This is a genomic window from Elusimicrobia bacterium HGW-Elusimicrobia-1 (assembly GCA_002841695.1).
GTDB lineage: Bacteria > Elusimicrobiota > Endomicrobiia > PHAN01 > PHAN01 > PHAN01.
The window spans coordinates 1-53,695 of sequence record PHAN01000021.1 but is presented as its reverse complement, the minus strand read 5'-3'; the positions used below and the strand labels follow the sequence as shown (position 1 = coordinate 53,695).

The window sequence follows — 53,695 nt, the reverse complement described above, 5'->3', positions numbered from 1 at the left end:
GGCGATTTTACAACCCCCGTACCCCCTTTGTTAAGGGGGAATTTACCATTGTCCGACGCCGCGCCTTCCATTCGCCGCCACAGTTTTTGTTTTTACTATTCACTATTTACCATTCACTGCCTTTAATCCCCTGCCACTTGACAACCCCCCCTTTTTTTTGTAAAATTCCACCATTCGATAAAACCTTCTTTTAAGAAGGGGGACGGGTATTATGAAAGCATCAAAAAGAACAAAGTTTTTTGCCGTAATCGCGTCGCTTGCTTTTGCCGTTTCGGCGGTTCACGCCGGCGGACTGACCGGCAAGAAAATCGCTTTGGACGCCGGACACGGCGGCACCGACCCCGGCGCTGTCGGCCCGACGGGACTAAAAGAAGCGCAGGTCAATCTTTCCGTTATCAAAAAACTCGACGAATATCTGAAAGCGCAGGGCGCGGACACCAAATTAACAAGGGATACCGATATCTACATAACACCCAGCGGACGCGGTACGATAGCGAATAATTGGGGCGCAGGCAGTTTTGTTTCAATTCATTTTAATGCCGCAACCGACAGAACGGTCAACGGCACCGAAACACTTTATCACCCCACCAGAAATGCGAACAGCAAAAAACTTGCGGAAAAACTCCAGGGTAGATTAATCGAAGCGCTGGGATTAAAAAACAGAGGATTAAAAGAGAGGACAGATCTTGGCTTACTCAATACCGCGTTAATGCCCACCGCTCTGACGGAGTCGTCTTTCATATCTAACACTTACGAAGAAGCGCGCCTCAAAGATTCGACTTACATAGATAAAATCGCAAGAGGTCACTACCTGGGCGTGATGGACAACTACGGCGCCGCCGTCGGTGGAGACCCCGTCGTAACTCCTCCCCCCGCTCCGACCGTCAAACCGCTGTCCGGCAAAAAGATAATGATAGATCCGGCGGGCGGCGGAGGAACTTCCGGCGGTCTTGGGCCGACGGGACTTAAAGGAAAAGACGTCAATTTGCGCGTGGCGACCGTGCTTAAAAACTGCCTTATAGAATACGGCGGAGCCGATACCGTGATGACCCGCTCCGGCGATGTTTCCATAACTGTGGCGGCCAGGGTCGCGGCCATAAACGCTTCCGGCGCCGATAAGTTTATCGGAGTGGCGTTTCCGCGCTCGACGAATCCGGAGATGAATTACACCAAAACTTACTACTACAAATACGGACCCCGCGCTGCGGAAAGTTTGAAACTTGCCCAGGGGATTCAAAAACGTCTGGTGGAGACCCTCAAAATTACGGATAAGGGCGTTGGCACTTCCTCGGCGGGGCTCCTTTTGAACACGTCTTCAATTCCCGGTGTGGTAACGAAACCTTCTCACTTGTCGAATCCTTATGAGGAAGCGCGTTTGCGCGACGCCGGATATACTTGGAAGATAGGAAAGGCAATATACGAAGGCGTGGTGGACTCGTACAAATAAATTTTTAGCGCGAGTGTCATACGCCCGCGGCAGTTTTTAATAACCCTTCTTCGGAAAATGCTTCTTTGGAGGCGCCCAGGCGAAGGGTTATTTTTTTGCCCTTGCGCCGCTTGTATTCTCCTCGTTTTTTCCGCTGAGAGTTCACATAAATAAATGAAATCAGGATATTTTTTTCGTTGTGCGGTGTTGTTTGCCGTCGCGGTGTTTTTGCGGCCGGCGGGCGCGATAGCGGGGGTTGCGTTCCGTTTGGATACAGCCCGCGCCGCCGCCGAATATCTGGCGGCAGCGGACCTTATGCCTGCGCCCGACGCTGTGTCCGGCCGCGTCGACTACGCCCGCGCGCTGGCCGAACTAAAAAAAGCGACCGACGAAGCCATTTCCGCCGGCCGTTTGCAGGGATACGACGTTGCCCCGCGTTCCATAAGCATCCTTGCGGAAGAGTTTGAAACCGAACTCGATATTTTAAGAATTCAAAATACCGTCTCGACCTACAAAGAGCGGGCCGCGTCCGCCGACTCCCGGATTACCGGACGGATGGCGGCTTACGCGCAGAGTTTTTACAACCACCCTTTTGCCGCAGAGCCGGGGGTCTCCATTTTACCGTCGTTTCATATGCTCTACGGCTCGCCTCCGTCACGTCCCGGTCCGGTATCCGGAGAACTCGGTTTCAAAGCGGTCGGCAACGATCCAAAACGACTTAAAGTGGACGAGGCCAATGTGACACTGCGGCTGCCCGTCGGCCGCTCGTCGCTGAAAATCGGGCGCATATATTTTATTCTCGGACGTCTGGGGTTGATAGCCGACAACAATTTCGACGCTTTTGAGGGCGCCCTGCTCGACGACATATCGGCCGTCGGCCTGAAAATATCCGGCGTTTTCGCGCGGCTTTCCTCCACAAATTATCCCGGAACCACAGGGTTTGAAAGCGCCGACGATTACTGGGCGGCCCGCGTTTCAAAAGAGTTCTCCGACGGACATTTTGAGGTCGGAGCGAACGCGCTTTTTAGCGGCATATCTTCCGAGGACGCCGCAAGTTTGGACTTGTGGTGGCGTTCTCCATGGCGCTTGAGGGAATTCATCCTTGAAGTCGCGGCTTACCGTCCGACCAAGAGCGGTATCATAGAGGATACCGACCCGTACGAGGCGCGCTGGGCCGTCGTCGGCGGGTTTGACGCGATAAAAAAACGCAATTTTAATGTGTTCGTACAACTGGGCGATGTGGCCAAGGGTTTTACGCCAATGGCCACATCTCTGGCCTACTCCGCCCGCGACCATTTATATTTCGATCATGACACACGCGGCATAGACGCGGCATTCACGTATTTTCCTCATATAAAAGAAGACGTCGGGCCATGGCAGAGCCGTCCGGAGAGGACTTTAGTCGTTCCGAAATACGTTTTCTATGAAATCAATCTGGTTTATCTGTGGGATTCATACTGGCGTAAATCTCAGGCGCGATACATTTTCAGGCATTCGCGGCCTGTGGCGCAAGATATGAAATTTTATATAGAAAATACGATTTGGGACAGAGAAGAAACGGAATCCTGGCCCGCAAGCGGCGTGTACAACGAGATGCGCGTTTATTTCACGCTTGAGATTTAAAACAAAGAGGAAAAACTCTCATGAAAAATAATCCGACGGCGAGCCGGTCATTCGCTCTGCCGAGAAAATTTTCCGTCGCGCTTGTCGTTTTGGCGGTCTCCGCCGCGTGGTTCGCAAAGATGCCTGTCGCGCTGGCATCGGAGCCGTTGACGGTTCCGGCGGCTCTGTCTGAGAGTTCCGTTATAGAAGAAATAGGATATTTCGCGTCCAAAGGGCGGGATAACTTACGCAAGCGATATGCCCGGATGAAAAAAACCGCGCCGTCGCGGCTGGCATGGGCGCGTTTTTTCAACGAAATCGCCTGGCAGGTCGAGATTTTTGATCCGTCGGATGAAGAACGTTTCGACAGGGTGGTTAAATATTTCGGGACGGAATACGCATTGATAAGTTTGGAAAACTCCGTCAAAGAAATGCCCCGCCTCAGTATGGGCGCCGAGTTTGCCATAAACTCCGATTATGCGTGGGGGCAGGATATCGCCGCGTCGGCGGCGGCATTTTCTCAGCAGATTCGTTTGACGATGGACGTAAGAAAAAAGGAAGTTTTCGGCCGGATGGCTTTGAGAAACTTCGGTTTTTGGGGCGTCAACGAGTATTCGTCGGGCTCCGTGGGAATAAACTTCAAAACTTCGGACCCCCTTTGGGTCGACGAACTTTATGTGGAAGCCGGGGACCGCGCCGGAATCTCCGCCGGCAGAAGATATTTCAAATATGGGATATGGGGACTCGCGGTGAATAATGTTTACGCGCCCGCGGATTCGGTCGAGGCGTTCTGGAACTCAAAAATATTTTCCGCGCGCGCGACCGCGGCGGTTCAATACGAGACGGTTGACTACTACGCCGCCGAACTGCGACTGAAGGGCGCCGGCGCTTTAGCCGTCGGCCTGAGCGGATTCGTCTCGGCGGCTTCCGAGAGCGCCATCGCCGCCGCCGGCGGCGGAGACAACGATATGGCCGTTTCAGTTTTCGGCACTTATGGCTTGGCGGGCGGACTTTCTTTTAGCGCCGAATCCGCCGTCTACAAAAGAACATCCTCATCGCCGGAAGGAATTCCCGTTGTGTTTGAAACCGCTTACAGGGCATCTTCCGTGGACGCGCTTGTCCGTTGGGCCGAGATACCGGATATGCGCTTTCCCGGCTATACCATCGCCCGTTCGCCTCTCGACTATGTGGGCCACGAATATCTTTCAGGGCGTTTCGTGACCAAAATGCGGGGTTTTAACGCAATCGTCACGATGAAATACGCCGATCCCGTGTTCCCTGAGATGGAACACACTCAACTTACCGGAATGGATGAAGATGTTGTTTTTTCAAAGACATCGGTTCGGATAATATATAAGCCCCGCCCCGTTTCCGCGGTCTCCGGCGTGCTTGATTTTTCGTCGAGCGCTCTGGAAAGCGCCGAACGCGACCACAGGGAATGGCGCGTAATGACTCAGGCGGTTTTCAGATTTTGATTGGACGGAATTATTTTGTAAAATCCTTCTCGGTAACGGCGCCATCGTCTAGTCCGGTTTAGGACGCCGCCCTCTCAAGGCGGAGATCACGGGTTCAAATCCCGTTGGCGCTACCAATTTTCATGATGAGGCCATTGAAAACCCCTTGTCATGTCATTCCCGCGAAAGCGGGAATCCAGGGCTTCCGTCAACAATGGATTCCCGATTAAAGCATTCGGGAATGACAAAATGGTCAAAAAATATATTTTTCAACAATCTCATGATAATTCTTCACAGGTTGAACGGACAAGCGGTTACGATTAACGCGGAACTGATAGAATCGGTGGAGTCGATGCCCGACACAAAGGTCGTTTTAATTTCCAATAATCAGTATCTCGTCAAAGAATCTCCGACGGAAATCGTCGAGAAAGTGGTAGAATACAAAAGAAAGATAACGGGAAATCCACCTGTGCCCCCTTTGTAAATGGGGAAAGACAACCCCCTGCCCCCCTTTGTTAAGGGGGAATGAAAACGTATTGTATGAGAAATGCTTCCATCTTTTGAAAAGATGGGTCGGGGGAGATTTAATCGGGAGAGATAAGTGGACATAACTACATTAATCGGAGCCGTCGCCGGACTTTTTATCATCGCATTGGGAATAATGCTCAGAGGCGGCGGACTCGACATAAGGCAATTCATTCTTTTTATCAACATTCCGTCGATGATGATTACTTTCGGCGGAACCATTTGCGCCACGCTCATTAACTATCCGCTCAAGCAGTTTCTGGGCGTCTGGAATATCGCCCGCAAAGTCATGATGGAGCCCGCCGAGAATACCACGGGCATAATATCGCAGTTCGTTTCGCTCGCGCAGAAAGCCAAGCGCGAGGGATTCCTTTCGCTTGAATCGGACATAAAAAAAATAGACAACGATTTTATGAAACGCGGAGTGCAGCTTGTCGTCGACGGACAGGACGCCGAGTTCATCCGCGGACTTCTTGAAACGGAAGTGGCATTCGTGCAGGAGCGCCATAAGGTCGGTCAGGAAATATTCATAGCTCTGGGCACATACGCGCCGGCTTTCGGACTTATAGGAACGGTCATAGGTCTTATACTGATGCTTGCAAACCTTCAGGACCAGTCCCAGATTGCATCGGGTATGGCCGTGGCTCTTTTGACGACTTTTTACGGCGCTATGGCGGCGTATCTGCTGTTTAACCCCATCGCCGGAAAACTAAAAAGGCGCAGCGAGGAAGAGGTTCTGGTAAAACAGGTTATTATACGCGGAGTTTTGCTGCTTCAGTCCGGCACGACCCCCTCAATTATCGAGGGTAATTTGCAGGCGTATCTTGAGCCGCGCTTAAGAAAAATCGCGTCGGCCAGAGAACGCGCCGCGGCCGGAGCATAAAAATTTAGACGGATAAAAAGCTTAGGCAGACCCAAGAGGCGAATATTGCTTCTTGCGTCTCGACTAAAACAAAATGGCACTTCAAAAAATAGAAGAAGCTAAGCCGCCTCCTACACCTCAGTGGATGACATCCTACGGCGACCTCGTCACGCAGCTGCTGGTGTTTTTCGTCATGCTTTTCGCTCTTTCCGCCGCGGCTACCGAGGACCAACTCAAGAAAATCAAAGAGAGGATAGACGGTTACGTCCTGGCGAATTCCCTGCAGTCGTTTGTTTCCACACAACTCTCGCAGAAGGAAGGTTTGATAATAACGTTTTCCGAAAAGTATATGTTCGACCCGGGAAAAGCCGAAATCTATCCCGAAGCCAAGACGATAATCAGAGACGTAATGTCGCTTCTTACCGACGACCCCAACAGAATAACCATAGAGGGCCATACCGATAACACTCCCATACGAACGTCGCAGTTTCCGTCGAACTGGGAACTCTCCACGTCCCGCGCCACAAATCTTTTGAGATTTATGCTCGAGGATTTATCTTTCGAGCCGAAGCGGCTTACCGCCTCCGGATACGGCGAATATCATCCCGTCTCACCCGGCGATACTCCCGAAAACCGCGCCAAGAACCGTCGGGTGGACGTGGTCGTCAAGAGATTGGACTTGGATGAGATGAAGGAATGGAACGCGGGGCTTTCGGCCGCGGCCAAGCAGGCGGTTACCCGCGGAATTGTGGAAGTCAAACCTCAGACACTTCAGTAGGACAATTCACCCATATTATTCGAGAGGTTCATTATGACAACATTGACCTTGGTACCAAAAAAAATTACTCACGGCGACGAACTGGTCATATTGCCGAAGAAAGAGTACGATAACCTTCGGCGTCGTTTGGACGAAACCCGCGATGCGCTGATTAAAATCAGAGAGGGTGAAAAAGAATACAAGGCGGGCAAGATACGTCCGATGCGCTCATTGTCTCAGCTTGACAAGAGATGAAAATCTCCAAGATTTATCCGACTTCACACTTTACAAGAGCGTACCGAAAACTGCCGGAGAACATAAAGAAACTTGCTCAAAGACAGGAAAAGATATTTTTGTCAAATCCGTTTGAGCGAAAGTTAAATACCCATAAATTGAAAGGTGAGTTATCGGGTTATTGGTCGTATCGTGTCAATTACGAGTACAGATTATTGTTCAGATTTTGCGACCCCGGCGAAGTTTTATATTACGACATAGGAACTCACGAGATATATAGATAGAAAAGGAGACGTTACCATGGCTAAGTCAAAGAAGTACGTTTATTTTTTCGGCGGCGGGAAGGCCGACGGCAACGAGTCGATGAAGAATCTGCTGGGCGGAAAAGGCGCGAACCTCGCCGAGATGGCGGGACATAAGAACCTGCGTCTGCCCGTCCCCCCGGGCTTCACAATTACCACCGACGTCTGCACACATTACTACGAAAATAAAAAGAAATATCCCCCGACTCTCAAAGACGAGGTCAACAAAGCCCTTAAAAAAGTCGAAGAACTTATGGGCAAGAAATTCGGCGACGTAAACGATCCGCTGCTCGTTTCCGTGCGTTCGGGCGCCAGAAAATCCATGCCGGGAATGATGGACACGGTTTTGAACATCGGCCTTAACGACATAACCGTCCGGGGCCTCATCAAAATGACGAATAATCCGCGTTTTGCCTATGACGCCTACCGTCGGCTTGTTATGATGTATGCCGACGTAGTTATGGAAAAAGCCGAAGGCAGAGAACCCGCAAGAGGCAAAGGCATACGCAAACTTATGGACGAGAAGCTTGAAGAACTCAAACATTCCAAAGGATATAAACTCGATACCGAAATGACGGCCGACGACCTCAAAGGTCTTGTCGCGACGTTCAAAAATATGATAAGTTCCGAACTCGGCAAAAGTTTTCCGGAAAAGCCCGAAGATCAGCTCTGGGGCGGCATCGGCGCCGTGTTTATGTCGTGGAACGGCAGACGCGCCGTGGACTATCGCAGGATTGAGCGCATTCCCGACGAATGGGGAACGGCCGTCAACGTTCAGTCGATGGTTTTCGGCAATATGGGCGACGACTCGGCGACGGGCGTCGCGTTCACCCGCAATCCCGGAAACGGCGACAATTATTTTTACGGCGAGTATCTCGTCAACGCGCAAGGCGAAGACGTCGTCGCCGGCATCCGCACGCCCGCGCCCATAAATGACAAATCAAAGAACGCCCAGAGCCAAAAATTTCCCACGCTCGAACAGATAATGCCCGGAATCTACAAGGAGCTTTTCGACATACAGGCCCGTCTTGAAAAGCATTATCATGACATGCAGGACATAGAGTTCACCATAGAAAAAGGGAAACTCTACATGTTGCAGTGCCGTGTCGGAAAACGCAACGGCACGGCGGCCGTCAAGATTGCCGTCGATATGTACAAGGAGAAGCTTATTGACGCCGCGACCGCCATAATGCGCGTTAATCCGAATCAACTCGTCGAGCTTCTTCTTCCGATGATAGAGCCCAAATTCGAGGCATCCAGCAAAGTGATAGCCAAAGGTTTGCCGGCCGGTCCCGGCGGCGCCGTGGGCCGCGCGGTTTTTTCTTCTAACGACGCGGTTCAATGGGCTGCCAGAGGCGAGAAAGTAATACTCGTTCGCGAGGAAACTTCTCCCGAAGACGTCGACGGTATGCACAAATCCCAGGCGATACTTACGTCCAAAGGCGGTATGACTTCGCACGCCGCTCTTGTGGCGCGCGGCTGGGGCAAATGCTGCATAGTCGGCTGTGAAGGACTTGAAATAGCCGACGACGAGAAATCGTTTACGACCAAAAGCGACGTTACCGTAAAAGAGGGCGATTGGATCACGCTTAACGGCACCAAGGGAACGGTTTACGTGGGCAAGCTAAATCTTGTAGACCCGAACCTTGAGCACAATACGTCGTATACGGAGCTCATGAAGCTTGTCGACAAAACCCGCACTCTTAAAGTGCGCACCAACGCCGACACGCCCAAAGATACGAAAAAAGCCGTTGAATTCGGCGCCGAGGGAATAGGTCTTTTCCGCACGGAGCATATGTTCTACGGGGAAGGCAGCGACAAGCCGTTGTTTTTGTTAAGAAAGATGATAATGTCCAAAGCGCTTGAAGAACGCAAGGCCGCTCTGGCGGAACTTTCGGTCTTCGTTAAAAACGACATAAAAGCCACAATGGAAGCGCTCGACGGATTTCCTATAACCGTTCGTCTGCTCGATCCGCCTTTGCATGAGTTTGTTCCTCACTCGGAAGATAAGGTCGCCGCTATGGCGCAGGAACTCGGCATAAGCGTGGAAGAAGCCAGAAAACGAGGCGACGCGCTTAAAGAAAATAATCCCATGCTGGGACATCGCGGAGTGCGTCTTGGAGTAACGTACCCGGAAGTTACCGAGATGCAAATCCGGGCCATAATCGAAGCAGCCGGCGAGCTTATTAAAGAAGGGAAAAAAGCGGTTCCGGAGATAATGATACCCGTAACCTGCACCGTCAACGAACTCAACAACCAGAAACTTATATTCGACCGCGTGCTTGCCGAAGTCCGGCAAAAACTCGGAGTAAAGATACCGGTGTTGTACGGAACGATGATAGAAATTCCCCGCGCGGCTCTTCTTGCAAACAAGATGGCCGAAACCGCCGAGTTTTTCAGCTTCGGCACGAACGACCTCACTCAGATGACGTTCGGTTTTTCGCGCGACGACATAGGCGGTTTCCTGCCGGATTATCTTACGTCGAAAATACTCCCCGTAGACCCGTTTCAGACGATTGACGCCGACGGCGTGGGTGAGCTTATTGAAATAGGCATCGACCGCGGCCGCTCCGTGCGCAAGAATCTTAAAATAGGCATTTGCGGAGAGCATGGCGGAGACCCTGAGTCGGTGAAATTCTGCCATCGCGCGGGAATGAACTACGTGTCCTGCTCGCCGTTCAGGGTTCCCATCGCCCGTTTGGCCGCCGCGCAGGTTGTCGTCGAGGATGCCGCCGGAAAGAAAAAGAAATAAATCGGGAACGGCAAAATTAAGGAGAACCGGAATTATGTCCAAAGTCGATTACGCCCTCATACTGGTAAAACCCGACGGGCTCAAAAAGTCGCTCACGGGAAATGTCATAACGAAACTTTCCGACGCTCGGCTTATAATAATCGGGGCCAAAATGGTCAAAGTATCCAGAGAATTGGCCGAGAAACATTACGCCGAGCACAAAGGCAAGCCCTTCTTTGATTCTCTCATAGAATATATACAGGGAAAACTTTTCGGAGAGCCGTTCGACCGCGTGATGGCGCTGGTTTACAGAGGCAATGACGCGATAAAAAAGCTCAGGGCCATCGTCGGAGCCACGAACCCCGAAGAGGCGGAGGCCACAAGCATTCGCGGCTCCTACGGGCGCGTGACCACAAAAGGGGTTTTCGAAAACGTGGTGCACTGTTCTTCGTCGCCGGAATCGTCGGAATATGAGATTAAGTTGTGGTTCGATCCGGAGGAACTCACGGAGGATATTTATCCGTCGAAGAAAGTGGTTTTGGAAAAAGTAGAGAAGATGGTTTGGGCGTAAAATGTAGTCGAATGTAATGGCGGTACGCCTGAAAAAATAAGCCGGCGTCTCCCGTAGGGGGACGTTGGCTTTTATTTTTACATAGGAGAGCAAAGGAGAAAAAGAACGTATGTTATTCCCGCGCCACCGTTATAGCGGGGTGAGTGTATGTTATCGGGGGGATTTTAATTTGGATGTTGCGTTAATGAAGCGCGCTTCGTTTTTTCTTCCCGTCGATGTTTTGGGCTTGATGCGGGCTATGCGGTCTTCCGGACGCGGGTGGGTTTTAAGGAACACCATAAATCTCGGCTCGTCGGCTTTTTGCGAAGCGAGGCGCTCCAGAAAATTCGTAAAGGCGACGCTGTCGTAACCCGCGGCTTTAAGTATTTCAACGGCTTTTGCGTCGGCCTCTTCCTCGTCTTTCCTTGAATATCCCTTAAAAAGTATATCGGTGGAGAATCCGGTAAGCGCAGCGGCCTGCGATTTATCTTTTGCCATCAGGGCGATAACGTCTGTGCCCGCCCCGACGAGGTTTGCCTTTTGTATTTCTTTGGCTATGTGCCGCGAGGATACGTGCGATATTTCGTGCGCCAGCGCCGCGGCGAATTCCGCTTCGTTTTCCATCAGTTTGAGGGCGCCCTTAGTGACAAAAATATATCCTCCCGGCGCGGCGTAGGCGTTTACGGTTTCCGAATCCAGAAGCGCAAAGTGATAGGCGATGTTGGCGCGTCCCGAATGACGGGCCAGGGTTTGTCCGACGAGGTTTATGTATTTTGACGCGGCCGCGTCGTCGCGGTAACCGAATCCGGCGCACAGATTGGCCGCCACTTCTTTGCCCAGCGCGGTTTCTTCGGCGTCGGACATCGGGACGGCCGCGCTTACAAATTTTGAGCCGATGGTTATCGCCGTTGCGGCGTCGGGCGCCGACATTGGCAGCTGGGCGCAGGCGGGAAGCAATGCGGTTAGAACGGCGAGGGCTGAAAGTTTTTTCACCTGAGCCCCCCGTCGGCGATAAATTTTTCGAGTTCGGCTTTCGATATGTAAACGCCCTCGATTTTGGCCAGCGCGTCGTAATCGCGCGATGTCGCGTCGCCAGAGACGCCGGCTTCGTCGAGGCCGCGGACACCCGCCACCGTAGTCGGAACGTTTTGACGTTTGTCGGGCCGACGTAACAATTTTTGCCAGAACGATGGCTCGGCAGCCCCCGCGGTTACGGTCGCGGCGGTCAAAATGCACAGCGCCACGAGCGACAAGGCCGTCGGTTTGGCGCGGTCCCTCGATTTTTTGCAGGATGAGGATGAGATTGATTGAGTGACTGATGCGGTTTGCGCGGCGTCCGGTTTTAGAGACATTGGCACACCTCTATTTTTTTTCGACAATCAAATTTACGGGTTGCGAGAATCCGAATTCGCCGCGTATGTTTTCGGCGGCGACTCTTAAACTTATTTTTCCGGTAGTTACGGTTGCGGTTTCCTTCGGGTCAAATACGAAAACGTAAGGCGGAGTGTAAACGTATCCGCCCGCCCTCCGATAGTTTTTGGAGTCGGCGGAGATTTCGAGCCAGGCCTTTTCCGTCGAGAAACCGGATACGGCGGCCGTAATCTTTTTTAGAATATCGGGGGCCGCGGGTGTGTCCTCCACTGAAATGATTTCAACTTTTACGCCTGCCGCCGCGCCGGCAGGCACGAGTTTTACGGCTATGGCCGGCTCGAATACGCTTATTGGTGTTTTAAGAGGATTTTCCGCGGCCAGATGAGGCCATTGGCCCAGGGAAGTATTTATCCATGAATCGACCTCGCGGTCGCCCCACGCGGCGGCAAGAATCGGCGCCGAGGACACCGAATCAAAGTATTCGTTGGGCGACCATACGGCTATATAGTTGTCGCCGCCGAAATTGAGTTTATCGAGCGGACATTCGACCCAGAACCAGCGGGCTTCTCCTACGGTGTCGATGGCGTTTTCGTAATCGTATTGCGCCGGTATGTCGGCGGATTTTGTCAGCAAAAGATAATCCGACGGCCTCCAGGCGGGCGTAGACGATGTTGCGGCGTAGATTTCGCCGGGATAAGGTTCCCTGACCCAGGCCGGCTTGCCGGGCGTGTTTTGTGTTTTCATCCTTCCGAGTTTTGCGCCCAGATAGGCGCGGACAAAATCGTTTTTTTTGCGGCCGGCGAGGTTTATTTTTTCTATCCAGGCCTGGTTGCTGCCGACGTACCAGTTGCCGTCCCAGCCGCCTGTGGCAAACAAATTGTATTTTGTGACGGGCATTTTTGAGACGTAAACCGGATGCGCCGTTGCCTGCTCCGCGGAGGAATTTTTGGCCGCGTTCAGCGTCGCCGGCGCCGTCAGATGCGCCGCGCATGCCGGAATCATAGCCGCCGCGACAGCCAATATTCCGATTTTATATTTACTCAGCCGCATAATCCCGACACCTCTTAAACTTGAGTCAATTGAAAACCCCCGTTATTTGTCATTCTGAGACCTTCGGCGAGCGTCATTCTGAGTCCTTCGCTATGTCATTCTGAGCGAAGCGAAGAATCTCAGTTTTTCGCTCAGGATAAACTCCGCGAAGAATCTCAGTTTTTCGCTCAGGATAAACTCCGCGAAGAATCTAGTTTTCCGACGAGCCAAAGCGAGACCCTTCGTTTCACTCAGGGTGACAAAAGCGAAAGGTTCAGGGTGACATTTTGGGCACTTTTTCAATTGACTTAACTTTGTTTTAAGAAAGTTTATTTCGCCGCCGCTTTTTTAAGCACGCGCGACAAACGTTCCAGGTCTTCGAGCGAATAATAATGTATAGATATTTTTCCTTTTTTGGGAGTGCCCTGTATGCGGACTTTGGTTCCGTAGGCGTGTTCCAGGGCGCTTTCAAGATGGGCGAGTTCGGCGTTGCGTCTGTTTTTTTTCGACGTGCCGGCGTCGCTTCCCGCTTTTTTAATTTCGCGGGCGATTAGTTCGACTTCGCGCACGCTCAGGTTTCCGTCGAGGATTTTTTTCAGTATTTCTTTTTGCCTGCCGGCGTCCTGTATCGCGGCCAGCGTTCTTCCGTGACCGGCGGAGATTGTGGAATCTTCTATCAGCGCCTGTATTTCCCGCGATAATCCCAGCAGTCGCACGGCATTTGCTATTACCGAGCGGTCTTTGCCCAGAGTTTTTGCCAAATCTTCCTGCGTGTGCCCGAAATCTTTCATCAGGGACCTGAACGCGAGCGCTTCTTCTATGGGATTAAGGTCCTCACGCTGAATATTTTCCACCAGTGATATCTGAAACTTGTTTTTCTCGTCGGTGTGGCGCACCACCGCGGGTATTTCTTTTAATCCGGCCATTTTCGCGGCGCGCCATCTTCTTTCTCCCGCGATTATTTCATAGGTTCCCGGCTCTGTCGCGGGGGATACGACTATGGGCTGCGCAAGTCCGTGGGCTTTTATGGATGCGGAGAGTTCTTTGAGTTTATTTTCGTTGAAGTTTTTGCGCGGCTGATTGGGGTTGGCGTGTATTTTGTCGACGGAAATCTTGCTTTCGCCGCGTTCGGCGGGGGTTCCCCCGGCGGTTCTATTTTTCGGCAGCAGGGCTTCGAGTCCTCTGCCTAATCCTCTTTGCATTGTTTATTACTCCTTAGATGTGGCGTTGGATAATTTTTATTTCAACAAGAGATACAGTAAAAAAATCGCTATTGTTAATTTAGATACTTGTATCAATATTAATGATTTCCAATTTATCTGCTTATGTAGAGTTTCATATAGTTCGCCAACCACCTTATTTTTAATCCTTTGTTTTTGTAATAAATAATTGCCGAGATGAAATTTAATTGAGTAGATAGTGCTACCGAGTAGCCAAATAACAAACAGCCAACCTAATATTTCAAAGAATACCATATTTTGCCGCCTATCTTATAGATATTTATTCGTTTTTCTCGGTTCGACTACGTCATAATCAAGATTGTCATTCCCGAATGTCGTTATCGGGAATCCATTCTTATATCTGGATTCCCGCTTGCGCGGGAATGACAACCCTGAACGTATATGTCCATCACCGCTTGAACAGACACAACAGCTTCAATTTTCAGCTATTTTTGTTTCTTTAAGAATTCTTCGGCCAATTCCAGATAAACCTCGGCGCCCTTGGAATTTTTGTCATAAGTGATAATCGGCTTTCCGAAACTCGGCGCCTCGGCCAGCCGCACGGTGCGCGGTATTACAGTCGAATATGTCTTTTCTTTGAAGTGTTTTTTTACTTCGGCTATGACTTGGTTGGCCAGATTGAGCCGGGAATCATACATAGTTATGAGGACGCCCTCAATTTCAAGTTTGGGATTAAGACCTTCGCGGATAAGTTCTATGGTTTTAAGCAGCTGGCCGAGGCCTTCCAGGGCGTAGTACTCGCATTGCAGGGGAATTATTATAGAGTCGGCCGCGGCCAGTGAATTGAGCGTAAGCAGACCCAGAGACGGCGGGCAGTCGATAATTATATATTTATAAACCTTATGAAACCGGGCCAAAACTTTTTTTAAAAAGAATTCTCTTTCTTCGGCTCCGGCGAGTTCTATCTCGGCGGCTATCAAATCGAGCGTTGACGGAACCACGTCGAGCCAGTCGATTTCCGTCGGGCGAACGGCGTCGTCGAGTGGAATTTCAGACAGCAGCGCCCTGTAGATGTTGGCTTCAAGATTCTTGTCTATGCCCACGCCCGAAGTCGCATTCGCCTGAGGATCCATATCCACAAGCAGCGTCTCTTCGCCCAGATGCGCGAGCGAGGCGGCCAGATTGACCGCCGTAGTCGTTTTTCCTACCCCGCCTTTTTGGTTGGCCAGCGCTATTATTTTGCTCATAGGTTATTGTTTCACGTGAAACTTTAGCGCTTTTGTCTTTGCGCTCATCGGGAAGATTATATAAAAATGAGGAAGGTGGAATGAAATGCGGCGTGCGCCGCGTAAAATCTACCAGAGCCCGTATCTTTTCCAGCGCAGGGCAAGTTCCGCTAAAATCACAAGAACAACGGCCGCAAAAAAGACCGTCGGCGTCGAGGCCTCCCCCGATGTCCTTCCGGCTTCGCGCGGGCTTGATTTCAGGCGTTTCGATATTTCCTCCGACGGCAAACCGCCTTCGGCGGCGGCCATATCCGCCGACACGTACAATCCGCCGGTTTCCTGCGCCAGCCGCCCAAGAAATTCTCTGTCGACTTCCAGATTCGACGATTCATCCGCCCAATATGGCCCGGCGACGAAGCTTTTGAACGACTTGCGCAGCGCGGCGCCGCTTACGGACTCGGTAATCTCTATCGTGTGACGGCCCGACGTTTTTGGCGCGAAGGCGAACGCGGCGTAATCGCCGCCGTTACCGGATTCTTTCAGCGTTTCGCGACGTCCGTCGGGTCCGGCGACGGTTGCCGAGATTCGGCCCGCCGGCGAGAGTTTTTTTACCAGGAATTCCACATCTTCGCCGATAATCGCCTTCTGCGGCGGACCTATGATATTTCTTGCGGTATCGTCGCGGGCCGAGGCCAGCCATGAGAGCAGATTTTTCCAGAAGGTCTCATAGACGCGGTCGGCCGAGCCCATCCGCCATCGCCACGTGGAATTGGTCGCCAAGGCCGCCGTCCGGCCCGCTCTGAAGTCAAGCAGGGCAAGAACCGGCGCCGCTTCGAGCGATGTCGTCCTCGCCCATGGATGCTTTATGGGGACTTTCGCGCCCGCCCGGGGGCTCATAATCTGGAGCCAGTCGAGTTTGGGCAGATTTTTCCGTACACGGACGTCCTCGTCCCGGCCGTATAGCAGTTCCTCGGCGCCGTCGGCAGTGACCGGAGCGAACAGACCTGTTTCTTCCGGTTCTTTCTGCTGACCTATCGTTACCGGCAGCATATCTACGATAGGCGTGCGGGCGTATCCGCCGCCGGCGAACGAGTTCTCTCCGCCCATCATAAGAAATCCTCCGCCATCGCCCACCCATTTTTTGAGGACTTCAAAATGCGGCGAGTAAATGCCGAACCTCTCGAAGGTAAAATTCTCGAAAATCACGACGTCGAAGTCGGGAAGCCGGTTCATAAGGACGTCGGCGCCCGGAAAAGGTATGAGGGAGAGTTCTTCGTCGGGCACGAGCGCCACATTTTCAGGGTTGCGGAGTATTACGAACGTTACCAGTTCTATACCGAAGTCATTTTTAAGGAAATCCCGCAGGAAAGCGTATTCATACGAGGGGCGTCCGCACAGATAGAGCACCCGGAGCTTGTCGCGTAAAACGTCTATGGCGAATGCCTTGGAGTTGTTTTCACGGGTCGTTTCGCCGGCAAAAGTGCTCACTGATACTCTATATTCGATGCGTCCGGTTTTGGCGGCCGCGAAGGGTAAATTTAAAGGGTTATCGCCTTCGCGCAGGGTGAGGGTGGCGCTGCTTATTTGCGCATATTCCCGCGCCGCGCCGTCTCCGGTTGCCATTTGAAGCGTTACAACGGCGCCGAGACCGTTGAATCCGCGCGAACGGACGTTCATCGCCAGTTCGTTTCTTGAACCTTTGAATGAAAAGGCCGGCGGCTTTACGTCCGCAAGGGAAACGTCGCGGACATCGCCGCGTTCCGTGAAGACATCCAACGCGAATACCGGAATGTTGCCGTATGTATTATTCTGTCTTTGGCGGCTCGACGACGACACGGTTTCCGCAGCCGTCTGAACCCCGTCGGAAAACAGTAATATACCGTCTATTCCGGAGCCAAAGGCCTCTTGGAGCTCGCGGAGCGCGCCTTTTATGTCCGTCGGGCCGCTTTTTTCAAGAGAGTATATTTGAGACGGACGGATGCTTTTCAACGCGCCCGCGAAGGTGAATAATTCGACTCTATATACGCTTTCCAGCGATTTAAGATTTTTTTTGAAATATCGGCAGATGTCGCCGGAGCGGGCGCTTAAAAACATACTGTCGGAAACGTCAATCAGCGCCGCCAGAGTTTTTTTTGGTTTTTCTTCCCGGAAAGTTACGCTCATTCCGGCGGCGGACGTCAAAGCCAGGGCTATGGCGAAGCCGCGGAGTATCCGCAGTATTGCCGGAGCGCGGGATTTTATAACGGCAAAATAAAACGCCGCGGAGGCAAATATGGCCGCAATCGGCATTAAAGCGATATTTTCAAAAACTATAATCATTTCGGCGGTTCCGTCGCGGGATTTGTTTCTATCGACGTATCTTTCTTTCTATAAACGGCTGGTGCACGGCGTCGCTTTTGTATGTTCCCGTAAGAGAATAAAGGATAAAGTTGACGGTGAGCTTGTGGCTTTCCCACCTCTGGCGTTCTCTTGCCGGCACACATTCGTAGAGATAGTTTCCGAACTTATCTTTTTGCCACGCGCCCCCGATGTCGTTTGACGAAAGCACCGCGGCGTAGCGCGAACCTGATAATATGCCTTCAAGATAATCCCTGCGCATAACGCGTCCCGCGGGCCCTCTCATAAGATAAAAACTCCTGTAAATTGAGTGTGATTCGGGTATACGCCCCCAGCGTTTTCCGGGAAAAATTCTGGCGAATTCTCTTTGGATTCCCCGCCTGAAAGGCGACTCCACGCTGTCGGAGGAATCGTCGATAAACATTGTGCCGCCTCTGTCGAAAAAATCCCTGAGAATTTTTACCTGCTCGTCGCTTAATGGCGCAAATTCGCGTTTGCCGAAAAGCCAGACCACCGGCGTCTGAAAGATTCCCTCGCCGACGGCGATTATTTTTCTTTCCCGCGCGGCGGCCACGCTCGTGGTTGTCGTCAGAAAACTTATTATTTCTTCCCACATTCCGGGATAGGGATCCCAGTCGCCCTCGTAGCGTATCTGGGCGAAAACAAAGATGTTCCTCGACGTATCCGCCGCCGGCGACGACGAAAGGGATAACAGCGCGGCAGCCGCAACGGCGAAAATGCGTAATAGCCGGTTTGAGTTTTTTTTCATCTTTTATTGAGAATAAAGACCATAATATTTTCCGAGGCCAGCAGCGCCATAAATATCAGCCGGAGAATTCCGGCAATGGAGCGGCCGGCGGCCATGGACGCCATAAGGGCGGTATCCGTCGGAGAAACGCGGTAGATGGATGCGTTTTTAACGAAAGTGTCGATGTTGTCGACGCGCCGCGTGTCGCTTTCGGACGGGTGAGTGTTGAGAATATACCACGATTTGCCGCCGCCGTCGGGATTTTCGGGATGCTCCACCGAGAAAATCGCGGGTTCGTCTATGGGCGGAACAATTCCGCCCGCGACGGCGATACTTTTGGCGCCCGACGTCAGGCGGGCTCTTCGACGGCGATGGCCGTCGCCGAGGGCGCCGGGCGTTCCCACAAAACCGTAAACCACGCGCTCCTGCGGCGGGACGTCGGGCGAAAGGAGGACTTTAAGAAGCGGCACGAATCCCGGCTTGATGGCAAAATCCGAGCGCGATCTGTCGGCCGAGGAATTGACGAATGTAAATCTTCCGTCGGTGACCATAAACGGCGTGCCGTCGTCCAGGCGCATCGGAACTTTCAGCGTTTTCTCCGCCGATATTTTAAAATATTTAGACACGTTCGTGTTCCAGTCGAACTCTGAGGCGGCGGGCATTAACCCGTCCGGATTTTCGGCGGCTCTCGCCGTTTCGCGTTTGTTGATAACCGCGCCCGCGGATACGCCCATCGCGCTGAAATCTTCTTGGAACGCGTCCGCGGCAAAAAGTATCACCCGTCCCAGTCCCGACAGATATTCCGTTATTTCCTCTTCGCGGTCTCGCGGCCAGAAGTTGGAAAAAAAGACCGCGTCGAAGTCGTTTAAGCGGAAATCCGCGAAATCATAAAAGCGCACGGTTTTAGCGTCCATTCCCAATGACATCGCCGCGGCTTCAAGATAATACACCTCCGAAAAGTGGCCGGGTTTCGGGTTGCCGTCGACGATAATGGCCTTTACGTTACCGCGGGTTTCCGGCGCCGCGAAGCGGTAAGTGTCGTCTTTGCGCAACGCGTCGCCGCGTATTTCAAATATGCAGGGTTCCAGAGGCGCCGCGCGCCAGAAAGTTCCGGCTTTATTCGACCCTTGTTTGAGCGAAACGCTTATTTCTCCGAGATTTTTGCCTCTCGAACTCAGGGAAAGCATTGCGTTACCGTCGAAATCGCGGCTTTCTATGTGCGCCGCGAGATTTCCGTTGTCGTCGACGGAATATCCGGTTATCCAAACGTTGGGCCGAATTTCTGCGCCGGACGCAAGCAGCAACAGCGGTTTCCGGCCGTTCTGAAACGATACCTCGCGCGCAAAACCGGAGCGCGCGGCGTCCGTAAACCATATAATTGTATTTTTGGAATACACAGATTCCTTAATTAGCGCCGCTGCGGCTTCAAGCCCCGCGGCGTGGTCGGTGGCGTCGTATCCGGCCGCGGTGCGGGATATGCTTTCGCCCGCGGCGATTTTATTGAGAGTAAAAGGAGTTATTTGCGGATGCCGCGCATCCGAGTAGGCCGCCACGGCCACGGCGGTTTCGCTTGGAAGGCGTTTGAGAATTTCAAGAGCCGCGGTTTTGGCGGCCTCGTGCTCCGTAATTCCGCCTGCCGAAAAATCTCCGGAGAGCGAAACGTCGAATAGAAAAATCACCGCGGAATCTCCGGCGGAGGCCTTTGCGCCCCCGACGGAAAAATAGGGTCCGGCGAACGACGCTCCCAGCGCGGCCAGCGCGGCGCAGCGCAATAACATAAGAAGTATTTTTTGCCATCGCCGCAGAAGTGTTTTTTCGCGGGTTATTTTTTGCACAAGAAGAATGCTGGGCAGCGTCAGGGTTTTTCGTCTGCGCGCCAAGAGGTGTATCAGCGGCGGCAGCGACGCGGGCGCCAGAAAAAGCCACCATAGTGGTTCGGCGAAGAATATAGGCATAAATTAGGGGATAGGGTTTAGGGTTTAATTTGACTCAATTGAAACCACCCGTTATTTGTCATTCTGAGCCCTTCGGCGAGCGTCATTCTGGGTCCTTCGCGATGTCATTCTGAGCGAAGCGAAGAATCTCAGTTTTTCGCTCAGGATAAACTCCGCGAAGAATCTAGTTTTCCGACGAGCCAAAGCGAGACCCTTCCCCCGCATCAAGCGCGGGGTCAGGGTGACAAAAGCGAAAGGTTCAGGGTGATATTTTGGATACTTTTTCAACTGACTCAATTGATTAATCAATAGGATTTTAGAACAATAGGCGAGCGATGTTTTTTTCGGGCGCTTCGTCGGTAAAAAAAAGATCGTAACCGACGGAATGTTTCCCCAGAGATGTCCGCCAGAAAGAAATTTCCGCGTCCATCGCTTCGCGGTACTTTTTTGCCGCGGCGGGATCTATCTCGACGCTTTCAAGAGTTTCGGAATCGGTTACTGTCGTCGGTGAATCGATATCGAGGGACATTTCGCTCCTGTCGAGAATATGTATCAGGCGGCACTCGTGCCGCATCGAAGAAAGACGTTTGATAGCGGCAAGAATTTCGCCGCGGTCTTCGAGCAGGTCGGAAATAAGAAGAAAAAGCGAGCGCTTTTTCATTTTGGCGGCCATGCCGTCGGCTGCGGCGGGAAGTCCGCAGCTGCCTTCGGCTTCGACGGTTTCAAGGATATTCATTATTTCTTCAAACCGCCCCCACCCCCCCGCCGCCGGCAGGAAAATTCCTCCGTCGCGTTTGGCGATACAAAGTCCGACCGCGTCGCCCTGGGCGGCCAGCACATAAGCGGCGGCGGCGGCGATTTTTTTTGCGTATTCGAGTTTGGCCGGACGTTCACCGAAGCGATTATTTTGTCGTTCGGACGGGAAGGCCATCGACGCCGATGCGTCGAGTGTAATGTATGCCCTTACGTTGGTTTCGGCGCGGAACTGTTTTACGAAAAATCTCTCGTTTCTGGCGAAGAGTTTCCAGTCGACGTGTTTTATGTCGTCGCCGAAGACGTAACCGCGATGCTGCGAAAATTCCAGCGATTGTCCGGTGTGTCTGGACGCGTGACGTCCCGCGACGGTGCCTTCGGCCCTTCTGGCGGTTTTCCAAACTTTTCCGGCGATGGCGCCAAGAATCTTTGCGTCAAGCAGTTCGCTCATCGAAGTGCGCCCCGAAAAGTTCCTCTATAAGCGCGTCGGTCGTTACGCCTTCGGCCTCGGCGGTGTAATTGAGTATCATCCTGTGACGCAGCGCGGGCTTTACGACGGCTGCCACGTCTTCGGTGGAAACTGTCATCCGCGAATTGAGTATGGCGTGGGCTTTGGCGGCCAGTATTACGCTTTGCGTCCCGCGCGGCCCCGCGCCCCACTGGACGTATTTGAGCGAAGATTTGGCCGCCGTTTCTTTTCCGCCGGGTCGGGTGTCTCTGACCATGGCTACGACTTTTTCGAGTATATAATCCGAAACCGGCACCTGCCGCACTATGTCCTGCAACGCGATGATGTCCGAAGCCGAAAGTATTTTGTCGACGGGGGACGCCTCCCGCGACGTGGTCGTCATCGCAATGGTTTTTTCTTCGGCCGCCGTGGGATAAGATATGTTTATCTGAAAGAAAAATCTGTCGAGCTGCGCTTCGGGAAGAGGATAAGTCCCTTCCTGCTCTATCGGGTTTTGAGTGGCCAGTACGAAAAACGGGGGTTCCAGGGCGTACGACTTTCCCGCCGACGTGACCTTCATTTCCTGCATCGCTTCAAGAAGCGCCGACTGAGTTTTAGGAGGAGTGCGGTTGATTTCGTCGGCCAGAAGTATCTGGGTGAACACCGGACCGGGTATGAATCTGAAAATTTTTCGCGCGGTTGCCGGGTCTTCCTGTATTATTTCCGTTCCCGTGATGTCGGCGGGCATAAGATCGGGCGTGAATTGTATTCGCGAGAATTTCAATCCCAGAATTTCGGATAGTGTGGATACCAAAAGGGTTTTTGCCAGACCGGGAACGCCTACGATAAGACAATGTCCTTTGCTGAAAAGCGCCACGAGCAACTGCCCGACGGCCTCGTCCTGACCGACTATTTTTTTTGACAGTTCCGACCTGACGGATGCCCCCGCCCGCGAAAGTTTGGCTACGAGTTCCTCGGCCTTGTATTTGTTTGTCATGGAGACCTCCGGATGTTATACAACTCCGCGACGCGGATTTCGACGGCTTTCAGCGGCTCCGCGGATGAAATTTTTTATGAATGTCCTTCAAACGCCTGCGGTCTATATGAGTGTAGATTTGCGTTGTGGATATGGAAGAATGCCCGAGCATTTCCTGTATGCTTCTTAAATCCGCGCCGCCTTCCAGAAGATGCGACGCGAACGAGTGTCTTATGGAATGCGGCTTTACGTTTTTTAATATTCCCGCGGCCGCGGCGTTTTTTTTAAGGCGTTTCCAGAAGGATACGCGGCTGAGGGGCCTGCCGCCCGCTCCGGCAAAAAGATAGCCGTCGTCGGAAATTGCCGCGCCCGACGACAGTATATGTTTTTCAACGAACATCGCGGCGGTTTTATTGAGAGGCACAATCCGCTCTTTGGACCCTTTGCCTTTTACTTTGATTATTCCCAGAGTCGGATCAGGGTCGGATTTCTTTAATGTGAGCACTTCGGAAATTCTTAAGCCCGACGAGTACATCACTTCCAGCATCGCCCTGAATCTGAGTTGATTTTTGGTTTTGTACGGGACGGACGAGATGAGCGCCGCGATTTCCGGCGCCGATAAAAACTCCGGCAGCAACGCGGCCGTTTTGGGCAGGGGCAGATTCATTGTGGGGTCGTCGGGAAGGTCGTGTTCAAGGACAAGAAATCTGTAAAATTGCCTTATCGACTCCATATTCCGGTAAATACTCGCGGCCGCCATTCCTCCCGTTTTTCTGTCCCACAAATATCCGGATACGGTATCCTGAACTACTTTCTCGACGGGAATTTTGAGTTTTTTCAGATATTCCAAAAATATTTTAAGATCGCTGCGGTAGGCCTCCAGCGTGTTGCGCGCCAGACCCTTTTCCGCGGATATGTATGCTTCAAACTCTTGGAGCAACTCGGCGGGATTCTTCATAACTGATTCCTGAAAAACGGATTGGAGAGTTTTTCGGCGTACAAAGTGGTGGCGCTTCCGTGACCCGGATATATGGCGGGATTGCCGCGGATGGCCATAAATTTGGATACGGACGCCGCCATCGCTTTTTCATCTCCGCCGGGCAAATCGCATCTTCCTACCGTTTGGCGGAAAATTGTGTCGCCGGAAAAAACCGCGAACGCCTCGCCGTTTTTTTTCCGCGCTATCAGGCATATCCCGCCGGCCGTGTGTCCCGGCGTGTGCATTACTTCCAGCGATATTTCCCCTGCGGAAACCGTATCTCCGTCGTTTAGAGCGCCGTCGGCCGGAGGCGCCGAAATGAAGTCGCCCGTGAAGGCCGAAAGATTTTTTTCGCTCGATACGAGCGCCTCGAATTCGAGCGGGTGCGTCAGTATGAGAGCCCCGTACTTTGCTTTGATATCCCCCGCCGCGCCGATGTGGTCGGCGTGGCCGTGCGTAAATATTATGCGCCGGCAGACGGCTTTTTCTCTATCCAGCGCGGCTATTATTTTTTTCGCCTCGGCTCCGGGGTCTATTACCACGGCTTCCGACGAATCGTCTATGAGGATATAGCAGTTGGTTTCAAGTTCTCCGACGGAAACGGTTATGATTTTCAAAAGAACCTCGTCAGAAATGATGCCGCCCTTAAAGCCGCAGCGGCAAGTATTCCGGCGGCGGTATCGTCGAGCATAATGCCCCATTCGTAAGGCAGGCGCTGTATTTTTTTTATCCCCAGAGGTTTGAGCACGTCGAAAAATCTGAAAAGAGCCACCGCCGCCAATGCGTTCCAGAGTCCCTGAGGAGCGGCGGCCATCGCCAGCCAAACACCGGCCGCCTCGTCGATAACTATTCTCTGGTCGTCCTCGGTTTCAAGATAAGTCCGCGTGGCTCTGACTATGAAGACACCGGCGATAAACATAGCCGCGGCGGCGAAAAGTCCAAATCCGCGCGGAACCATAAGCGCATACAATGCCGCCGCCGCGACGGAGCCGGCCGTGCCGGGCGCGGCGGGAAAAAATCCCGCGCCGAAAAAAGAGGCGAAAAACATCGAAGGTTTCATATTCGGCGGAATTTCAGAAGGGGTCATTATTACGCGAAACTCAACAAGACGGGAATCTTGCCGCGCGCGGCCGGCTCGCGGGTTTTTATTTCAGAAGATATTTGTACTTGGAAAGATACCGCGCGCCGGAATAAAAAGTCAGCACCGTTATAAGGAACATAAGCGTGAATGGCGCGGGGGCCAGCACTTCAAGCCACGCCGTGTGCTCCGGCATGCGGGTTTTTATGTAAGCGCGGGCCACCAGAATTATAAGTATCGCGATGCAGACGACCGTCTGAGAAGTTGTCTTGAACTTTCCGGCTTTGTCGGCCGGAATGATTACCTGCCCGGCGGCGGCAAGAGACCGCAGCCCCGTGATAAGAAATTCTCTGGATATTATCACTACGACCATCCACGCCGGGATGCTGAGTTCTTTGAGACCCACAAAGGAGACGAGCGCGGAGGAAATCAGGAGTTTGTCGGCCAGAGGGTCAAGAAAAGTTCCCAGGGTGGTCACTTCATTTCGCTTGCGCGCGAAATAGCCGTCCCACGCGTCTGAAAGCATTCCCAGCAGAAACAGCGCGAGCGCCGCAAGGCGGGCCTCAAAACTGTTGACGTACATAAGAAACACGAAAAACGGCAGAATCGCCAGACGGAAAACGGTAAGTTGAAGCGCTATGTTCATATATAGGTGTTATTCTATCAAATCAACGGATTTTGTTCAATCCCGCAAAGAGAGCGCGCACCCGCGCGGCTTCCCGCTCCTCCCCGAGTGTCTCGTAAAGAGCCGCGAGATATTCGCGCACTCTGTCGTCGGCAAGATCGTAAACGTATATCGAGTGCGCGGCTGTGTAAACCGGTTTAATGTCGCGCAGCGGCCCGAAAATATTTTTATCGGCGTAATAATTTGCAAATAGATTAGTCGCCGATACGGCAAGATATTTTTGCGGCCGGGCGGATATGTTTACGTCCGACCCGCCGCGCGGCACATTTGTAATAAAACCGACGGGACGGTATTTTATTCCGTGATATCCGGGGTCCGCCGTGCCGAAGTACGAAAGATAAATGCCGTCGACGCCGCGGGTTTTAAGAAAAGCCGACAAATCCGAGAGTCCCTGCCCCCAGTCGAGGTTTGAGTCCAGCAGATATTTGTGTCCCCGCGACGGTCCTCCGAATATATGGCTGAAATAACTTATGTGCCAGGGATGAACCGCCGCGAATTCCGCGGCGCAGGAAGCGAGCAAAAATACGGCCAGTATTTTAGAATATGCGTTTTTTCTGAGTAGCGCCGCCGCTCCCGCGCCGGCAAAGAGGACGATAAAAGGATAGACGGGCAGTATGTGTCTGTGGCCTATCTGGATTTTTGAAAAACACGCCGCGACGAAGAAAACCATCGCCGGAATAGTCAGGTAAAGTGTGTTGCGCGCCGCCATATTCGTTTTGACGGATTTGCCGTCGACATAGTCAGCTTTCGCCGGCTTTTTTTTAAGAAAGAAGTACGCAACGGCGGCCGCTATCATAGTTGCGGGTGTTTTAAGTATGAAAGCCGCCGGGAAATAATAGAGCCATCCGCCCACGGTGTATTCGCCCATAAGAAAACTTGCTCTGGGCATTAAGGCCGCCGAGCGAAGTGTATAATCGAGTCCGCGGAAAAAATATTCGGGATTTGAAAAAAAGTAAGACGCCCACACAACGGCCGATGCCGCCGCCACCGCCGCGACGGCCTTTCGCGCGTGACTGCCGGACACATCGCCGTTTCTGACGGCCAGAATAAAGACCGCAGCCAGCGACACGGGCAGAGTTATCATCGAAAATTTGGCCGCCAGCGCCGCGCCTGCTGCGGCTCCGGCGGTCACGCTCCAGAAATATCCCTTAACTTCGCCCAGTGCCTCACGGAATGAAAAAGCGGCCAGAAAGAAGAAAGCCGTCGCCGCGTAGTCGGTCGTTATCAAAAAAGAATTGCCCGCTGCCGCAGGATAAAAAACCCAGAAGGCCGTCGAGGCCAGAGCGGCTGTACGGCCAAAGGATTTTTTTGCGCACAGAAACAGCGCCAGAGTGAACAAGGCGGCAAGGGCAATCATCGCGCCGCGTCCCGCGCCAAGAAGACGGTCGGCGTCCAACCTGTTTTTATATAGAAAAAAATCGCCGATGCGGTATTGGTTGCCCTGCATATCGGCCCGCCACGGATGCGACGCCGAGGGAAAATCCGGTTTGATAAAAACAAGCGGTAATGCCGCGATGAGTTTTGCCAGCGGCGGATGGTCTATTGCGTTCATCTCAAACGAACTCGTGACGTAGTAGGAGTATCCGGCCGCAAGATGCACGGCCTCGTCATAGGTCTGGGAGTTTTTGCGCGCGGCGTCAATTCCGGTTGCGATTTGCATTGCCAGAAGCGCCGACAATATTGCGTATGTGGCTGTATTTTTAGTCAATATCGACATTGTATCAGAGCGACAAATTTTATGTGATTATCTGTTTTGAGTATCAACGATACTATCTTTCCCGCGTTGTTGATTTGACTCAATTGAAAAAGTGTCCAAAAATGTCACCCTGAACCCTTCGGTTTTGTCACCCTGAGTGAAACGAAGGGTCTCTCCTGAGCGAAAAACTGAGATTCTTCGCGGAGTTTATCCTGAGGCATTATGAGATTCTTCGCTACGCTCAGAATGACGCTCGCCGAAGTACCCAGAATGACGCTTGCCGAAGGACTCAGAATGACAAAAAACGGTTTTTTTTCAATTGACGCAATCTAAGAAATTTTAACTTTATATATTCGACTTCCCACTTACTACTTCCTGCTTCCGGATTGTGTGCCGCCGTCGAGAATGCCCAGATACCGCTTTGCCTCGGCATTGGAAGGGTCGATTTCAAGAGTTCTTGCCAGGTTGCTCCGCGCGCTTGCGAAGTCGCCCTTTTTCCAGTATATGACGGCCTTGTTGTAATAGGCAAGCGAGAAATTTTCCGACAAAGTCGCCGCGCGCGAGTAGTTTTCAAGCGCCTCGTCGTCGCGTCCGAGTTTTTCGGCCGTTACGCCCAGGTGCAGCCACGCGCCGGCCGCTTCACGCCGCACAGCCGCGCGCACGTCGGGCGCGGCGCGATATTCGTCGGCGAGGGCGGCGTAGCGGTCGTATACGGCTGCGGCGTATTTGTAGTAGCGATGAGCGCCTTTGAAATCGTTTTCCGCGAACCTGCACCATCCCAGATGATAGGCGGCCGGAGGAAAAATTTCTTTCATATAGAGCGCCGCAAGAAACCACCGCTCGGCGGATTTTCTTTCTCCGGACGTCATCAGATAAAAACCCCGACGGTGCAGCGCCTTGGCGTAGTCCTCGATGATATCCGGCGTAAAAAATTCGCGGTGATTTTCGTAGCGGTAATCGCCGCGGTAAAAATAAATTTCATCGAGCAGCGATGCCGCCGTCGGGTCGGCGGACGCGCGGCCTGCGGCGGCAAGAAGCCCCGCGGGAGTCGTTTCGACATCGGTCAGGGGGAATTCCGCGTCGTTGGAAAAAAACACGCGGCGGTTTCCGTCGACGAAACGCTTCCAGTCGTCGGGGCTTTTGAGCGGCGTCAGCGCGACGGGCCATCCGGCGTTCATTTTTTTGTACCACGCAGAACCCGCAAGTCCCGCCGCCACCACGTTGAGGTCATCGCGCTGTTTTCGTTCGGCGTAACGTCTGTGCCACATTGAGAATACCTGAACATCCTCTTTTATGACTATCACGGCCTGCCGCGCCGAAACCGACATGTTGCGGGCGTAGTCGACGAGAAAAAAATTGTGCCGCTTGTTTACGCCGGGCAGGGCCGAAGCGAATATCCATACGGGAACAAGCCAAATTCCGGCGTTTGCCAAAACAGCGCCCCGTCCGGCCCGCGCGGATATTTCAGAATACGCGAATCCGGCTCCGGCGGCCGCAAACAGGCAAAAGAATAAATCCGGCAGCAGAAAATGCGCTTCAAGTATGGCAAGCGCGTGAGTGTTGGGGGGCATATTGGCAAGATACATAAACATTACGCCGGTTACGCCGAAACCCGTCGCCGCAAACCAAAATAAAGACCGGCGCCGTCGGAAAAGGTATGCCGCGCCGACGACGGAGGCCGCCGCGCCCGCAGGCGTAAAATCTCTTAGTATGTGCGCGGCGTAATATCTCATCTGCACAAAAAAGTTTTCGCCCGCGGCGAATCCGCTTGAAATCAGATCCAGCGTTCCGCCGTGCGAACGGCGCATAAGCGAATCAAAAAGCCGCGCCATCGTCGAGGTATCGCCCCAGTTTATCGCCGGTCCGCTTTTTGCGCGCACCCACGAATAAAGAAAAACGCTCAATCCGGCCGCCATAGCCGCGTGGGCCGCCGCGAGTTCTTTGACCGGCAAGCGCTTAAAATAAGCGTAAAGAATAAAAGAAGGATAAACCAGCGCGGCGTCGGTGCGCGCTCCGGCGCTTATGCCCAGCACAAAAAAAGCCGCCGCCGAGCTGCCGTCCAAAAGCAGATATACGGCGCAGAGTATCAGGAAAATGCTCATCGTATACATTTCCTGCACGACCGCCAGATACCAGTAGAAATATGAAAAAGCGAAACCCGCCGCCATTGCCGCAGCGACGTGGTTTTTCAGACGGAAAGTTTTTCGGATGAGGGCAAAAAATACGGCCGCGGCTCCGGCCATGAACAACGCCGAGAGGACGGTGATTCTGTAAGCGTAGTTTCCCAGGGGGATAATCCGTCCGGCGATGTTTGCGGCCAAAATATAAAGAGGATATCCGGGCGGATGCGCCACGCCCAAAGTGGCCGCGACACTCGTCATCTCTCCGGAGTCGCGGTAAGGCGCCAGCGCCGGAAAGGCCGTAATAATGTAGACGCAGAATGCGGCAATAAAGACGACTGATTTCATAATCTATGGTTTCGCGGGAGCGGACGGCACAAATAATTATACAAGTTTCAATTGAAAAAGTGTCCAAAATGTTCCCCTGAACCCTTTGCTTTTGTCACCCTGACCCCGCGCTTGATGCGGGGGAAGGGTCTCGCTTGTCGGCGAGAAAATACGCGGAGTTTATCCTGAGGCATTATGAGATTCTTCGCTACGCTCAGAATGACGCTCGCCGAAGGACCCAGAATGACGCTTGCCGAAGGACTCAGAATGACGCTTGCCGAAGGACTCAGAATGACGCTCGCCGAAGGACTCAGGATGACATCGCGAAGGACTCGGAATGACAAATACCGGTTTTTTTTATTTGTCTCAAATTTTAATCGGGCATTGACAAATGAGCAGGGGTGAAAAATCTTTAGCCCCTGCAAACAGAACATTTTTCGCCGACGGGGGCGAAATATTTTCTCTCCCGCATTATGGAATTGGCGGACGTCCATAAAACGTGATTTTTGACATGCTAAAAGAAAACACTTGACTTCGGGCGGTTTGTAGTATACCTTATTGGTATAGTTTGAATAATTAGAAATATTGGAAAGGACTCGGAATATGAACAGTGAGCTAGTTATCACGACGTTTGAGGCGGCCAAGATTCTGAGCGTCGATATCAGCACGGTTATCAACTGGATCAACGCGGGCAGGATCGCGGCATATAAAACACCCGGCGGCCATCGGCGCATCAAGTTGTCGGACTTACGGGAGTTTGCCGAAAAGTATTCGCTTCCGCAGGCAGAGGAAATAGCTAAGATGATCGCCGATACCGGCGCGGCCTCCGTCCGAGCGCCGCTCAAAGTTCTGGCGGTGGACGACGACGCGGGTGTTCTGCATTTTGTGGCGACGGCCGTCGAGCACATTATAAAGAACGTCAGCGTGGCGGTCGCGTCCGACGGCCTGGAAGCCGGCGAAAAAATAGCCGAGTTCAGGCCCGATGTTCTCATACTCGACATTAAACTTCCGGGTATAGACGGCTTTGAGGTTCTTCGGCGGCTTAAAAAACGCAATATGAAGATACTGGCCATCAGCGCTTTTCCGTCGGACGAGACGCGGCGGAAAATACTTGCCGCGGGAGCCGACGCATTTCTGGTCAAACCTTTCGACATAGCGGAGCTTAAAAAGACAATATTATCGCTCGCTCCTGAAGCGGCGTGGGTGGATTAATGTTTTGGCTGTTTTTTTTGACACTTTCGGCGGTTGCCATAGCGCTGGCTTTTACGTTCGGGCGCAGATACCATACGACTTCCGCGACGCGCTCCACGGCGGCGGATAACATAATCTCGTCGATGAGCGACGGTTTTCTGCTTGTTTCGCCCGAAGGCAAAGTTATTGACGCCAACGCGGCTTTCGAGTCGTTGTGCGGCGCTCGCCGCGACAAAATATTGGGCGCTGACGCTTCGCGGTTTTTTGCCGATCGCTATGATTATGACCGCATAGCGGATGCCGTTTCGCGGGGCGCGGCGTTGCCGCTTTTTCCGGCGATTCTGGTCTTGCCCGGATGCAAACGCGCGGAAGCGGAGATAAGCTGTTCGCCGGTCAAGGATTCGACGGGGGCGGTTACGGCCGGCGCGATGATATTCAGGGACGTCGCGGAGCGCCGGGCCGCCGAGGAGAAAATAAGGGCGGCGGCGCGGGCGCAGGAAATAATGGCAGCGACGGCGGTGATGTACGTAGGTCTTAAAGATTCCGACGATATCTATCGGGTAATTTCCGACCGGCTGAGCATTCTGGCCGGCGATTCGCCGGTTTTCGTTAATATTTATAATCCGGCCCGCCGCGTTTTAACGCCGCGCGCCAAATCGGCTTTTCCGTCCGTATTTGAATTTATTTTAGGATTTGCGCCCGGTGAGTTCCGGAAAACGGAATTTCCGGTGTCGCAGGATGTCTACGACAAGCTTTTGGAAGGACGGCTGATAGAACTGCGCGGCGGAGTTGAGGAATTGTTTCAGGGAAAGTTGTCGCGCGTCGTTGCGCAAAAAATAGCGAGTTTGCTTTCGGTCGACAAAATATATGTGGCGGGCATATCGTATTCAGGACGTCTTCTGGGTTTGGCGGCCCTGGCCCTGCGGCGCGGCGTGTCTGTCGAAATTCCGGTGGTGGAGACATTCATCGCTCAGGCCTCCGTGGCGCTGACGCATCACGAAACGCTCAATCTTCTTAAGAAAAACGAAGAGCGATTCCGGCTTCTGGCCGAGAACGCCGCCGATATAATTTACCGCGTGCGCTTGGCGCCGGAAATGGCTTTTGAATACGTGAGTCCGTCGGTGGAAAAAATAACGGGGTACTCTCCGGAAGAGCATTATAAGAATCCAAATCTGGGGTTCGAAATGGTCTATCCCGACGACCGGCCCGCGCTCGCGGGCGATGGCAAGGACTTCTTGCGGCCCGCGCAAACAAGGTGGCTGACAAAATCCGGCAAAATTATATGGGTTGAGCAGAAAAACGTCCCGATTTACGACGACGCGGGACGTCTTGTAGCCATTGAAGGCATCGCGCGAGACATCACGGAACGCGTACTTGCCCAAAAAGAGAAGGAGAATCTTAAGATGCGGCTTGTGCGCTCCGGGCATATGGCTTCCGTCGGAGAACTTGCCGCGGGGCTGGCCCACGAAATAGGCAATCCGCTGCAGACGATTCTGGGCAATGCCGAGCTTCTCCGGCATACCGGAAGCGGCGAAGAGGTCGACTCTATACTCTCCGCGGCGCGGCACGCCGGAACAATCATAGAAAATCTGCTTGGTTTCGCGCGGCAGAGTGAAATGTGTTTCGTGTCGACTTCAGTCGCCGACATCGTAGACAAAACACTGTCGCTTTACGGCAAGCAGTTGAAACTCGGCGGAATAAGGATAGAAAAAAAATACGCTCCGCTTCCGCCGGTATCGGTATCCCCCTCCCATCTTTCCCAGGTTTTTATAAATATAATCACCAACGCCCGCAAGGCCATGTCCCACGGAGGAACCCTTACCATTGAAACGCGGCCGGAATATAACCCGCCTTTGTCCGCGGAAAATATATCTTCGGACGAAGGAACTTCGCGGGATTATGCAGCGGTTGTTTTCACCGATACCGGCGACGGAATAGACCCGGCGCAAATCGGGCGTCTGTTTGAGCCGTTTTTCAGTATGCGCAAAGGCGGAACGGGTTTGGGTTTGTCCGTCAGTTATGGAATAGTCAAACAGCACGGCGGTCGTATAACTGCGTATTCGGCCGGTTTGGGAAAAGGCGCCGAGTTTAAGATTCTTTTGCCTCTTAAGGCGCCGCCGGCAAGCTCAGGAGCTTAAAAGATGATATTTTTGGACAAATTTTTTTCTAAATTTTTTATGAAGCCGTCTTCCGGCGCGGAACTGAGTTTCGATAAGGTCTCCGACCATCTGCCCGATTCTCTCATTATCATAGACCGGCGGGGCACGGTTACGTCCGTCAATCTGGCGTGCTGTAAGTTGCTGGGATATTCCCGCGAGGAAATATTGGGGCAGTCGGCGAGCATGTTTTTCGTAAAGCACCGTAACGACCCGTTTTGTACGGTGGGAGCGCCTACGCAAAAGGACGACGAGCGGTTTCTGGGCAGGATACTCGACGAACTTGTGCTTTCCGGCTACGTCAATGATCTGGAAGTCGTATTTCTGACCAAAGATTGCCGCCGGATTCCAATGAACTTCAACGGGGTCGTGCTGCGCGACGGTCAAGGGGAAATTACGGGCGTTCTGGGGTTGGCGCGCGATATGCGTCAGATCAAGCAAAACATCCGGAAACTTGATTTGCTCAAAACAATTTCTTTGCTGTCGCTTGAGAATATTTCCGTTGAAAAAGTGCTGGGAAGGGTGGGGGAACTCGTTAAAGATTTTTTGTCCGTGCAAAGGGTCACTTTTTACATCTCCGAAGGCGACACGCTTAAATCCGCTTACGCCTCCGATATGACATCGGGTATTACGCTTGAAAACGGCAAAGGCATAGCGGGTTACGTCGCCCGCACCGGAAAGCCCTACCGCACAAACGACGCGCCGACGGATCCGAACTTTTGTCCGGATGTCGATGCCGCCACGGGATATAAAACCGGCAGGATTCTGGCCGTGCCCGTGATAGAGGCGTCAAAACTTTTCGGAGTCGTGGAGGCGATAAACAAAAATACCGATTTTACCGACGAGGACACGACGGACTTTGAAGAGATAGTCAATCTTGCGAAGTTCGTGGTGTTCGATAAAATCAAGGAAGTCAAACTCGCTCGTTCCGAGGAGAAATATCGCGAGCTTGTGGAGAGTATAAGCGACGTAATATATTCGGTGGACGCATCGGGCGTCATTACCTACGCGAGTTCGGCCGTAAAGTCGCTTTTGGGCTGTTCGCCGTCGGACGTGGTGGGGGAGCATTACACAAAAATGCTGCATCCCGACGATGCGGCCTCAGTCTCGGCCGCATTTGCCGACTGTTTCAACGGCAAACAGTACCCTCTTGAATGCCGCGTGAAGTCCGCCGACGGCAACTACCGGTGGGTAAGAACACTGGGCAAAATCTATCACGTCGACGGCAATCCGGCCGGAATAAGGGCAACGTTGAGCGACATCACCGACCGCAAGACCGCCGAGGACGATCTGAAGAAGCGCGTGACGTACGAAAAAATGCTGGCCGATATATCCGCCGCGGCGGTCGTCAGCGAAAATATCGGAGAATTTCTGGATGGCGCGCTGGCTCTTATATGCAGCACGCTCGGTGTGTGCAGGGGCTATATTTTCGCGCATAATGCGGATACGGATACAATGGACAATACACACGAGTGGTGCGCTCCCGGAATCATGCCGCAAAAAGACACTATGCAAGCCGTTCCGGCGGCGGCAATGCCGCAGTGGATTGGCAAGCTTAAAAAAAAGCAGGTTATCCGGTTCGGCGATAACGATAAATTTTCTTCTGAAAGCGCAAAAAGCATATTGTGCGTGAAGGAAACAAAATCGGCGCTGGTTTTTCCCATATTCGTCCATTCGGAGTATTTCGGTTTTATCGGCTTCGACGAATGTGTCAATATCAGACAATGGCAGCCGTGCGATGTGGATATGCTCGGAACCGCCACCCGGATAATATCATGGGCGTATGAGCGCGCGAGAATGGAGAAGGACAGGGCGCGTCTGTATCTTCAGATGCTGCAGAGCGCAAAGATGGCTTCCGTCGGAGAACTTGCCGCGGGGCTGGCCCACGAAATAGGCAATCCGCTGCAGACGATTCTGGGCAACGCCGAACTTCTGCTGACCGAGGGCAAGAGAGAAGAAAACGAAGCCATAAGAAACGCCGCTCTGCACGCGAAAAAAATCATAGAAGATCTGATGGACTTTTCAAGACAGCGCGAGATGAAGTTTGTCTCGGCCGACATAAACGCGGAGCTGGAAAAAGTGCTTTCTCTTTACGGGAAACAACTGGAATTGAGCGGCATAAAAGTCGAAAAGCGTTTCGGCAAACTTCCCAAGGTTGTATTCTCGTCGTCTCACATGGCGCAGGTGTTTCTCAACATAGTAATGAACGCGCGCAAGGCGATGCCGTCGGGCGGGACGCTTGTTATAAGTACGACGGCGCACCCGTCGAACACGCCGGAAAATATCAAAGTTACTTTCAAAGACAACGGCATAGGCGTGGAACCGGCGGCGCTAAAAAAAATATTCGATCCGTTTTTTACCACTAAAAAAAAGGGTGTGGGTCTGGGACTTTCGATTTCTTACGGTATCGTAAAACAGCATGGCGGAGAGATAACGGCGAATTCCGAAGGTCCCGGAAAAGGCGCCGAATTGGGGGGGGGGGGGGGGGGGGGGGGGGAGTATTATGATTAGATCGCGTGAGGAGAAACGATGAAACCCAAAAAAATATTTGTCGTAGACGACGAAGCGGAAATAGTAAAGTTTATTGAAAAAGTTCTCGTTAAGAACGGTTACGACGCTTCGTCGAGCACCGGCGCCGACCTGGCGCTCGAAAAAATTTTGCGTGAGCCGTATGATGTCATCATTACGGATTTGCGTATGCCCGATATGAGCGGAATGGAACTGTTGGAAAAAATAAAGTCCGCCGGTGTTTCCGCCGAAGTTATAGTTATGACGGCGCACGCCACCATAGATACAGCCGTGGAGTGTTTGCGCAAGGGCGCCGTCGATTATCTTATAAAGCCCTTTGAGACAGGTGAAATGCTGGCCACGCTTGAAAAGGCGGTTGCCATAGGCGAACTGAAGTCGCGGCTCGTTTCCCTGGAGGAAATGGATCGCCTCAAGGACGAGTTTATCTCCACGGTTACGCACGAACTTAAAACTCCTCTTATGGCCATTTCGGGGGCGATAGAACTTTTGGGGATGCAGACACCCGCGGATGGCGACCGGCGTGTCGCGGTCCGTCGGGCATCCGACGGCGACATGAAAAAATTCCTGGGTATTATCGACAGGCAGGCGCGAAAAATGAAATCGCTGGTGGAAGATATTCTGGACTTTGCCCGTATGGAGGCCGGCAGGGCGGATATCAAAAAAACCACGGTTTCGCTGGCCTCGGTTACGGACGAAGTTATCGCTGAAATCCGTCCCATAGCGGAGGCCAAAGGCGTCGAAATAATCCCGCCGGCGGCGGATGCCGTCGCCAGCTTTGATCGCGAGCAGATAAAAAGGGTCGTAACCAATCTTATGACCAACGCCATAAAATACAACCGCCCGGGCGGAAAGGTCACGGTGGCATTGTCGGGGATGTCCGAGGACGAAGTTATTATGAGTGTAACCGACGATGGCATAGGCGTGGCCTCCGAGAATATGGAAAAAATATTCGAACAGTTTTTCAGGGTGGACCAGTCGATGAAGCGCGACGCCGGCGGCTTCGGGCTGGGGCTTTCGATAGCAAAAAAAATAGTGGAACTTCACGGCGGGAAAATCAGCGCCGAATCTGCGGGCCTCGGCCGAGGCACGACGGTGTCGTTTACGCTGCCGGTATAGCCGGTCACAAAACTTACCCCCTCACCTCAATCCTCTCCATCGAGGGGAGAGGAAGCCCGAAGGGCAGGTGAGGGTGAAATAAAAGTATCGTCGGGGACGGCAGGAGGGCAAAAATATTTCAGACCCTGAATTCTCCGACGGGAAAATAGTTTCGAGACGGGCTCTTTGCGGAAAATAATAAAGGAGGTTGAGAGTATGCCGGAGAAAAAAAGCGGTATTTTGGTAGTCGACGACGAGTCCGATATTGTGCTTGTGCTCGGAGAATTCCTGTCGCAAGAAGGTTTCAGGGTTTATACCGCCAACAGGGGCGAGCAGGCGGTGGAAAAGGTCAGGGAGTTTCCCGTCGATCTTGTTCTTCTGGATCTTGCGATGCCGGGGATGGACGGCATAGAAGCGCTTAAGAAAATCAAGGAAATCAAGCCCGGTATTAACGTCATAATGATTACGGCGTACCGCGACGCGGATAAAGTGGTAAACGCGTTTCGCATGGGGGCGTACGACTGTATATTCAAGCCCTTCGACCTTAAATATTTGCGCACGGCGATACTCGCCAAGTTGCTCGAGTGATTGTTCCGCGGAATCTCCGACAGGTGCGACCGATGAGGCATAACCCTTTCATCGTTCTATTGCTGTCGACGGCCATTGCCGCGCTGTCGCCGACTTTTCTGCGCTCTGAGGCATTCGCCGCGTCCACAAAAACATTCTCTACGGATACCGAGTTTTCTTTCTTTCAGAAGGATAACGTGGTGGTCACCGGCTCCGGCGAAGCGGCTTCACTGTCAATGGAAAACAGGTGGACGCAGTTCGTCATATCGGGGCCTTCCGCGCGATATTACGCCGCCGCGGCGGCTCCGCCTGCCGCGGCGGGCGGAGCGGTTTTTTTGCACGGCGGAAGGAATTCCGCCAACCCGTCGGGCCTGAACGATTTTTGGCTCTACGACCCGTCAGAAGTCAAATGGACGCAGCGCAGCGCCGCGGCCTCGCCGTCGGCCAGGTACGCGCATACGGCCGTTGCGGCGGGCGCCGACGCTTTCCTTGTGTTCGGCGGGCTCGACGGAGGATCGTTTCTGGGCGATACGCACCTATACGACGTTGCCGCCAATTCGTGGCAGCGTCTGTTTTTTTCCGTGGAGCCATCTTCCCGGGCGCATTGCGCCTCGGCGTTTGACACGGCAAGAAACAGGGTCTACATTTTCGGCGGACAGTCCGAAGACAACGTCACGCACAGGGACTTGTGGTATTACGATGTCGCCGCGCAGCAATGGAATTACGTTGAGCAGGTTTCAACTCCCACGGCCCGTGCGGCGTCCGCCATGGTCTATGACCCGTCCGCCGACACGCTCATACTTTTTGGCGGGGCGAATTCCGCGGGAGCAAAACTTGACGATACTTGGCACTACTCCTATGGAGCGTCGAGCTGGACGCAAATGCCGCCGCCCGCCGTAAGGCCGGTTTCGCGGCAGTATCACGGATTTGTCTGGGACGGTTTTTTGAATCGCGCGGTTTTGTTCGGCGGACAGATTGACGGCGCGCCGTATGTTTCCGCTGAAATATGGGCTTACAGCGTCCGCGCCAATCAATGGGGGAACGCGGCTCCGCTCGACGCCGCGCCCGCGGCCCGTTACGGAGCCGCAATGGCGTATTGCGGGTATAATTTGATATTCGGCGGCACGGGCCCGGAAGCGCCCGGCAACGATACGTGGAAATACGTGGCGGCCTCGTCGGGCTCGTTTGTCAGCAATGTAATATCCGAGTTCACGCCGACGGGGATAAGATGGCTCACGCTCGACATTTCCCCGCCGCCGGCGCCATCCGGCACCGTGCGCGATTTTCAGATAGCGGCGTCGTCGGACGGCGTCGCCTGGACCGATTTCGCCGGACCGGGCGGCGATCCGGGTCAGTTTTTTGTTTACAACGGCTCTCCCGTGGATATCGACCTCTCATACTGGAGAAACAAACCCAACATAAAAATAAAATGCAGGATGTCGTCCGATAGGCCGCCGGTGTCCCCGTCGGTGGATGAAATAATACTGGTTTACAACCGTCCGCCCTATGCGCCGGTTTCGTCGTATCCCGTATCCGGCAAAAGAGTCGGCTTGACGTCGCCGTATTTCACGTGGAGCCGTCCCGACGACCCCGACGGCGATACCGTCGACGTTTATGAGATGCAAGTGTCTTCGCTGTCCGGGTTTTCGCCGGTGTTTTTTTCGAGCGCGGGCATTGCCGGAGCGGGTTTTAGCGCGGTGACATCCACGCCCGGCGCGGTTCTTGTCGAGGGCGATTGGTATTGGCGGGTCCGCGCTTCCGACGGGCAGCACTATGGATTGTGGTCTACGTCATACGATTTCCGCGTGGACACCACCCCTCCGGCCGCCGTGGCGGATTTCTCGGCGGTGCGGGGCAACGTCAACGGGGCGATATTTCTTTCTCTTCAAGTGTCGGGCGACGATGGCGCGTCGGGAAATCTTGTCGATGCCGCCTGTATGGTCAGATACTCAAGCGCGCCGATAATCACCGAAGACGACTGGAACGCGGCGACCGGCTCAAAGACGGTCGCCATAACGAATATGCCGGCGGGGACATCGCTTAACATCGACATAACCGGTCTCGCCGCCGCCTCGACGTATTACTTCAACGCGCGGCTGCGCGACGGAGCGCGGAACCTCGGCCCGATTTCTGGCGTATCGCCGTCGGCGGCGACAAACCGTCCGCCTCTGGTGGCGCTGAGCGCATCGCCGTCCGGAACCGTCTCGGGCGATGTTTCCGTATCGTGGACGTCGTCGGATCCCGAGAACGACGACTACACGCACAGAATATTCGCCTCGTCCGACGGCGCGTCAAGTTTCGCAACGGAGCTTACCGCCTCGGCGCTGCCTAAATCTTCCACTTATTATATTTTAAGCACCCGCCGTCTGCGGAACGGAGTTTATTCGCTTATGGTTACCGCCGTCGACGAGCCGTTCGGCTCCTCGAGCGCGACCGTGAGCGGCGAGTTTGCGGTAAATAACGCAAATGAGTCGCCGACCGTGACGGTTTCTTCGCCGTCCGCCGGCGCCGTCCTTGCGGGCATCCGCCGGTTTCAATGGAATATAGTCGACGCGAACCTGGCCGACAGACATTCGTCTGAAATAAGAATTTCCTCCGACGGCGGAACGTCGTACGGCCGGGTCTATGCGTCCTCGACGGATTATTTCGACCTCGATACCCGTCTGCTGCCGAACGGCATTTTCTATTCGGCGCGGATAGTAGTTACCGACGACGGCGACCCGCCTTTGTCCGGCTTGTCGCTTCCGCGGTCTTTCGTAATCAATAATTTGAATCTTTCTCCCGGCCATTTCGTTCTGTTGTCCCCCGCCGACAAAAAATACCGCTCCGCGCTTGGATTCTATTTTGAGTGGGCGCCGTCCGTCGATCCAAACCCCGAGGATGCCGTAACATATCGGCTGGAGTATTCGACTTCATCGAATTTTTCCGCGGCCGTCGCCGCCGACGGCCTGGCCGCCTCGCCGCTGCCTGTGTCCGCCTCGGACATCATACCCGATGCCACCTATTACTGGAGGGTGTCGGCGCGGGATCCCTTCGGCGAGACGACGTTTTGCGCCGCCCCCTTCGAGTTTTACGCGCTCAACCGGTTCGGCGCCGCCACCGACGACAACCGGCTTACGGTCCGCGCGCGCAAAGGACTTCCGGCGGAAGCGTTTGTTTTTGTGGCCGGGCGCGACCCGTCGACCGTCGAGGCCGCCATCGCCGCCAACCTTAAAACCATCGGCGACCCGTTTACCAAAGCGCTGGCCGAAGCCGAAATTTACCAAATCGGTTTTTTTGACGCGGATATGAACGAATTGCCGGCGGCGGGAGAAGTCGAATTGGAAGTTACTTACGACTATTCGTCCGCGATGGACGACTCGGGGCATTCTTCGGCCGGCGGAGCGTTTGCCGCTCCGAGAAGGGCGCACCTGAGCGATTCGATTTTGAGCGTGGAAAAAAACGCCAGGATAGCGCTTCTCGACGAAACATCGTCAAAATGGATTTTAGCGCGGGATTTACCGTCGGTGGGCGACGGGCGTTTGCGTTCCGTGCTTTATGGCGTCGGGTATATATCGGTTGTGGCGGCGCTCGCTCCGGCTTACGGGCTGATGGCGCCCGCCAACTATCCCAATCCTTTCGACCCCGTCAAGGAAAAGACGAAAATAATTTACACCCTCAGCGTAGAGACAGACGTAGAGATTAATATTTACACGCTTACGGGGGATCTGGTGACCCGCCGGAGGTATTCCGCCGGCTCGAACGGGGCAATGCGCCAGTCGTCAGGATATGTCAATGAAATATTGTGGGACGGCAAAAACGACGAAGGTATGATTGTCGCGTCGGGAGTTTATATTCTGGAAATTACGGCAGGGGGACAAAATCGCAGAAAAAAACTGGCCGTTATAAAAAGATAAATGTCGGCGATTGCCGCGCAGGGAGGATTTATGTCGAAAATACTTGTGGTCGAGGACGAAAAGGATATTGCCGAAATTATCGAAATGGCTCTGCTGAAATCGGGGCACACCGTAGAGACCGCCGGCGACGGCGTCGACGCGCTCGAAAAACTCTCTTCTTTCGCGCCCGACGTCGTGGTTTTGGATCTGATGCTGCCTAAAATGGACGGCAGAGAATTCGGCGCCCGTCTCAATGAAATGCCGTCGGCCTCGTCGCTTCCGGTAATAGTAATAACCGCCCACGCCAAAATGAAAGAACTTTTGCAGAGCAAGAGCGAGTTTAACGTAGCCGCGTATCTGGAAAAACCGTTCCCGATATCCGTGCTGCTGGAAAAGATATCGGAAGTGACTAAAAAATGAAAAACCCGCGCGCCGCCGTTTTTCTGGCAGCGCTTGCACTATTGACGTGTTCCCGCAAATCCGGGGCCTGGTTCCAGGACAGGGGAACGTCCGGCTACGCGCTTGACAATTTTGAAACTTCGGGACGGACCGCTGCGCAGACGGGCGCAGGCGGCGTAGGTTTTGAATATTTCAATCCGGCCGGATTTTCGTCGCGGTACAGGGAAGAAATTTCCCTGACATTCGCGCCGCTTTTTGAAGGTGTCAATTGTTATAATGCTTCCTACGCGCTGCCTCTTGAAAACCACAGAACACTCTGGGCCGCGGTTTCGGCTGTAAGCGTTGAAGACATAGCCGGCACAAACGAACTTGGCGAGGACACCGGAGCGTTCGGCGCGTCCGAGACGGGTATGTCGGCGGGTTACTCTGCCGCCCTGTTTGAAGGTTTCTACGCCGGCGCCGCGATAAAATATTACGCCAAAAGAATCGCCGACTATTCCGTATCGGCCGGCACGCTTGACGCGGGATTTGTGATACGCAATAAAGATTCCGAAGCGGGCCTGGCCGTCGTAAGCGTTGTCCCGTCGGCGCTGGGCGCCGACGCCGTAAGACCTTCGCTGCGCGGGGGTATCAAACAATATTTTGCTTTTCGCCGCGTCGCCGTCAGCGTCGATTTGCTGTATCAGGGATTGTTTTGGCAATATTCCGCGCTCAAATGGTTTGCCGGCATAGAATGCGAATATCCGCGGGGAATCACGTGGCGCGCCGGCGCCAACAGAAAGTCGGTGTCTGCCGGTTTCGGGCTTGATTTCCGTCGGGCGGCGTTCGATTACGGCATGTTTTATCACCCGCTGGGCATTGTCCACGCCTTTACCGTGACAAGCAGGTTTTCGCTGGAGCCGTCGGCGGCGGAATTGCGCGCGGAAGAGGAATTCCAAAATTTGAGAGCAGCGTCGGCCGCCGCCTCGACCAGGGCGAATCTTGAAAGAAAGTTGCTCGCCGATGAGCGCGCCCGACTGGCCAAAGAAAGAAAGATATCGGCGATTTACTTATCGGCATCGAGGGACTTCGGCGAAAAAAAATACGCCCGCGCCGAAGGCAAACTCTCGGAAATATTAAAAATTGAACCGTCCAACGAAGATGCGAAACGCCTTATGGCCGAGATCAAAGCCATTACGAGCGAGGTTATTATAAAAAGAAAAATACTCGAGATAGAAACGGATTATAAAAACGGCCGGTATGAGAGCGTGGTCGAAAACGCCCTGTGGATAATTGATGTCCGTCCCGACCACGAAAAGGCGCGGGTGTACGCGTATCTTGCCCGCGCCAGGATGTACGTCGCGGAAAAAAAATACAATGACGCCAAGGGCGAACTTTACGAGGCGATAAAAATTCAACCGACCAATTCCGAGGCGCTGGGATTTCTTAAGCGCGTGCAGACGGTTATGGATATGGAGGCAAAATGAAAAATATCAGAGACGGTTTTGCCGTGCGGCTGCGAATGGCTTTTGCCGCGGCGCTGGCGCTGTCGGTCTCGGCTTTGCCGCGGGCAGCCGCGGCGCAGGCAACGGAGGGCGAGACGGAATCCGCGATATATTTTAACGCGGCGACGGAAAAATACATACAGGGGGATCTTGACTCGGCCGCGGTCAACGCGGAAAAAGCCGTATCCTCCGACCCGTCCAACCACAAGCTTTCCGAATTCGCGGCCAGGATATTTTACGAGGCGGCTCAGGAGTCGCATAACGTGCGCGATTACAAAAAAGCTCTGGCTTATCTGGAAAAGGCGCGCGCTTACAATCCGTCGGACGGCAAAATCTCCAATTTGTACGACGTCACAAAAAACATAATGGAACGCGCTTTCGCGGCCGCTCCGGCCAAAACGCGTCCGGCGGCCGCCGCCGCGCCGTCCGCCACAGTCGCGCAAACACCGAAATCGCCGCCTCCTCCCGTTTATGTCGTCGAGCGTGTTGCCGCGCCCGTGTCCGCGGAAGGCCGTTCGCCGGTTGTATACGTCGCCGCGCTATTTGCGGCGGTAGCGGCGTTTTCGCTTGCGGGCAACGCGATATTCTGGCTTGTTTTCGTCAAAAAAATGAAAAAATATTCGTCGCTTTTGTCGGACGCCGGGGAAGATAACGAAAAACTTAAGGCCGCGTCGCAGACGAAGATGATGGAACTGGAAAAAACAAAAGAGGCGTTGAAATACGAGAGGGAAACAGCCGAGCGTGTCGTCGCCGAATTAAAGGAAGAAAAAAATGCCAAGAATAAACGTTACGAAGAACAATTAGGAATGGCGCTGGATATAAGGCAAAAGCAGCTGGAGGAACTCTTCAGGAGCGGCGCGTTTTCACCGTCGAGCAAGCAGACCTCCGTTCTGCACGGACATCGGGCCAAGGTCTTAGAAAAGATAGGCGACGCCACTTATATCGACGAGGATTCTTCGGCGGCTCTTGAAGCCGCCAGGGAGAGAATAGCGGCGCAGGCGAAAGAACTTCACTCGGTATCGGGTTCGGGTTGTATGAGTTTTTTGAGGGAGATGGTTTCAAACGGCAACCCGCTTATACGCTCCAATATAGCCCGGGCGCTTTCCCGCCTGGCATTCCCCGAAACTCTCGATATGCTCATCTCGCTCTGGCGCGATCCTTCGCCGAAAGTCCGCAGGGAGGCGCTGAGAGAGCTTAAAAATATGCGCGACGCCCTGCGCCGCGGCGCCCTGAATATGGACGAAAAATCGTCAGCGCGGCTGACGGGCGCGATAGACGAAGCCGTTGCCGCCGCCGACTGGGTTTTTTAAAATATCGCGGCCATTTGATAGAATCTTTGCCGGAAGCAGAGCAGGCACGCGCAATACGCCCGCCTCCAAAACAAAATCTTTCCGCGGTTAACCGTATAAGGAGAAAATCATGTCTAAAATCCAGTCCGTAAAAGCGTCCGAAATACTCGATTCCAGAGGCAATCCCACCGTCCGCGTGGAAGTATCGTTAAGCGACGGCACCGTGGAGGCCGCGGCCGTGCCTTCCGGAGCGTCTACCGGCGAAAGGGAAGCGCTTGAATTAAGAGACGGCGACAAAAAACGCTATCTCGGCAAGGGAGTTCTTAAAGCCGTTGTCAACGTAAATGAAAAAATCGCTCCGGCCGTCGCCGGGATGAATGTTTTCGACCAGCAGAGTATCGACGGCAAAATGCTCTCCCTCGACGGAACGGACTTTAAGTCGAATCTCGGCGCCAACGCAATTCTGGGTGTGTCTTTGGCCGCGGCCCGCGCCGCCGCCTCGTCGAAAAAAATGCCGCTTTACCTCTACATAAGAGAATCTTACGGAATAAAGCAGGACGCCTTTAAGATACCCGTTCCGATGATGAACATAATCAACGGAGGAGCCCACGCCGACAATAATGTGGACCTTCAGGAGTTTATGGTCGCGCCCGCGGGCCTCCCCAATTTCAGAGAGGCATTGCGCGCCGGCGCCGAGGTGTTTCATAATCTAAAAAGCGTTCTTAAAGCGCGCGGCTACGCCACTTCCGTCGGAGACGAAGGCGGTTTCGCTCCGAATCTGGGTTCCAACGAGGAGGCGCTGGAAGTAATAATAGAGGCGATAAAAAAAGCGGGATACGTCCCCGGCAAGGACATTTTCATAGCGTTGGATCCCGCAGCCAGCGAGTTTTACGAATCCGGAACCTATACGCTCGACGGAGAAAAACAGGACAAGAAAAAATCGTCCGACGCTATGATAGGTTTTTACTCGGACCTCGTGTCCAAATATCCCATAGTATCCATTGAAGACGGACTCTCCGAGCAAGATTGGGACGGCTGGAAAAAACTCACCGACAATCTCGGCTCGAAAATACAGCTTGTCGGCGACGATATTTTTGTGACCAACCCAAAAATATTCGCCGAAGGCATCAAAAAAGGCATCGGCAACTCCATCCTCATAAAACTAAACCAGATAGGCACGCTCACCGAGACGGTGGAGTGCATAAATCTGGCATTCAAGTCGGGCTATACCGCGGTAATCAGCCACCGCTCCGGCGAGACGGAAGACGCGTTCATCGCCGATCTCGCGGTAGCGTTAAACACCGGACAGATAAAAACCGGTTCGGCGTCGCGCACCGACAGAGTATGCAAATATAACCGGCTGCTCGTCATCGAAGAAAAACTGGGCGGCAAGGCATCGTATCCGGGGGTTTCCGCATTCGCGCGTAAAAAATAAAAATGAAGATCCGGCCGTCGACGATACGCAAGGTTGTAATCGCCGCGGCGCTGGTCTATCTGGTGATAAATCCCAACGCGCGCCGGCTCATCCGCCAGGAAATAGGGCGAAGGAAAGTGCTCGGAAAGATTTCCGCGCTCCGGCGGGAAAACACGCGGCTGGCAGCCGAGATAAAACTGCTTGAAACCGACGACGCATACTATTCGGCGTCGGTCCGCAGAGAACTCGGAATGCTTAAGCCCGGCGAAGTCGAGTACAGATTCGCCTCGGACGGCCGCCCGGTCTCCGTAAGAATAAATAAGTCCCGGAAAGAATCCAAAAAATGAGCGCAAACTACGAAGCCGTCATAGGACTTGAAGTCCACTCGCACCTTAAAACCCTAAGCAAGGCCTTCTGCGCGTGCTCGACGGAATTCGACACTCCGCCCAACACCAACATCTGTCCGGTATGCACGGGGCAGCCGGGCGTTCTGCCGGTCTTGAACTCTCCGGCCGTAGAGCTTCTGACGCGCGCGGCGCTGGCTCTGGGCTGTCGCATAAACCGCCGCTCTGTTTTCGCAAGAAAGCATTATTTTTATCCGGACCTTCCGAAAAATTTTCAGATATCGCAGTATGAACTCCCGATCGCCGAGGACGGCGCGCTCGATATATCCGGAGACGCGGCGTCTCCGTCGAAAAAAATCAGGATAAAGAGAATTCACCTTGAAGAAGACGCCGGAAAACTTCTGCACGCGGTGGGTTCGCGCGAACTCGACCACACGCTGGTCGATTATAATAGGGCCGGCATTCCGCTTATGGAGATTGTAACGGAGCCGGATATTTCAAGTCCGCAGGAAGCGTGGCTTTATCTTAACGCGCTTAAGGCCATACTTGAATACACCGGCGTTTCCGATTGCAATATGGAAGAAGGCAAGTTCCGCTGCGACGCCAACGTGTCGGTGCGACCCGTGGGACAAACGGCGCTCGGAGTCAAGACGGAACTTAAAAATATGAACAGCACAAAAGGCGTGCGCGACGCCCTGGAATATGAAATCCTCAGACAGATTGAGGTTGTTTCGTCGGGCGGCAAGATAGTTCAGGAGACGCGCCTGTGGGATCCGGCCGCCCGCCGGTCGCGGCCCATGCGCACCAAGGAAGAGGCCAACGACTACCGGTATTTTCCGGAGCCCGACCTTCCGCCGCTTGAGATTTCAGAAGAGTTTTTGTCGAGGGTGAAAACGCAGGTGGCCGAACTTCCGGCGGCCCGCCTCGGACGTTTTGTTTCCGGCTACGGACTTTCGGATTACGACGCGGGAGTTTTGACTTCCTCTCGGCGCCTTGCGGATTATTTCGAGGCCTCGGCGGCGGCGCTGTCCGTCAAGAAAACCGAAACTTATAAAATTCTCGCCAACTGGATAATTAACGAGATGCTCGGCAGATTCAACGCGGATTCAGAAAAAATACGCGAGCGGTACGATGATTTGATAAGCCCCGCGACTATCGCCGAAATTGTTGGTTTGATATCGACGAACGCCATATCGGGCAAGGCCGCAAAAACCGTTTTCGAGGAAGTTGTCGGCGCTTCGCGCGGCAAGGCGGTGGCCGATATTATAAAAGAGAAAAATCTTTCGCAGCTCACCGACGAGTCCGCCATAAAACGCTATTGCGCCGAGGCCGTCGCCGAGAACGCCAAAGCCGCGGAAGAATATCGCGCGGGCAAGGAACGGGCCATCGGGTCTCTCGTCGGAGCGGTAATGAAAAAGTCGCTCGGACGCGCCAATCCGTCCGCCGTCAACGCGATGCTAAAAGAGTTGTTGAAGTAAATCCCACTGACTATTGCCGAAGCCGCCCGCTCACCGCATATTTTTTCGCGCGTCTTCAAGATAACCCCGCGCCCGCTCGTTGGCGGGTTCAATCTCCGTCACTTTCCCGAAAAACTCCGCGACCCTTTTCCACTCCCCGCGTTTCCAGTAAATCACCGCCGAATTATAGTAGGCCGCGGAATGCCGCGGATTGGCTCTGTAAGCCCGCTCGTAACATTCCAGCGCTTTGCCGTCGGCGCCCATCCTTTCAAATACGACGCCCAGATTGGTCCAGGCCGAGTAATTTTCGGGATTGTGGCGCACGGTCATTTCATAAATTCGTCTGGCTCCGTCTATATCTCCGTCGATAAAAAGTTTATAGGCGATTTGCTCGGACTCTATGGCCGAGTTTACGGCCAGCCACGAAATGTCGGGCCATCTTTTAAGTGAATAATCAAGAATGCCGGCCGCCTTGACGGACGCTCTTTTTTTATCGCCGCCCGACAGCGATTCCGAGGAATCGGCCGCGGCGGTGGCCTCCATAAAAGCGTATATCGGCTGAAGAGCCCGCGAGCGGTGGTCGCCGAAGTCGTCGAAAATATTTCTAAGAGAGTAAAAGGCAAAAAACGTCTCGCGGCGTCCGTCGAGAGAACGCTTAACCGCCGGCGGCGTTCCGTCGCTGGCGCGATACAAAATGCCCGTCTGATGGACGCCGCCGGCGCCCATAACATCTTTGTTGAACGTCGAGAAAAAAACCGGCCGCGTCCGGGCTATGCCGGATTCTGTAAAGCGTCTTCTTATGTCCTTGTCCTCCCGCGACAGCCGCCGGAAGTCGTCTCCGTAAGGCGGCTTGAAAACCACGCCGCCTCTGTCGAACAAAGACACGTCTCCGCGAATTTTTTCGGCGTTGACGAAATACGCGGTAGTGTAAAATGTGTCGTCGCCCCCGTCCATAAAAAGTACGCCGCCCGTCGCCACGCTTTTAAGAACGTTCCGGCCATAGTCGTGCGCCAGAAAATTCAGCCGCCAGTCGAATTCTTTTCTGCGCGCCGCCGCGTTTGAGACGGCCAGAATGAAAAGTCCGGCGGCCGCGACGTATAGCGCCGCGCTTGAGGCGTTAACCGCAGCGGCTCCGGCGACGTCCGAAAGTTTTTTTTCGCGGTTTATTGTTTGCGTAATTTTATTCCGCAATGTTACGGCTCCGCAGGCCAAAAGAAAAACAAGCGGGATATTCCCCATCACATAAAAGCGTTCGAGTATTCCCTCGGATTCCGGATTGAACGGAAGGTTGCCCATAAAGATAAAAAACGGCACGGAAAAAAGATAGAAAATAAGCCAGAAACCGCCCGTCATCGTCGATAATCCGGCGATTTTTCCGGCGGCGACAGCCCACGCGCCGATAGCTATAAGGACGGCTCCCGCCGACGTAAACTCTCTCGATACGCCGGCGACGGCCCGCGCCGCCTGTTTCGCGACGATTTCCGCCGAATATCCGGGCTTGTCTCCCGCGGTGAGTTTGAGCGTGCCGTAATCGGCGCGACGGAGCACGCGTATGAAGTTGTGCGGCGAGGACGGATTGCCGACGTTCAGCGGCGGCCCGGCGGCGGCTCTTATCGGCAGGTAAAAGTTGACGGAAAATCCCAGAAGCGCGAACGCCGCGACGGCCGCAAAGCGTTTGACGACTTCCCGACGCAGCGGATAAAGCAGCCAGGCCGTCGCCGGAAGCAGAAGTACCGCCGTCTGATGGTTGGCCGCCGCCAGGCCGAAGATTAACGCCGCCAGATACAGCAGTCCGAAGGCCTTCGCCCGAAGCGGTTCGATACAGGTCGAATATCGTCGGATGAAAGCAAGAATTGCCCGCGCCATCGCCGCGACAAACAGCGCGTTGAGCGTAAAAACCTCCGTCTGGGCGGCCGAGCGCGCGACAGCAATCGATACGGCGAACAACGCCGCGGCCGCCGTCGCCGTCGGGACGTCGCCGCGCCGTCCGTACGGCGGCAGATTGTCCTTGATGAGGCCGTAGACCATCGCCACTGCCGCCGCGCCCGCCGCTGCGCTCAGGATATTCACCCTGAAAGCGACGCTCCCCCACGGCACCAGCAGAACGGCGATTTTGCCCAAAAGAGAAAAAAGCGGGTACCCCGGCGCGTGAGCTATCCCAAGGACGGCGGATGCGGTGATAAATTCGCCGGCGTCGCCCACCGTTACCGACGGAGCCATGTGTAAAATGTAGAATATAAAGGAAGAAGCGAATATTAAAATATACATAGTCGGCGCTGTGACTATTCTGTGTATTGAGCCATTTAATGTTATCGGCGCGGACTTCCGGCGCGGCCGCCCGTGTTTCATTTTGTACGTCGGTAAGTAATATATATAACTTGACACAAAAAATCAAATAATGTAAAATCAGTCGTATTTTTGAATCATAACCCGCCCGCCGTTTACGGCCGAATAAGCTATGATCTTTGATATTCTTACTCTTTTTCCCGGCTATTTCGAGGGCTTTCTGGCCGACGGCGTAATAGCCAGAGCCGTAAAGCGCGGCAACATAAATATCAATATCGTCAATCTGAGAGATTTTACCCGCGATCGTCACCGTATTACCGACGATAGACCTTTCGGCGGCGGCCCCGGGATGGTGATGAAAGCCGAGCCGATTTATCTGGCTCTGAAAAAATCATTGCCCGCGCGTTTCAGAAAAACCGCCACGGCGCCCCGCATTTCCGACGGTTGTCGCGTAATATTGATGTCGCCCCAGGGGTCAAGATTAGATCACGCCTGCGCCCGCCGCCTGGCGTGTTATAAAAAAGTCGTTCTTATATGCGGGCGCTATGAAGGCGTCGACGAAAGAATAATGGATTTTGTCGACGAAGAAATTTCGCTGGGCGATTTTGTTTTGACCGGCGGAGAAATTCCGGCGATGGCCCTTGCCGACGCCGTTGCCCGTCTGTCGGGCGGAGTGGTCAAAGAAACCGCTTCCGTGGAAAACGACTCTTTTTTTTCGGGGATGCTCGACTGTCCTCATTATACAAGACCGCGCGTGTGGCGCGGCCGTGAAGTTCCGGAAGCCGTATTGAGCGGCGATCACGCGCAAATAGAAAAATGGCGCGGCGGAATGGCTCTTGCCGCCACCCGCAAAAAGCGTCCGGATTTATTAAAAAAACGATAACCGGTTTTTCATCAAGGAGAATATGAATATGACAACTGCAGCCAAAGCAAAACCTGCCGCGGGAACTTTTTCCTACGGCGACCAGATTAAAGTTCATTTCAAAATTAAAGAGGGCGATAGCCACAGAATCCAGGTGTTTGAGGGCGTTGTCATAAGGATAAAGGGCTCGGGCGTTTCCCGCACTTTCACCGTCAGAAAAAATTCTTTCGGCGTCGGCGTGGAGAGGATTTTCCCGATGAAATCCCCGCTTATCAATAAAATCGAACTCGTAAAATCAGGCAAAGTTCGCCGGGCTAAACTGTATTATCTTCGCGACTTGGCCGGAAAATCGGCCAGAATTACCGAGGATAAATTTGCAGCCGCGGGAGCGGCCGAAGGCGCGGCGGCAGAGGAAGCGCCGCTATCTCCCGTCGAGCCGGAAACCGCGAAATCCGAGACGCCCGCCTCCGCCGACGCGGAGAAAAAATAAAACCGGTATCGGCATTCGCCGGATAAATCGGGACAGTATTTTACGGACAGATTTTCGATGTTGTATGCTTTCGACCGCGCGCTTTCGCGCGCGGAGGGTGTCGCGCTTGTGGGGGTCGACGAGGCGGGGCGGGGGCCTCTGGCCGGTCCGGTTGTGGCCGCTGCCGTGGCGCTCGATAACAAACGTTCTATTCGGGGGATAAACGATTCCAAAAAACTTTCGCCGCGCCGCCGCGAGGAGCTTTTCTGCCTCATATCACGGCGCGCTTTGGCTTTTTGCGCGGCTTCATCTTCGCGCGCCTTCGTCGATAGAGAGGGTATTTTGAAGGCCACATTCGCGGCCTGCCGCAAAGCTGTCCGCGGTCTTGAAAAAAAACTGGGACGTCGCGCCGCTCGTCTGATTGTTTTCGACGGAAATCTCGAAATCCCCCGTCTCGGCCGGAATCAAAAAACTTTGATCGGCGGCGACGGAAAATCGGCTTGCGTGGCGGCCGCGTCGATCGTCGCCAAAGTCACCAGAGACAGAATAATGAGACGGCTCGACGCAAAATATCCGGAATATGGTTTTGCCGCGCACAAGGGCTACGGCACGCGGGCGCATATAGCGGCAATAAAAAAACTGGGCGCCTGCCCGCTGCACAGAAAGTCGTTCATCAAGAATATTGTTTAAGTTTCGGGGACGGGGGGAAGTCGATTGACGGGGAAAAATCCTAAAATGTCCGACAACAGCGGCACGCGCGCGGAAAGTGGCGCGCGCGGCGAAGCCGTTGCTGCGGGTTATCTGGAAGGCCTCGGAATGCGTCTAGCCGCCAAAAACTTTCGTACCCGGCATGGCGAGATAGACATCGTCGCTCTCGACGGAGACACGCTTGTATTCGTCGAGGTGAAATATCGCTCGAGTCGCGGCCATGGCGCGCCTCACGAGTTTGTGACACGTTCTAAAATAGAGCGTATAAAAAAGGCCGCATGGTATTTTGTGGAGAGAAACAAACTTTTCGACGCTTATATGCGGTTCGACGTAATAGGCGTTTCGCCCGAAGGCATAGAGCATTTCAAAAACGCTTTTTAATCTCTGCCGGCTGTAAAAGCGTCTGTTCGGTCACAGTTGGACAGCAGAAACGGACTAGCCACTATTCACTATCCACTAATCACTTTCTTTACAAAAGGCAATCGTAATATTTATTTTAAGCAGCGGGGACAAACATACATCGTCGCACGGTCTTTCGGCCTTGGCGCGTATGCGGGTTGCGTATCGCCGGGCCGCGCCGCGCGGCAAGGGGCCCCGCATTGCTTTCAAAAATACTCTCCTGCGCCGTCGAAGGAATCGACGGCTACATCGTTACGGTCGAAGTCGATCTCGCGCCGGGCTTTCCGGTTTACGCCACTGTCGGGCTGCCCGACGCGGCCGTAAGAGAATCAAAAGAGCGCGTGACCGCCGCGCTCAGAAACTCCGGATTTAATTTCCCCGTCAGAAAAATCACCGTCAATCTTGCGCCGGCTTCCATAAAAAAAGAAGGAGCGATATTCGATTTGCCCATAGCGCTGGGCATTCTTGCGGCCGAAGGAGCTTTCGCCGTCGCGTCCGCGCCCGCCTGCCTCGACGACATCGCCGTGATAGGCGAACTCGCGCTCGACGGACGGCTCAGGCCCGTGCGGGGTGTATTGCCTATGGCGCTGGCCCTTAAAAAACGCGGCTCGCGTTATTTTGTCGTGCCGACGGCCAACGCCGCCGAGGCGGCTCTTGTCGAGGACATAAAGATAATAGGCGCCGATTCTCTGCGCGACGCCGCGGAGTTTCTGTCCGGAAAAAAAATCATTGAGCCGACGCTGCGCGAAGCGTTTTCATTGCCCGACAGCGGCGCCGAACATGAAGCCGATTTTTGCGACGTCAAGGGGCAGGGTTACGCCAAACGGGCCGTCGAAGTCGCCGTGGCGGGCGGACATAACATGCTTATGATTGGCCCGCCGGGCTCGGGCAAGACGATGCTCGCCCGTCGCATGGCGACCATACTTCCGCTGCCTTCCTACGACGAGGCGGTGGAGATTACTAAAATTCATTCGGTGTCGGGAGTGTTGTCGAAAACCGGCCTCATCAAGCGACGGCCCTTCCGCTCTCCTCATCATACAGTATCCGACGCGGCCCTTATCGGAGGCGGCACGGTGCCGCGGCCCGGCGAGGTCTCTCTGGCTCATCGCGGAGTGCTTTTTCTCGACGAGCTTCCCGAGTTCGACCGCAACGTGCTGGAATCTCTCAGAGGGCCCCTCGAAGACCGGCGCGTCACCATCGCCCGCGCGAAAAGCACCCTTAGTTTTCCGGCGGCTTTTATGTTTGTGGCGGCCATGAATCCGTGTCCATGCGGAAACTACGGACATCCGGACAAAGAGTGCGTCTGCACGCCGTATCAGATAAGAAAATATTTATCGAAAATTTCAGGGCCGCTATTGGACAGAATAGATATACACGTGGAGGTGCCGGCCATAAAATCATCCGAAATGCTTTCAATCCGCTCCGACGCGGCGCCGTCCGAAATGTCGGCTCAGATAAGGCAAAGGGTTGCCGCCGCCCGCGATGTTCAGCGCAAACGCAACGGCGCCGGCGCGCAGACCAATGCCGCGCTTTCCCCGCGCCTTGTCAAAAAACATTGCAGAATGTCGCCTGAATCCGAGCGTTTGCTTCTTGCCGCCGTCGAGAAACTCGGACTTTCCGCAAGGGGATGCGACAAGGTGGTAAAAGTCGCCCGAACCATCGCCGATCTGGCCGCCTCAGCGGACATTGAGCCGCGTCACGTTGCCGAGGCGGTTTCGTACAGATCTCTTGACAAATTCATAGTTTGACCTGTATAATAACGGCAGTGGTCAGTGAAATAAAAAGAAGTGAATAGTGATTAGTAAAAGCGTCTGTTCGGTCACAGTTGGACAGCAGAAAC

47 protein-coding genes and 1 tRNA gene are annotated in these 53,695 nt (G+C 53.7%); 29 read left to right on the top strand and 19 right to left on the bottom strand.

Going from position 1 to position 53,695, the window contains the following annotated elements; translation table 11 throughout:
* Window positions 1–211: 211 nt before the first annotated feature.
* The 11 genes from CVU77_08860 to CVU77_08810 all read left to right on the top strand — a co-directional run bounded on the left by CVU77_08860 (window position 212) and on the right by CVU77_08810 (window position 10,464).
* The gene (locus tag CVU77_08860) at window positions 212–1,447 is read left to right on the top strand and encodes a hypothetical protein (GenBank protein ID PKN00756.1); all 1,236 of its coding nucleotides are present in this window, start codon (window positions 212–214) and stop codon (window positions 1,445–1,447) included.
* A gap of 153 nt (window positions 1,448–1,600) precedes the next feature.
* A complete protein-coding gene (locus tag CVU77_08855) occupies window positions 1,601–3,049 on the top strand; it encodes a hypothetical protein (protein ID PKN00755.1) in 1,449 nt (482 codons plus the stop codon).
* Window positions 3,050–3,069: 20 nt separating this feature from the next.
* A complete protein-coding gene (locus CVU77_08850; protein PKN00754.1) occupies window positions 3,070–4,503 on the top strand; it encodes a hypothetical protein in 1,434 nt (477 codons plus the stop codon).
* 37 nt (window positions 4,504–4,540) lie between these two features.
* Window positions 4,541–4,619, top strand: a tRNA-Glu gene (locus tag CVU77_08845).
* A gap of 143 nt (window positions 4,620–4,762) precedes the next feature.
* Window positions 4,763–4,966: a flagellar protein gene (locus CVU77_08840; protein PKN00758.1), complete on the top strand. Its 204-nt coding sequence runs from the start codon at window positions 4,763–4,765 to the stop codon at window positions 4,964–4,966.
* Between the two features lie 117 nt (window positions 4,967–5,083).
* Window positions 5,084–5,890: a motility protein A gene (locus tag CVU77_08835; GenBank protein ID PKN00753.1), complete on the top strand. Its 807-nt coding sequence runs from the start codon at window positions 5,084–5,086 to the stop codon at window positions 5,888–5,890.
* Between the two features lie 73 nt (window positions 5,891–5,963).
* Complete coding sequence (locus tag CVU77_08830; GenBank protein PKN00752.1) at window positions 5,964–6,647, top strand: hypothetical protein; 684 nt, start codon at window positions 5,964–5,966, stop codon at window positions 6,645–6,647.
* Between the two features lie 33 nt (window positions 6,648–6,680).
* Complete coding sequence (locus CVU77_08825; protein ID PKN00751.1) at window positions 6,681–6,881, top strand: hypothetical protein; 201 nt, start codon at window positions 6,681–6,683, stop codon at window positions 6,879–6,881.
* Complete coding sequence (locus tag CVU77_08820) at window positions 6,878–7,144, top strand: type II toxin-antitoxin system mRNA interferase toxin, RelE/StbE family (protein ID PKN00750.1); 267 nt, start codon at window positions 6,878–6,880, stop codon at window positions 7,142–7,144. Before CVU77_08825 ends, CVU77_08820 begins: the two co-directional genes overlap by 4 nt.
* 16 nt (window positions 7,145–7,160) lie before the next feature.
* Window positions 7,161–9,914 (top strand): pyruvate, phosphate dikinase, encoded by a 2,754-nt coding sequence (locus tag CVU77_08815; GenBank protein PKN00749.1) that lies wholly within the window; start codon window positions 7,161–7,163, stop codon window positions 9,912–9,914.
* Complete coding sequence (locus CVU77_08810) at window positions 9,889–10,464, top strand: nucleoside-diphosphate kinase (protein PKN00748.1); 576 nt, start codon at window positions 9,889–9,891, stop codon at window positions 10,462–10,464. The genes CVU77_08815 and CVU77_08810 overlap by 26 nt, the downstream gene beginning before the upstream one ends.
* A gap of 150 nt (window positions 10,465–10,614) precedes the next feature.
* On the opposite strand, the gene CVU77_08805 is transcribed toward CVU77_08810, so the two are convergent.
* From CVU77_08805 to CVU77_08720, 18 genes are all read right to left on the bottom strand, one after another.
* Window positions 10,615–11,436 carry a hypothetical protein gene (locus CVU77_08805; protein ID PKN00747.1) on the bottom strand — a complete coding sequence of 274 codons (822 nt, stop codon included), beginning with the start codon at window positions 11,434–11,436 and terminating at the stop codon, window positions 10,615–10,617.
* Window positions 11,433–11,795 carry a hypothetical protein gene (locus CVU77_08800; protein PKN00746.1) on the bottom strand — a complete coding sequence of 121 codons (363 nt, stop codon included), beginning with the start codon at window positions 11,793–11,795 and terminating at the stop codon, window positions 11,433–11,435. Before CVU77_08800 ends, CVU77_08805 begins: the two co-directional genes overlap by 4 nt.
* 10 nt (window positions 11,796–11,805) lie before the next feature.
* On the bottom strand, window positions 11,806–12,864 hold the full coding sequence (locus CVU77_08795; protein PKN00745.1) for a hypothetical protein: 1,059 nt from the start codon (window positions 12,862–12,864) through the stop codon (window positions 11,806–11,808).
* A 90-nt stretch (window positions 12,865–12,954) separates the two neighbouring features.
* The gene (locus tag CVU77_08790; GenBank protein ID PKN00744.1) at window positions 12,955–13,146 is read right to left on the bottom strand and encodes a hypothetical protein; all 192 of its coding nucleotides are present in this window, start codon (window positions 13,144–13,146) and stop codon (window positions 12,955–12,957) included.
* A 26-nt stretch (window positions 13,147–13,172) separates the two neighbouring features.
* A complete protein-coding gene (locus CVU77_08785; protein PKN00743.1) occupies window positions 13,173–14,045 on the bottom strand; it encodes a chromosome partitioning protein ParB in 873 nt (290 codons plus the stop codon).
* Window positions 14,046–14,081: 36 nt separating this feature from the next.
* The gene (locus CVU77_08780) at window positions 14,082–14,318 is read right to left on the bottom strand and encodes a hypothetical protein (GenBank protein PKN00742.1); all 237 of its coding nucleotides are present in this window, start codon (window positions 14,316–14,318) and stop codon (window positions 14,082–14,084) included.
* Between the two features lie 191 nt (window positions 14,319–14,509).
* Entirely contained in the window at window positions 14,510–15,271 is a 762-nt protein-coding gene (locus CVU77_08775) for a sporulation initiation inhibitor Soj (protein PKN00741.1), read from the bottom strand.
* A 108-nt stretch (window positions 15,272–15,379) separates the two neighbouring features.
* Entirely contained in the window at window positions 15,380–17,569 is a 2,190-nt protein-coding gene (locus CVU77_08770; protein ID PKN00740.1) for a hypothetical protein, read from the bottom strand.
* 28 nt (window positions 17,570–17,597) lie between these two features.
* Window positions 17,598–18,356, bottom strand: coding sequence for a hypothetical protein (locus CVU77_08765; GenBank protein ID PKN00739.1), 759 nt, complete (start codon window positions 18,354–18,356; stop codon window positions 17,598–17,600).
* Window positions 18,353–20,290, bottom strand: coding sequence for a hypothetical protein (locus CVU77_08760; GenBank protein ID PKN00738.1), 1,938 nt, complete (start codon window positions 20,288–20,290; stop codon window positions 18,353–18,355). The genes CVU77_08765 and CVU77_08760 overlap by 4 nt, the downstream gene beginning before the upstream one ends.
* Before the next feature lie 295 nt (window positions 20,291–20,585).
* A complete protein-coding gene (locus tag CVU77_08755) occupies window positions 20,586–21,473 on the bottom strand; it encodes a hypothetical protein (GenBank protein PKN00737.1) in 888 nt (295 codons plus the stop codon).
* Complete coding sequence (locus CVU77_08750) at window positions 21,457–22,467, bottom strand: AAA family ATPase (protein ID PKN00736.1); 1,011 nt, start codon at window positions 22,465–22,467, stop codon at window positions 21,457–21,459. The genes CVU77_08755 and CVU77_08750 overlap by 17 nt, the downstream gene beginning before the upstream one ends.
* Before the next feature lie 49 nt (window positions 22,468–22,516).
* Window positions 22,517–23,404 (bottom strand): tyrosine recombinase, encoded by an 888-nt coding sequence (locus CVU77_08745; protein ID PKN00735.1) that lies wholly within the window; start codon window positions 23,402–23,404, stop codon window positions 22,517–22,519.
* Window positions 23,401–24,126 carry an MBL fold metallo-hydrolase gene (locus CVU77_08740; protein ID PKN00734.1) on the bottom strand — a complete coding sequence of 242 codons (726 nt, stop codon included), beginning with the start codon at window positions 24,124–24,126 and terminating at the stop codon, window positions 23,401–23,403. The genes CVU77_08745 and CVU77_08740 overlap by 4 nt, the downstream gene beginning before the upstream one ends.
* Window positions 24,039–24,512, bottom strand: coding sequence for a phosphatidylglycerophosphatase A (locus tag CVU77_08735; GenBank protein PKN00733.1), 474 nt, complete (start codon window positions 24,510–24,512; stop codon window positions 24,039–24,041). Before CVU77_08735 ends, CVU77_08740 begins: the two co-directional genes overlap by 88 nt.
* Before the next feature lie 58 nt (window positions 24,513–24,570).
* Window positions 24,571–25,149, bottom strand: a complete 579-nt coding sequence (gene pgsA / locus CVU77_08730; GenBank protein ID PKN00732.1) for a CDP-diacylglycerol--glycerol-3-phosphate 3-phosphatidyltransferase — start codon at window positions 25,147–25,149, stop codon at window positions 24,571–24,573.
* Window positions 25,150–25,171: 22 nt separating this feature from the next.
* A complete protein-coding gene (locus tag CVU77_08725; protein PKN00731.1) occupies window positions 25,172–26,905 on the bottom strand; it encodes a hypothetical protein in 1,734 nt (577 codons plus the stop codon).
* A gap of 347 nt (window positions 26,906–27,252) precedes the next feature.
* A complete protein-coding gene (locus CVU77_08720) occupies window positions 27,253–29,352 on the bottom strand; it encodes a hypothetical protein (GenBank protein PKN00730.1) in 2,100 nt (699 codons plus the stop codon).
* A gap of 174 nt (window positions 29,353–29,526) precedes the next feature.
* On the opposite strand from CVU77_08720, the gene CVU77_08715 reads away from it, so the two are divergent.
* The 13 genes from CVU77_08715 to CVU77_08655 all read left to right on the top strand — a co-directional run bounded on the left by CVU77_08715 (window position 29,527) and on the right by CVU77_08655 (window position 47,152).
* On the top strand, window positions 29,527–29,736 hold the full coding sequence (locus CVU77_08715) for a hypothetical protein (GenBank protein ID PKN00729.1): 210 nt from the start codon (window positions 29,527–29,529) through the stop codon (window positions 29,734–29,736).
* 198 nt (window positions 29,737–29,934) lie between these two features.
* Complete coding sequence (locus tag CVU77_08710) at window positions 29,935–30,543, top strand: histidine kinase (protein ID PKN00728.1); 609 nt, start codon at window positions 29,935–29,937, stop codon at window positions 30,541–30,543.
* Window positions 30,543–32,660, top strand: a complete 2,118-nt coding sequence (locus tag CVU77_08705) for a hypothetical protein (protein PKN00727.1) — start codon at window positions 30,543–30,545, stop codon at window positions 32,658–32,660. The genes CVU77_08710 and CVU77_08705 overlap by 1 nt, the downstream gene beginning before the upstream one ends.
* 3 nt (window positions 32,661–32,663) lie before the next feature.
* The gene (locus CVU77_08700) at window positions 32,664–35,189 is read left to right on the top strand and encodes a hypothetical protein (GenBank protein ID PKN00726.1); all 2,526 of its coding nucleotides are present in this window, start codon (window positions 32,664–32,666) and stop codon (window positions 35,187–35,189) included.
* A gap of 18 nt (window positions 35,190–35,207) precedes the next feature.
* Window positions 35,208–36,323 (top strand): hypothetical protein, encoded by a 1,116-nt coding sequence (locus tag CVU77_08695; GenBank protein ID PKN00725.1) that lies wholly within the window; start codon window positions 35,208–35,210, stop codon window positions 36,321–36,323.
* A 195-nt stretch (window positions 36,324–36,518) separates the two neighbouring features.
* Window positions 36,519–36,890 (top strand): two-component system response regulator, encoded by a 372-nt coding sequence (locus CVU77_08690; protein PKN00724.1) that lies wholly within the window; start codon window positions 36,519–36,521, stop codon window positions 36,888–36,890.
* 32 nt (window positions 36,891–36,922) lie between these two features.
* The gene (locus CVU77_08685; protein ID PKN00723.1) at window positions 36,923–40,765 is read left to right on the top strand and encodes a hypothetical protein; all 3,843 of its coding nucleotides are present in this window, start codon (window positions 36,923–36,925) and stop codon (window positions 40,763–40,765) included.
* Window positions 40,766–41,164: a two-component system response regulator gene (locus CVU77_08680; protein PKN00722.1), complete on the top strand. Its 399-nt coding sequence runs from the start codon at window positions 40,766–40,768 to the stop codon at window positions 41,162–41,164.
* On the top strand, window positions 41,161–42,609 hold the full coding sequence (locus CVU77_08675) for a hypothetical protein (protein ID PKN00721.1): 1,449 nt from the start codon (window positions 41,161–41,163) through the stop codon (window positions 42,607–42,609). The genes CVU77_08680 and CVU77_08675 overlap by 4 nt, the downstream gene beginning before the upstream one ends.
* The gene (locus CVU77_08670; protein PKN00720.1) at window positions 42,606–43,937 is read left to right on the top strand and encodes a hypothetical protein; all 1,332 of its coding nucleotides are present in this window, start codon (window positions 42,606–42,608) and stop codon (window positions 43,935–43,937) included. Before CVU77_08675 ends, CVU77_08670 begins: the two co-directional genes overlap by 4 nt.
* Before the next feature lie 109 nt (window positions 43,938–44,046).
* Window positions 44,047–45,351, top strand: coding sequence for a phosphopyruvate hydratase (locus CVU77_08665; protein ID PKN00719.1), 1,305 nt, complete (start codon window positions 44,047–44,049; stop codon window positions 45,349–45,351).
* A 2-nt stretch (window positions 45,352–45,353) separates the two neighbouring features.
* Entirely contained in the window at window positions 45,354–45,677 is a 324-nt protein-coding gene (locus tag CVU77_08660; GenBank protein PKN00718.1) for a hypothetical protein, read from the top strand.
* On the top strand, window positions 45,674–47,152 hold the full coding sequence (locus CVU77_08655; protein PKN00717.1) for an Asp-tRNA(Asn)/Glu-tRNA(Gln) amidotransferase GatCAB subunit B: 1,479 nt from the start codon (window positions 45,674–45,676) through the stop codon (window positions 47,150–47,152). The genes CVU77_08660 and CVU77_08655 overlap by 4 nt, the downstream gene beginning before the upstream one ends.
* A gap of 30 nt (window positions 47,153–47,182) precedes the next feature.
* On the opposite strand, the gene CVU77_08650 is transcribed toward CVU77_08655, so the two are convergent.
* Window positions 47,183–49,480 (bottom strand): hypothetical protein, encoded by a 2,298-nt coding sequence (locus CVU77_08650; GenBank protein PKN00716.1) that lies wholly within the window; start codon window positions 49,478–49,480, stop codon window positions 47,183–47,185.
* 109 nt (window positions 49,481–49,589) lie between these two features.
* On the opposite strand from CVU77_08650, the gene CVU77_08645 reads away from it, so the two are divergent.
* The 5 genes from CVU77_08645 (at window position 49,590) to CVU77_08625 (ending at window position 53,603) form a co-directional block, all read left to right on the top strand.
* The gene (locus CVU77_08645; protein PKN00715.1) at window positions 49,590–50,300 is read left to right on the top strand and encodes a tRNA (guanosine(37)-N1)-methyltransferase TrmD; all 711 of its coding nucleotides are present in this window, start codon (window positions 49,590–49,592) and stop codon (window positions 50,298–50,300) included.
* Between the two features lie 22 nt (window positions 50,301–50,322).
* The gene (locus tag CVU77_08640) at window positions 50,323–50,769 is read left to right on the top strand and encodes a 50S ribosomal protein L19 (GenBank protein ID PKN00714.1); all 447 of its coding nucleotides are present in this window, start codon (window positions 50,323–50,325) and stop codon (window positions 50,767–50,769) included.
* A 57-nt stretch (window positions 50,770–50,826) separates the two neighbouring features.
* Window positions 50,827–51,438, top strand: coding sequence for a ribonuclease HII (locus tag CVU77_08635; protein PKN00713.1), 612 nt, complete (start codon window positions 50,827–50,829; stop codon window positions 51,436–51,438).
* 45 nt (window positions 51,439–51,483) lie between these two features.
* Window positions 51,484–51,837, top strand: coding sequence for a YraN family protein (locus tag CVU77_08630; protein ID PKN00712.1), 354 nt, complete (start codon window positions 51,484–51,486; stop codon window positions 51,835–51,837).
* A gap of 218 nt (window positions 51,838–52,055) precedes the next feature.
* Entirely contained in the window at window positions 52,056–53,603 is a 1,548-nt protein-coding gene (locus CVU77_08625) for an ATP-dependent protease (GenBank protein PKN00711.1), read from the top strand.
* Window positions 53,604–53,695 lie beyond the last annotated feature (92 nt).

What these genes read in the sequence shown, in the direction of transcription:
- CVU77_08720 (PKN00730.1), bottom strand. Translation starts at nt 29,352, where the DNA reads ATGAAATCAGTCGTCTTTATTGCCGCATTCTGCGTCTACATTATTACG.
- CVU77_08765 (PKN00739.1), bottom strand. Translation starts at nt 18,356, where the DNA reads ATGAAAAAAAACTCAAACCGGCTATTACGCATTTTCGCCGTTGCGGCT.
- CVU77_08660 (PKN00718.1), top strand. Translation starts at nt 45,354, where the DNA reads ATGAAGATCCGGCCGTCGACGATACGCAAGGTTGTAATCGCCGCGGCG.
- CVU77_08710 (PKN00728.1), top strand. Translation starts at nt 29,935, where the DNA reads ATGAACAGTGAGCTAGTTATCACGACGTTTGAGGCGGCCAAGATTCTG.
- CVU77_08775 (PKN00741.1), bottom strand. Translation starts at nt 15,271, where the DNA reads ATGAGCAAAATAATAGCGCTGGCCAACCAAAAAGGCGGGGTAGGAAAA.
- CVU77_08860 (PKN00756.1), top strand. Translation starts at nt 212, where the DNA reads ATGAAAGCATCAAAAAGAACAAAGTTTTTTGCCGTAATCGCGTCGCTT.
- CVU77_08770 (PKN00740.1), bottom strand. Translation starts at nt 17,569, where the DNA reads ATGATTATAGTTTTTGAAAATATCGCTTTAATGCCGATTGCGGCCATA.
- CVU77_08745 (PKN00735.1), bottom strand. Translation starts at nt 23,404, where the DNA reads ATGAAGAATCCCGCCGAGTTGCTCCAAGAGTTTGAAGCATACATATCC.
- CVU77_08685 (PKN00723.1), top strand. Translation starts at nt 36,923, where the DNA reads ATGAGGCATAACCCTTTCATCGTTCTATTGCTGTCGACGGCCATTGCC.
- CVU77_08675 (PKN00721.1), top strand. Translation starts at nt 41,161, where the DNA reads ATGAAAAACCCGCGCGCCGCCGTTTTTCTGGCAGCGCTTGCACTATTG.
- CVU77_08760 (PKN00738.1), bottom strand. Translation starts at nt 20,290, where the DNA reads ATGCCTATATTCTTCGCCGAACCACTATGGTGGCTTTTTCTGGCGCCC.
- CVU77_08850 (PKN00754.1), top strand. Translation starts at nt 3,070, where the DNA reads ATGAAAAATAATCCGACGGCGAGCCGGTCATTCGCTCTGCCGAGAAAA.
- CVU77_08830 (PKN00752.1), top strand. Translation starts at nt 5,964, where the DNA reads ATGGCACTTCAAAAAATAGAAGAAGCTAAGCCGCCTCCTACACCTCAG.
- CVU77_08820 (PKN00750.1), top strand. Translation starts at nt 6,878, where the DNA reads ATGAAAATCTCCAAGATTTATCCGACTTCACACTTTACAAGAGCGTAC.
- CVU77_08815 (PKN00749.1), top strand. Translation starts at nt 7,161, where the DNA reads ATGGCTAAGTCAAAGAAGTACGTTTATTTTTTCGGCGGCGGGAAGGCC.
- CVU77_08725 (PKN00731.1), bottom strand. Translation starts at nt 26,905, where the DNA reads ATGTCGATATTGACTAAAAATACAGCCACATACGCAATATTGTCGGCG.
- CVU77_08635 (PKN00713.1), top strand. Translation starts at nt 50,827, where the DNA reads ATGTTGTATGCTTTCGACCGCGCGCTTTCGCGCGCGGAGGGTGTCGCG.
- CVU77_08650 (PKN00716.1), bottom strand. Translation starts at nt 49,480, where the DNA reads ATGAAACACGGGCGGCCGCGCCGGAAGTCCGCGCCGATAACATTAAAT.
- CVU77_08670 (PKN00720.1), top strand. Translation starts at nt 42,606, where the DNA reads ATGAAAAATATCAGAGACGGTTTTGCCGTGCGGCTGCGAATGGCTTTT.
- CVU77_08735 (PKN00733.1), bottom strand. Translation starts at nt 24,512, where the DNA reads ATGACCCCTTCTGAAATTCCGCCGAATATGAAACCTTCGATGTTTTTC.
- CVU77_08800 (PKN00746.1), bottom strand. Translation starts at nt 11,795, where the DNA reads ATGTCTCTAAAACCGGACGCCGCGCAAACCGCATCAGTCACTCAATCA.
- CVU77_08645 (PKN00715.1), top strand. Translation starts at nt 49,590, where the DNA reads ATGATCTTTGATATTCTTACTCTTTTTCCCGGCTATTTCGAGGGCTTT.
- CVU77_08755 (PKN00737.1), bottom strand. Translation starts at nt 21,473, where the DNA reads ATGAGCGAACTGCTTGACGCAAAGATTCTTGGCGCCATCGCCGGAAAA.
- CVU77_08630 (PKN00712.1), top strand. Translation starts at nt 51,484, where the DNA reads ATGTCCGACAACAGCGGCACGCGCGCGGAAAGTGGCGCGCGCGGCGAA.
- CVU77_08680 (PKN00722.1), top strand. Translation starts at nt 40,766, where the DNA reads ATGTCGGCGATTGCCGCGCAGGGAGGATTTATGTCGAAAATACTTGTG.
- CVU77_08810 (PKN00748.1), top strand. Translation starts at nt 9,889, where the DNA reads ATGCCGCCGGAAAGAAAAAGAAATAAATCGGGAACGGCAAAATTAAGG.
- CVU77_08750 (PKN00736.1), bottom strand. Translation starts at nt 22,467, where the DNA reads ATGACAAACAAATACAAGGCCGAGGAACTCGTAGCCAAACTTTCGCGG.
- CVU77_08780 (PKN00742.1), bottom strand. Translation starts at nt 14,318, where the DNA reads ATGGTATTCTTTGAAATATTAGGTTGGCTGTTTGTTATTTGGCTACTC.
- CVU77_08695 (PKN00725.1), top strand. Translation starts at nt 35,208, where the DNA reads ATGAAACCCAAAAAAATATTTGTCGTAGACGACGAAGCGGAAATAGTA.
- CVU77_08840 (PKN00758.1), top strand. Translation starts at nt 4,763, where the DNA reads ATGATAATTCTTCACAGGTTGAACGGACAAGCGGTTACGATTAACGCG.
- CVU77_08705 (PKN00727.1), top strand. Translation starts at nt 30,543, where the DNA reads ATGTTTTGGCTGTTTTTTTTGACACTTTCGGCGGTTGCCATAGCGCTG.
- CVU77_08795 (PKN00745.1), bottom strand. Translation starts at nt 12,864, where the DNA reads ATGCGGCTGAGTAAATATAAAATCGGAATATTGGCTGTCGCGGCGGCT.
- CVU77_08715 (PKN00729.1), top strand. Translation starts at nt 29,527, where the DNA reads ATGAGATTCTTCGCTACGCTCAGAATGACGCTCGCCGAAGGACCCAGA.
- CVU77_08740 (PKN00734.1), bottom strand. Translation starts at nt 24,126, where the DNA reads ATGGGGCATTATGCTCGACGATACCGCCGCCGGAATACTTGCCGCTGC.
- CVU77_08785 (PKN00743.1), bottom strand. Translation starts at nt 14,045, where the DNA reads ATGCAAAGAGGATTAGGCAGAGGACTCGAAGCCCTGCTGCCGAAAAAT.
- CVU77_08700 (PKN00726.1), top strand. Translation starts at nt 32,664, where the DNA reads ATGATATTTTTGGACAAATTTTTTTCTAAATTTTTTATGAAGCCGTCT.
- CVU77_08690 (PKN00724.1), top strand. Translation starts at nt 36,519, where the DNA reads ATGCCGGAGAAAAAAAGCGGTATTTTGGTAGTCGACGACGAGTCCGAT.
- pgsA (PKN00732.1), bottom strand. Translation starts at nt 25,149, where the DNA reads ATGAACATAGCGCTTCAACTTACCGTTTTCCGTCTGGCGATTCTGCCG.
- CVU77_08855 (PKN00755.1), top strand. Translation starts at nt 1,601, where the DNA reads ATGAAATCAGGATATTTTTTTCGTTGTGCGGTGTTGTTTGCCGTCGCG.
- CVU77_08640 (PKN00714.1), top strand. Translation starts at nt 50,323, where the DNA reads ATGAATATGACAACTGCAGCCAAAGCAAAACCTGCCGCGGGAACTTTT.
- CVU77_08665 (PKN00719.1), top strand. Translation starts at nt 44,047, where the DNA reads ATGTCTAAAATCCAGTCCGTAAAAGCGTCCGAAATACTCGATTCCAGA.
- CVU77_08825 (PKN00751.1), top strand. Translation starts at nt 6,681, where the DNA reads ATGACAACATTGACCTTGGTACCAAAAAAAATTACTCACGGCGACGAA.
- CVU77_08655 (PKN00717.1), top strand. Translation starts at nt 45,674, where the DNA reads ATGAGCGCAAACTACGAAGCCGTCATAGGACTTGAAGTCCACTCGCAC.